This is a genomic window from Crenobacter cavernae (assembly GCF_003355495.1).
Taxonomy (GTDB): domain Bacteria; phylum Pseudomonadota; class Gammaproteobacteria; order Burkholderiales; family Chromobacteriaceae; genus Crenobacter; species Crenobacter cavernae.
Window position 1 is genome coordinate 452,131 of record NZ_CP031337.1, and the last position, 55,818, is coordinate 507,948.

General features: G+C 64.4%; 52 protein-coding genes, 3 tRNA genes and 3 rRNA genes. 13 read left to right on the top strand and 45 right to left on the bottom strand.

The annotated features are described in order from the left end of the window. Positions 1 to 42: 42 nt before the first annotated feature. The 9 genes from DWG20_RS02110 to DWG20_RS02150 form a co-directional block, all read right to left on the bottom strand. The gene (locus DWG20_RS02110; RefSeq protein ID WP_115432203.1) at positions 43 to 1,473 is read right to left on the bottom strand and encodes a DEAD/DEAH box helicase; all 1,431 of its coding nucleotides are present in this window, start codon (positions 1,471 to 1,473) and stop codon (positions 43 to 45) included. An 84-nt stretch (positions 1,474 to 1,557) separates the two neighbouring features. Continuing rightward, complete coding sequence (locus DWG20_RS02115) at positions 1,558 to 2,478, bottom strand: CobD/CbiB family protein (protein ID WP_115432204.1); 921 nt, start codon at positions 2,476 to 2,478, stop codon at positions 1,558 to 1,560. A gap of 187 nt (positions 2,479 to 2,665) precedes the next feature. Next, positions 2,666 to 3,133, bottom strand: coding sequence for a flagella synthesis protein FlgN (locus tag DWG20_RS02120; protein WP_115432205.1), 468 nt, complete (start codon positions 3,131 to 3,133; stop codon positions 2,666 to 2,668). Positions 3,134 to 3,194: 61 nt separating this feature from the next. Beyond that, positions 3,195 to 3,482 (bottom strand): flagellar biosynthesis anti-sigma factor FlgM, encoded by a 288-nt coding sequence (flgM, locus tag DWG20_RS02125; protein WP_115432206.1) that lies wholly within the window; start codon positions 3,480 to 3,482, stop codon positions 3,195 to 3,197. 71 nt (positions 3,483 to 3,553) lie between these two features. Beyond that, a complete protein-coding gene (gene flgA / locus DWG20_RS02130) occupies positions 3,554 to 4,231 on the bottom strand; it encodes a flagellar basal body P-ring formation chaperone FlgA (RefSeq protein WP_181880955.1) in 678 nt (225 codons plus the stop codon). Between the two features lie 94 nt (positions 4,232 to 4,325). Further along, complete coding sequence (gene thrC, locus DWG20_RS02135; protein WP_115432208.1) at positions 4,326 to 5,735, bottom strand: threonine synthase; 1,410 nt, start codon at positions 5,733 to 5,735, stop codon at positions 4,326 to 4,328. Between the two features lie 6 nt (positions 5,736 to 5,741). Next, on the bottom strand, positions 5,742 to 6,068 hold the full coding sequence (locus DWG20_RS02140) for a hypothetical protein (protein WP_115432209.1): 327 nt from the start codon (positions 6,066 to 6,068) through the stop codon (positions 5,742 to 5,744). Then, positions 6,061 to 7,371 carry a homoserine dehydrogenase gene (locus DWG20_RS02145; RefSeq protein ID WP_115432210.1) on the bottom strand — a complete coding sequence of 437 codons (1,311 nt, stop codon included), beginning with the start codon at positions 7,369 to 7,371 and terminating at the stop codon, positions 6,061 to 6,063. Before DWG20_RS02145 ends, DWG20_RS02140 begins: the two co-directional genes overlap by 8 nt. Positions 7,372 to 7,475: 104 nt before the next feature. Next, positions 7,476 to 8,705, bottom strand: a complete 1,230-nt coding sequence (locus DWG20_RS02150; protein WP_115432211.1) for a pyridoxal phosphate-dependent aminotransferase — start codon at positions 8,703 to 8,705, stop codon at positions 7,476 to 7,478. 196 nt (positions 8,706 to 8,901) lie between these two features. Between DWG20_RS02150 and DWG20_RS02155 the strand changes: the two genes are divergently transcribed. After that, positions 8,902 to 9,264, top strand: a complete 363-nt coding sequence (locus tag DWG20_RS02155; RefSeq protein ID WP_115432212.1) for an Mth938-like domain-containing protein — start codon at positions 8,902 to 8,904, stop codon at positions 9,262 to 9,264. A 78-nt stretch (positions 9,265 to 9,342) separates the two neighbouring features. Here the strand turns inward: DWG20_RS02155 and ubiB are convergent, their stop codons facing one another. Genes ubiB through queA form a run of 6 tightly spaced genes read right to left on the bottom strand, consistent with a single transcriptional unit; the run spans position 9,343 to position 14,282 of the window. Beyond that, positions 9,343 to 10,863, bottom strand: a complete 1,521-nt coding sequence (gene ubiB, locus DWG20_RS02160; protein ID WP_115432213.1) for a ubiquinone biosynthesis regulatory protein kinase UbiB — start codon at positions 10,861 to 10,863, stop codon at positions 9,343 to 9,345. A 6-nt stretch (positions 10,864 to 10,869) separates the two neighbouring features. Beyond that, positions 10,870 to 11,457, bottom strand: coding sequence for a ubiquinone biosynthesis accessory factor UbiJ (locus DWG20_RS02165; protein ID WP_115434707.1), 588 nt, complete (start codon positions 11,455 to 11,457; stop codon positions 10,870 to 10,872). Positions 11,458 to 11,471: 14 nt separating this feature from the next. Next, entirely contained in the window at positions 11,472 to 12,104 is a 633-nt protein-coding gene (locus tag DWG20_RS02170) for a LysE family translocator (protein ID WP_115432214.1), read from the bottom strand. Positions 12,105 to 12,138: 34 nt separating this feature from the next. Continuing rightward, entirely contained in the window at positions 12,139 to 12,876 is a 738-nt protein-coding gene (gene ubiE / locus DWG20_RS02175) for a bifunctional demethylmenaquinone methyltransferase/2-methoxy-6-polyprenyl-1,4-benzoquinol methylase UbiE (protein ID WP_115432215.1), read from the bottom strand. Positions 12,877 to 12,879: 3 nt separating this feature from the next. Beyond that, positions 12,880 to 13,251, bottom strand: coding sequence for a gamma-butyrobetaine hydroxylase family protein (locus DWG20_RS02180; protein ID WP_115432216.1), 372 nt, complete (start codon positions 13,249 to 13,251; stop codon positions 12,880 to 12,882). Continuing rightward, on the bottom strand, positions 13,239 to 14,282 hold the full coding sequence (queA, locus tag DWG20_RS02185) for a tRNA preQ1(34) S-adenosylmethionine ribosyltransferase-isomerase QueA (RefSeq protein WP_115432217.1): 1,044 nt from the start codon (positions 14,280 to 14,282) through the stop codon (positions 13,239 to 13,241). The genes DWG20_RS02180 and queA overlap by 13 nt, the downstream gene beginning before the upstream one ends. A gap of 276 nt (positions 14,283 to 14,558) precedes the next feature. Here queA and aroQ point away from each other — a divergent pair, with 276 nt between their 5' ends. The 6 genes from aroQ to DWG20_RS02215 all read left to right on the top strand — a co-directional run bounded on the left by aroQ (position 14,559) and on the right by DWG20_RS02215 (position 19,577). Then, positions 14,559 to 15,008: a type II 3-dehydroquinate dehydratase gene (gene aroQ, locus DWG20_RS02190; RefSeq protein ID WP_115432218.1), complete on the top strand. Its 450-nt coding sequence runs from the start codon at positions 14,559 to 14,561 to the stop codon at positions 15,006 to 15,008. 31 nt (positions 15,009 to 15,039) lie between these two features. Continuing rightward, on the top strand, positions 15,040 to 15,492 hold the full coding sequence (gene accB / locus DWG20_RS02195) for an acetyl-CoA carboxylase biotin carboxyl carrier protein (RefSeq protein WP_115432219.1): 453 nt from the start codon (positions 15,040 to 15,042) through the stop codon (positions 15,490 to 15,492). 88 nt (positions 15,493 to 15,580) lie between these two features. Further along, positions 15,581 to 16,939, top strand: coding sequence for an acetyl-CoA carboxylase biotin carboxylase subunit (gene accC / locus DWG20_RS02200; RefSeq protein ID WP_115432220.1), 1,359 nt, complete (start codon positions 15,581 to 15,583; stop codon positions 16,937 to 16,939). Beyond that, on the top strand, positions 16,939 to 17,835 hold the full coding sequence (prmA, locus tag DWG20_RS02205; protein ID WP_115432221.1) for a 50S ribosomal protein L11 methyltransferase: 897 nt from the start codon (positions 16,939 to 16,941) through the stop codon (positions 17,833 to 17,835). The genes accC and prmA overlap by 1 nt, the downstream gene beginning before the upstream one ends. Continuing rightward, the gene (locus DWG20_RS02210; RefSeq protein ID WP_115432222.1) at positions 17,832 to 18,929 is read left to right on the top strand and encodes a DUF3426 domain-containing protein; all 1,098 of its coding nucleotides are present in this window, start codon (positions 17,832 to 17,834) and stop codon (positions 18,927 to 18,929) included. Before prmA ends, DWG20_RS02210 begins: the two co-directional genes overlap by 4 nt. Before the next feature lie 108 nt (positions 18,930 to 19,037). After that, complete coding sequence (locus DWG20_RS02215) at positions 19,038 to 19,577, top strand: thioredoxin domain-containing protein (protein ID WP_115432223.1); 540 nt, start codon at positions 19,038 to 19,040, stop codon at positions 19,575 to 19,577. A 62-nt stretch (positions 19,578 to 19,639) separates the two neighbouring features. Here DWG20_RS02215 and DWG20_RS02220 read toward each other — a convergent pair whose 3' ends face one another. The 10 genes from DWG20_RS02220 to DWG20_RS02265 all read right to left on the bottom strand — a co-directional run bounded on the left by DWG20_RS02220 (position 19,640) and on the right by DWG20_RS02265 (position 30,289). Further along, entirely contained in the window at positions 19,640 to 20,644 is a 1,005-nt protein-coding gene (locus tag DWG20_RS02220; protein ID WP_115432224.1) for an NAD(P)H-dependent glycerol-3-phosphate dehydrogenase, read from the bottom strand. A gap of 1 nt (position 20,645) precedes the next feature. Beyond that, complete coding sequence (locus tag DWG20_RS02225; RefSeq protein WP_115432225.1) at positions 20,646 to 21,089, bottom strand: SH3 domain-containing protein; 444 nt, start codon at positions 21,087 to 21,089, stop codon at positions 20,646 to 20,648. A gap of 3 nt (positions 21,090 to 21,092) precedes the next feature. Further along, positions 21,093 to 21,539, bottom strand: a complete 447-nt coding sequence (gene secB, locus DWG20_RS02230) for a protein-export chaperone SecB (RefSeq protein WP_115432226.1) — start codon at positions 21,537 to 21,539, stop codon at positions 21,093 to 21,095. 101 nt (positions 21,540 to 21,640) lie between these two features. Then, entirely contained in the window at positions 21,641 to 21,898 is a 258-nt protein-coding gene (gene grxC / locus DWG20_RS02235; RefSeq protein WP_115432227.1) for a glutaredoxin 3, read from the bottom strand. A gap of 96 nt (positions 21,899 to 21,994) precedes the next feature. Further along, positions 21,995 to 23,341 carry a D-alanyl-D-alanine carboxypeptidase/D-alanyl-D-alanine endopeptidase gene (dacB, locus tag DWG20_RS02240; protein WP_115432228.1) on the bottom strand — a complete coding sequence of 449 codons (1,347 nt, stop codon included), beginning with the start codon at positions 23,339 to 23,341 and terminating at the stop codon, positions 21,995 to 21,997. A 28-nt stretch (positions 23,342 to 23,369) separates the two neighbouring features. Then, positions 23,370 to 25,541 (bottom strand): primosomal protein N', encoded by a 2,172-nt coding sequence (locus DWG20_RS02245; protein WP_115432229.1) that lies wholly within the window; start codon positions 25,539 to 25,541, stop codon positions 23,370 to 23,372. A gap of 345 nt (positions 25,542 to 25,886) precedes the next feature. Then, entirely contained in the window at positions 25,887 to 26,954 is a 1,068-nt protein-coding gene (gene hemE / locus DWG20_RS02250) for a uroporphyrinogen decarboxylase (RefSeq protein WP_115432230.1), read from the bottom strand. A gap of 207 nt (positions 26,955 to 27,161) precedes the next feature. After that, on the bottom strand, positions 27,162 to 29,126 hold the full coding sequence (gene parE, locus DWG20_RS02255; RefSeq protein WP_115432231.1) for a DNA topoisomerase IV subunit B: 1,965 nt from the start codon (positions 29,124 to 29,126) through the stop codon (positions 27,162 to 27,164). Between the two features lie 10 nt (positions 29,127 to 29,136). Next, complete coding sequence (locus DWG20_RS02260) at positions 29,137 to 29,751, bottom strand: DUF2238 domain-containing protein (RefSeq protein WP_115432232.1); 615 nt, start codon at positions 29,749 to 29,751, stop codon at positions 29,137 to 29,139. A 4-nt stretch (positions 29,752 to 29,755) separates the two neighbouring features. Further along, a complete protein-coding gene (locus DWG20_RS02265; protein ID WP_115432233.1) occupies positions 29,756 to 30,289 on the bottom strand; it encodes an RNA pyrophosphohydrolase in 534 nt (177 codons plus the stop codon). A gap of 240 nt (positions 30,290 to 30,529) precedes the next feature. Here DWG20_RS02265 and DWG20_RS02270 point away from each other — a divergent pair, with 240 nt between their 5' ends. After that, entirely contained in the window at positions 30,530 to 30,826 is a 297-nt protein-coding gene (locus DWG20_RS02270; protein ID WP_220271997.1) for a Fe(II)-2OG oxygenase family protein, read from the top strand. A 243-nt stretch (positions 30,827 to 31,069) separates the two neighbouring features. Here the strand turns inward: DWG20_RS02270 and rrf are convergent. The 16 genes from rrf to DWG20_RS02350 form a co-directional block, all read right to left on the bottom strand. Beyond that, positions 31,070 to 31,182, bottom strand: a 5S ribosomal RNA gene (rrf, locus tag DWG20_RS02275). Between the two features lie 123 nt (positions 31,183 to 31,305). Continuing rightward, positions 31,306 to 34,208: ribosomal RNA gene (locus DWG20_RS02280) — 23S ribosomal RNA — on the bottom strand. 263 nt (positions 34,209 to 34,471) lie between these two features. Continuing rightward, positions 34,472 to 34,547 (bottom strand) — tRNA-Ala (locus DWG20_RS02285). A 9-nt stretch (positions 34,548 to 34,556) separates the two neighbouring features. Then, a tRNA-Ile gene (locus DWG20_RS02290) sits at positions 34,557 to 34,633 on the bottom strand. A 63-nt stretch (positions 34,634 to 34,696) separates the two neighbouring features. After that, a 16S ribosomal RNA gene (locus tag DWG20_RS02295) occupies positions 34,697 to 36,234 on the bottom strand. Together the 16S, 23S and 5S rRNA genes with 2 tRNA genes alongside form the textbook arrangement of a ribosomal RNA operon. 709 nt (positions 36,235 to 36,943) lie before the next feature. After that, a tRNA-Ile gene (locus DWG20_RS02300) sits at positions 36,944 to 37,020 on the bottom strand. A gap of 28 nt (positions 37,021 to 37,048) precedes the next feature. After that, positions 37,049 to 38,977: an RNA polymerase sigma factor RpoD gene (gene rpoD / locus DWG20_RS02305; RefSeq protein WP_115432234.1), complete on the bottom strand. Its 1,929-nt coding sequence runs from the start codon at positions 38,975 to 38,977 to the stop codon at positions 37,049 to 37,051. Positions 38,978 to 39,029: 52 nt separating this feature from the next. Next, a complete protein-coding gene (gene dnaG / locus DWG20_RS02310) occupies positions 39,030 to 40,820 on the bottom strand; it encodes a DNA primase (RefSeq protein ID WP_115432235.1) in 1,791 nt (596 codons plus the stop codon). A gap of 9 nt (positions 40,821 to 40,829) precedes the next feature. Then, complete coding sequence (locus DWG20_RS02315) at positions 40,830 to 41,276, bottom strand: GatB/YqeY domain-containing protein (RefSeq protein ID WP_115432236.1); 447 nt, start codon at positions 41,274 to 41,276, stop codon at positions 40,830 to 40,832. Positions 41,277 to 41,394: 118 nt separating this feature from the next. Continuing rightward, on the bottom strand, positions 41,395 to 41,607 hold the full coding sequence (gene rpsU / locus DWG20_RS02320; protein ID WP_115432237.1) for a 30S ribosomal protein S21: 213 nt from the start codon (positions 41,605 to 41,607) through the stop codon (positions 41,395 to 41,397). 118 nt (positions 41,608 to 41,725) lie between these two features. Further along, positions 41,726 to 42,520, bottom strand: a complete 795-nt coding sequence (locus tag DWG20_RS02325; protein ID WP_115432238.1) for a thiazole synthase — start codon at positions 42,518 to 42,520, stop codon at positions 41,726 to 41,728. Positions 42,521 to 42,596: 76 nt separating this feature from the next. Further along, positions 42,597 to 42,800 carry a sulfur carrier protein ThiS gene (gene thiS / locus DWG20_RS02330; protein ID WP_205694444.1) on the bottom strand — a complete coding sequence of 68 codons (204 nt, stop codon included), beginning with the start codon at positions 42,798 to 42,800 and terminating at the stop codon, positions 42,597 to 42,599. 1 nt (position 42,801) lies between these two features. Then, entirely contained in the window at positions 42,802 to 44,958 is a 2,157-nt protein-coding gene (locus DWG20_RS02335) for a RelA/SpoT family protein (RefSeq protein ID WP_115432239.1), read from the bottom strand. A gap of 25 nt (positions 44,959 to 44,983) precedes the next feature. Further along, the gene (gene rpoZ, locus DWG20_RS02340) at positions 44,984 to 45,190 is read right to left on the bottom strand and encodes a DNA-directed RNA polymerase subunit omega (protein ID WP_115432240.1); all 207 of its coding nucleotides are present in this window, start codon (positions 45,188 to 45,190) and stop codon (positions 44,984 to 44,986) included. Positions 45,191 to 45,262: 72 nt separating this feature from the next. Continuing rightward, positions 45,263 to 45,889, bottom strand: coding sequence for a guanylate kinase (gene gmk / locus DWG20_RS02345; protein ID WP_115432241.1), 627 nt, complete (start codon positions 45,887 to 45,889; stop codon positions 45,263 to 45,265). 286 nt (positions 45,890 to 46,175) lie between these two features. Continuing rightward, positions 46,176 to 47,546: an NCS2 family permease gene (locus DWG20_RS02350; RefSeq protein WP_115432242.1), complete on the bottom strand. Its 1,371-nt coding sequence runs from the start codon at positions 47,544 to 47,546 to the stop codon at positions 46,176 to 46,178. A 924-nt stretch (positions 47,547 to 48,470) separates the two neighbouring features. On the opposite strand from DWG20_RS02350, the gene DWG20_RS02355 reads away from it, so the two are divergent. Further along, the gene (locus DWG20_RS02355) at positions 48,471 to 49,793 is read left to right on the top strand and encodes an NCS2 family permease (RefSeq protein WP_115434709.1); all 1,323 of its coding nucleotides are present in this window, start codon (positions 48,471 to 48,473) and stop codon (positions 49,791 to 49,793) included. Positions 49,794 to 49,933: 140 nt separating this feature from the next. Further along, positions 49,934 to 50,491 (top strand): adenine phosphoribosyltransferase, encoded by a 558-nt coding sequence (locus DWG20_RS02360; protein WP_115432243.1) that lies wholly within the window; start codon positions 49,934 to 49,936, stop codon positions 50,489 to 50,491. Between the two features lie 56 nt (positions 50,492 to 50,547). On the opposite strand, the gene DWG20_RS02365 is transcribed toward DWG20_RS02360, so the two are convergent. Further along, entirely contained in the window at positions 50,548 to 50,715 is a 168-nt protein-coding gene (locus DWG20_RS02365) for a DUF3149 domain-containing protein (protein WP_115432244.1), read from the bottom strand. Positions 50,716 to 50,887: 172 nt separating this feature from the next. Continuing rightward, a complete protein-coding gene (locus tag DWG20_RS02370) occupies positions 50,888 to 51,922 on the bottom strand; it encodes a CDP-6-deoxy-delta-3,4-glucoseen reductase (protein WP_115432245.1) in 1,035 nt (344 codons plus the stop codon). A 39-nt stretch (positions 51,923 to 51,961) separates the two neighbouring features. Here DWG20_RS02370 and DWG20_RS02375 point away from each other — a divergent pair, with 39 nt between their 5' ends. Both DWG20_RS02375 and trmB read left to right on the top strand, forming a co-directional pair. Further along, entirely contained in the window at positions 51,962 to 52,888 is a 927-nt protein-coding gene (locus tag DWG20_RS02375; protein WP_115434710.1) for an SDR family oxidoreductase, read from the top strand. A 37-nt stretch (positions 52,889 to 52,925) separates the two neighbouring features. Continuing rightward, a complete protein-coding gene (gene trmB / locus DWG20_RS02380; protein ID WP_115432246.1) occupies positions 52,926 to 53,606 on the top strand; it encodes a tRNA (guanosine(46)-N7)-methyltransferase TrmB in 681 nt (226 codons plus the stop codon). 54 nt (positions 53,607 to 53,660) lie between these two features. On the opposite strand, the gene DWG20_RS02385 is transcribed toward trmB, so the two are convergent. Continuing rightward, positions 53,661 to 54,149 (bottom strand): glutathione peroxidase, encoded by a 489-nt coding sequence (locus DWG20_RS02385; RefSeq protein ID WP_115432247.1) that lies wholly within the window; start codon positions 54,147 to 54,149, stop codon positions 53,661 to 53,663. 52 nt (positions 54,150 to 54,201) lie between these two features. Here DWG20_RS02385 and DWG20_RS02390 point away from each other — a divergent pair, with 52 nt between their 5' ends. After that, complete coding sequence (locus tag DWG20_RS02390) at positions 54,202 to 54,675, top strand: DUF1841 family protein (protein WP_115432248.1); 474 nt, start codon at positions 54,202 to 54,204, stop codon at positions 54,673 to 54,675. Between the two features lie 54 nt (positions 54,676 to 54,729). On the opposite strand, the gene DWG20_RS02395 is transcribed toward DWG20_RS02390, so the two are convergent. After that, positions 54,730 to 55,650 carry a MerR family transcriptional regulator gene (locus DWG20_RS02395; RefSeq protein WP_115432249.1) on the bottom strand — a complete coding sequence of 307 codons (921 nt, stop codon included), beginning with the start codon at positions 55,648 to 55,650 and terminating at the stop codon, positions 54,730 to 54,732. Positions 55,651 to 55,818: the final 168 nt, after the last annotated feature.

Sequence of the window (55,818 nt, forward strand, 5' to 3'; positions counted from 1 at the left end):
ACCCGATGGGTTGCCCGTTTTTCGATTCGACCACGACGCGGATCAGCGACCGCCGCGCGGCGATTCCACCTTGTAACGCGGCGGCAGCAGCAGAGCCGATACTTCGCGGCGACGGCTGCCCGGACGACCGATGGCGCGCCGCGGCGCAGGCTCGGCCAAGCCTGCGGCAACGCCCGCCGAATTGCCGTAAGTGCCGACCGGCGCAGCGTTGGCCGAGGGGTGGCGCGGCGCGCCGTTGGTCGCACTCTTGCGCGCCGGAGCCGGAGCCTGAGCCGCCGCCTGCACCGGGGCCGGTGCGGCTTCTGCCGCCGGTTTCGCACGCGGCACCCACGACGGCCAGAAGCCTTCGACCGGCTCGGGCTTGAGCGCCTGGCGCGTCAGCTTGGCGATCGCCTCGAGCTGTCGGCCTTCGTCCTCGCCCATCAGCGAGATCGCGACGCCGGTCGCGCCGGCGCGGCCGGTACGGCCGATGCGGTGCACGTAGTCTTCCGGTGCGTTCGGCAGCTCGAAGTTGACGACGTAGGGCAGATCGGACACGTCGAGACCGCGCGCGGCGACGTCGGTGGCGACCAGCACGCGCAACTCGCCCGACTTGAACGACGCCAGCGTCTCGAGCCGCACGCCCTGCGCCTTGTCGCCGTGGATCGCCTCGACCGACAGGCCGTCGCGCTTCAGGTCGCGCGTGAGCGTATCGACGCCCTGCTTCGTCCGGCAGAACACGATCACCTGGCTCATCTCGCGCGTCTTGATCAGGTGCGACAAGAGGTGACGCTTGCGGCCGGCGTCGACCTGGTAGATATGCTGCTCGACCTGCTCGTTGGTCGCGTTCTGGCGCGCCACCTGCACGAGCTCAGGGGTGCGCATGAAGTCTTCGGCGAGTTTCTTGATCTCGGGCGCGAAGGTCGCCGAGAACAGCAGCGTCTGGCGCTGCTTGGGCAAGAGGCTGAGGATCTTGCGGATGTCGTTGATGAAGCCCATGTCGAGCATGCGGTCGGCTTCGTCGAGCACCAGCATTTCCACCTTGTTCAGGTGGATGCTCTTCTGCTGCACGTGGTCGAGCAGGCGGCCCGGCGTCGCGACGACGATCTCGACGCCACGGCGCAGCGCTTCGGTCTGCGGGTCCATGTTCACGCCGCCGAACACGACGACGTGCTTGATCGGCAGGTATTTGGTGTACGCCGCGACGTTCACCGCGATCTGGTCGGCCAGTTCGCGCGTCGGCGACAGGATCAGCGCCCGCACCGGGTGCATCGCCGGCGACGCGCTCGAGTTGGCGAATTTTTTCAGCCGCTCGAGGATGGGCAGCATGAAGGCGGCGGTCTTGCCGGTACCGGTCTGGGCGGCGGCCAGCAAGTCGCGCCCGGTCAGTACCTTGGGGATCGCAGCCGCCTGGATCGGCGTCGGCTGCGTATAGCCCAGCTCCTCGATCGCCCGTTGGATTTCGGGCGTCAGGCCTAGCTCGGCAAAAGACATGTCTTACTCCTGACAACAAAGTCGGGTGCGAAGCCCGAGAACCGGACGACGCACCCGCGTATTTTATTCAATCGATGCAGAGGATCAGCCCAGCTGCTGCGCAAGGCTGATGAGAAAGACCAGCGCCAGCCACAGCAACACCGTGCGCCATACCAGTCCGACCGCGCTCTTCAGATAGTTAGGGTCGGCCTCGTCGCCGACACCCAGCTCGGGGCGGAACTTCACCGTGTAGTCCTGGCGCAGCGGGTCGCCGAGCTTCACGCCGATCGCGCCCGCCGCCGAGGCGAGCAGGATACCGTTGGCGTAGTTGCCCCAGGTACGGGCCTGCGAGCGCCAGCAGTACACCGCGTCCTCGAAATCGCCCATCACCGCGAAGCTCGCCGCAGTCAGGCGTACCGGCAGATAGTCGAGCCAGGCGACGGCACGGCTGGCGAAGCGGCCGAAGCGGTCTTCTTCCTGCTGACGGTCGCCCCACTTCTGCCCTAGCATCAGCGCGAGCCGGTACAGCACCGCGCCGGTCGGACCGGGCAGCAGCACGAACCAGAACATGGTGCCGAACACGTGGCGGTAGCTGTCGACGACGCCCTGCTCGATCGCCAGGCGCGAGATCTCGTTCACCGACAGTTCGGCGGTCGGCTGGCCGGTCCACTGCGCGAGCGTGGTGCGCGCGTCGAGGTCGCGCCCTTCGGCGAGCGCCTGCGAAATCTCGGAGAAAGCGCTCGAGAAGTGGCGGAAGCCCATCGTCAGGTACAGCACCAGCACGTTCCACGCGAGCGCCAGCGCCGGGCTGACCTTGTGAAGCGCCCAGTACACGCCGAGGGTGACCAGCACCGGCGGCAGGATGGCGGCAAACCACGCGGCGACGCCGTGACGATTGGAGCCGGCGTTGAGCGTGCGTTCCAGATGGTTGGCGTAGCGGATGAACAGGTGCCAGACGCGGTTGCGGTTGCCCAGCGGTCGAAACTGTTCCAGCGCCAGCGCCACGATCAGCGATAACAGGGTCATGGGTTGCTTAGGGTTGTTCTGTGGCCCGGGCTTGAAGATACCACAAGGACGCTGCCGCGCCCACCGATGCGCCGGGGTCCCTTTCCTCGCAAGGCATCCTGCGAGATTCACGCAGGGCGCTGGTTTCTTGTAGGAATGGACGATCCCCGCCGCACGGGATGTGCAGCGGGCTCATGAAGCGATGCGCTCAGGCCGAACCGAGATGACGCCCGCCGGACATCACCTGCCCCTGGCTGCCGTCGCGCTCGTAGCCCATCGTCGCCGCTGCGGCGCTCTTGAGCACCGCGAGGGCCTCTTCGACCCGCTCCAGCCTATCGCCCATCAAGCGCCCGTTGACCTGGTTGACCGAACGCGTGCGTGCGAGCGTCACTTCCAGCGCCTCCCACGCGCTCAGCGCTTCCGGTTTGTCGGCGAGCCAGGCGTTGAGGCTGGCCGCGTCGACAAGCCCGGCCGAGCGCATCACAGCGGCGCGTTCGCGCGACGGTTCTTCGAGCGCGCGCAGTTGTTCGGCCTTCTGCTCGGCCAACGCTTCGAGGGCGCTCACCTCGCGGCCGACCAGCGCACGCTGTTCGGCCTCGAGCGTCGCCAGGAGCGTCGCCAGCGCGGCGATTTCCTCGCGGCACAGTTCGGCAAAGCGTTCGGCGGTTTCGTTCATCGATGCGGTCTTCCTGAAAAACGAATCCCCGCCGGCGTTCGGCAGGGATGGGGAGGATGGCTCAGCGGCCGAGCAGTTCGCGCGCGCTCGTGATCAGCTTGTCGGCGATCGCACCGGCGTCGACCCGGAACTCGCCGGATGCGATCGCCTGCTTGATCGCGTCGACCTTGGCGGCGTCAAAGCTCGGCTCGGCGCCGAGGCTGCGCTCGACCGCACCGATCTTGCTCGCCAGCGGGTTGATCGCGACGCTTTCCTGCTCGGCGCCGTCGGTTTTGACGTGGTCGCGCGGGGCGGTTTTGGCCGGTCCGGAGTAGTTCGCGAGCGCCTTGCCTGCGTTGTCGATTTTCATGACGAAACCTTCTGCTGCAATTCTATGCGTTCATTATCGGTTCGAATCGGCGCAACTTGAGAATTATTTGCTCAGAAAGCCAGACGTACGCTGCCGTCCTTCTGCACCTCGCCGCGCACCTGGCGCCCCGAAGGCATGCGCACCGACACCTCGTCGCCGACCGCGGCGTTGGCCAGCGCCTTGCCCTGAGCGGCCACGGAGAGGCCGTCGCTGAGCGCGTGCACCATCACCGGCTGGTTGGCGTGCACCGCCCTCGGCGCCGCCAGCATATAACGGCGCACCCACGCGCCTTCGGGCAGACCGCTCCGGGCGACCTGGCCGACCGCCGCTTCGGCGACGTTCAGCACCTGACGCCCGAGCGCCGGATTCGGCAAGGAGGCAAGGCGCACGTCGGACGCCGACAGCGTCTCTCCGGCCGCTACGCGCCGCGTCGTCACCAGGCCCATGCGCGATTCATCGATGCCGACCGGGAAACGCACCTGCCAGCCGGCGGCAGGGCAACGCACTTCGACATAGGTGTTGCCGCTTTGCGCGCTGCCGGCCGGCCAGCCGGCGGCAGGTGCCGTACACGCCGGCAAGTCGAGTTTCCCGCTCGGGCGAACGAGCTTGTAAGTCACGCCGCGCGGCTTGAGTTCGGCGTCGAGAAAGGCGCGAACCGGCGCCTCGAGCGAAGCCCAGCCGCCCGCCGCAGCGGCGTGCGCCGCGCCGGCGCTAAGAAAGGCCAGTGCCAGGTATCGCGAAATCTTCATGCCGGCCATTCTACGGCGCTTCTGCCGCCATGAAAAACGGCCGCTCTTTACGAGCGGCCGTTTCGCCACACCCGCTTGGCCGAGCCTGTCGGCATCAAGCCAGCGCCTTGGCGATATAGCTTTTCACGTCATCGGCGGCATTGGCGCCGAATTCGGTCACCTTCTGCGGCAGATCCTCGATGCCGTCGAAGCCGGCCGGACGCGGCGGCTGTTTGCCGAGCGCCTCTACGATGGTCTCGGCGAACTTGGCCGGCAGCGCGGTCTCGAGGCAGACGACGGTCTCGCCGGCGCGGCGCACTTCGCGCGCGACCTTGATGCCGTCGGCGGTGTGCGTGTCGACCACGACGCCGTCTTCACGATCGACCTTGCGGATGGTATCGAGACGGTCTTCGTGCGTGCTCTTGCTCGACACGAAGCCAAAGCGCTCGCGCACCTCGGCCAACTTGGCCGACAGGTCGAAGCCCTCACCGGAATCGACCTTCGCCCACAGCGCGCGCACCTGTTCGGTGTCGCGGCCGACCAGGTCGAACACGAAGCGCTCGAAGTTGGACGCCTTGGAGATGTCCATCGACGGGCTCGAGGTGATGCGGGTCTCGACGCTGGTGCGCGGGCGGTAGACGCCGGTGCGGAAGAATTCGTCGAGCACGTCGTTCTCGTTGGTCGCGACGATCAGGCGCTCGACCGGCAGGCCCATCTGGCGCGCGATGTGGCCGGCGCAGACGTTGCCGAAGTTGCCCGACGGCACGCAGAAGCTGACTTGCTCGTCGTTGCTCCCGGTCGCCGCGAAGTAGCCCTTGAAGTAGTACACCACCTGCGCGACGACGCGCGCCCAGTTGATCGAGTTGACCGTGCCGATCTTGTACTGGGCCTTGAACGCGTGGTCGTTCTGCACCGCCTTGACGATGTCCTGGCAGTCGTCGAACATGCCTTCGATCGCGATGTTGTGGATGTTGGCGTCCATCAGGCTGTACATCTGCGCGCGCTGGAACGCGCTCATCTTGCCGGCCGGCGACATCATGAACACGTTGACGTTGTGCTTGCCGCGCATCGCGTATTCGGCGGCGCTGCCGGTGTCGCCCGAGGTCGCGCCGACGATGTTGAGCCGCTCGCCTTTCTTGTCCAGCACGTACTCGAACAGGTTGCCGAGCAGCTGCATCGCCATGTCCTTGAACGCCAAGGTCGGGCCGTTGGACAGTTCGAGGATCACGAGGCCATCTTTCAGCCGCTTGACCGGGGTGATGTCGGCAGAACCGAATACTTCCTCGGTGTAGGTGCGCTCGACGATGTCCTTGAGGTCGGCCGCCGGGATGTCGTCGGCGAACAGGCTGATGATCTCGAATGCCAGCTCGGCGTAGGAGAAATTGCGCCACGCGTCGAGCTGGGCTCGGCCAACCTTGGGATAGCTTTCCGGCAGCGCGAGGCCGCCGTCCGGGGCGAGGCCCATCAGGATGGTGTCGGAGAACGGCAGCGGCGCAAGGCCGCCGCGGGTACTGATGTAACGCATGTTTCTTTACCGGTGAGTAAGGCAGGCGAAGGCCGCCTGCTCGAGGAGCTGCTTGAGCCGCGGGTCTTCCTTGAACTTGATCTCGCCGCCGATGATGCCGATCACGTCTTCCTTCGACAGCGACGCGCTGACCTTCTCGGCGGTACAGCCGCACACGCGCTCGGGGTTCGGACCGGCCAGCAGCTTGCCCCAGGCCGAGTCCTGCGCCTTGTTCACGCAATAAAGCGACAGCCCCTTCTGCGTGATCTCGCGGCCCTGGCCGGCCAGGGGTTCGGCCAACGTCGTGCTGCTCACGATGGCGAGCAGCGCCGCGGCGACAAGCAGCTTAGCCATTGAGCTCTTCCATCCGGATGCGCACGACCTTGCCTACGACCGACTCGAGCGCCTCGATCGCGGCGATCGCGGTATTGACGCGCTTTTCCTCTACGCGATGGGTCAGCAGCACCACCTCGGCCGGCTCTTCCGGGTTCACGCCTTTCTGGATCACCGCCTCGATCGAGATGCCTTCCTCGGCCAACAGGCGGGTGATGTCGGCGAGCACGCCGGTGCGGTCGGCCGCTTCGATGCGCAGGTAGTAGCTGCTGACGACGTCGTCGATCGGCAGGATGGGCAGGTCTTGCAACTGGTCCGGCTGGAACGCCAGGTGCGGCACGCGGTGTTCCGGGTCGGCGGTCGCCAGGCGCGTCACGTCGACGATGTCGGCGACCACCGCGCTGGCGGTCGGCAGCGCGCCGGCGCCGGCGCCGTAGTACAGGGTAGGGCCGACGGCGTCGCCCTTGACCAGCACCGCGTTCATCACGCCGTTGACGTTGGCGATCAGGCGGCCTTCCGGGATCAGCGTCGGGTGGACGCGCAGTTCGACGCCCTTGTCGGTGCGGCGCGTCAGGCCCAAGAGCTTCACGCGGTAGCCGAGTTCCTCGGCGTACTCGATGTCCTTGCCGGTGAGCTTGCTGATGCCTTCGAGGTAGCACTTGTCGAACTGCATCGGGATGCCGAACGCGAGCGCCGCCATGATGGTCAGCTTGTGGCCGGCGTCGTGGCCTTCGACGTCGAAGGTCGGGTCGGCTTCGGCGTAGCCGAGACGCTGCGCCTCGGCCAGCACGTCGGCGAAGTCGCTGCCCTTCTCGCGCATCTCGGTCAGGATGAAGTTCGACGTGCCGTTGATGATGCCGGCGATCCACTCGATGTGGTTGGCCGACAGGCCTTCGCGCAGCGCCTTGATGATCGGAATGCCGCCGGCGACCGCCGCCTCGAACGCGACCGTCACGCCCTTTTCCTGCGCCTTCGCGAAGATCTCGTTGCCGTGGATGGCGAGCAGCTTCTTGTTGGCGGTGACGACGTGCTTGCCGTGCTCGATGGCCTTGAGCACGACTTCCTTGGCGATGGTGTCGCCGCCGATCAGCTCGACCACGATGTCGACTTCGGGATGGGTCGCGACGGCGAACGCGTCGTCGACGAGCAGGACGTCGTCGCCGCACACTTCGCGCGCGCGCACGAGGTCGCGGTCGGCCGCCATGAACAGGCGGATGTCGCGGCCGGCGCGGCGGCTGATTTCTGCGGCGTTGCGTTTGAGCACGGTGGCGGTGCCGCCGCCTACGGTGCCCGCCCCGATCAGACCAACGTGGATCGGCTTCATGATTTCTCCCTGGTTCGTCTATGGTTTGGCAGTTTCAAGACCGCCTGGCGAGCCGTCCATTTGACGGCTCGCCGGGCGGCCCTGGCTAGCAGGGCCTGCCGTCCTTAAAGCGTACCGTGGCGGCGGCGGTAGTCCTCGAGGAAGCCGCCGATGCGGCCGAACGCCTCGATCAGGTCGTCGCTGTTCGGCAGGAACACGACGCGGAAGTGGTCCGGCGCGACCCAGTTGAAGCCCGAGCCCTGCACCAAGAGCACCTTCTCCTGCTGCAACAATTCAAGAATGAACTGCTGGTCGTCGACAATCGGGTACATCTCGGGGTCGAGGCGCGGGAACAGGTAGAGCGCGCCTTGCGGCTTCACGCAGGAGACGCCCGGGATCTCGGTCAGCATCTTGTGCGCGAGGTCGCGCTGGCGGCCGAGACGGCCGGTCGGCATGACCAGGTCGGCTATGCTCTGGTAGCCGCCGAGCGCGGTCTGGATCGCGTACTGGCCGGGCGCGTTCGCGCACAGGCGCATCGACGCGAGCATGTTCAGCCCCTCGATGTAGTCGCGCGCGTGCTTCTTCTCGCCCGACACGCTCATCCAGCCGGCGCGGAAGCCGCACGCGCGGTAGTTCTTCGACAGGCCGTTGAAGGTCACGCACAGCACGTCGGGCGCCAGCGACGCGATCGACGTGTGCTTGGCACCGTCGTACAGCACCTTGTCGTAGATCTCGTCGGCGTAGACGATCAGCTGGTGGGTACGCGCGATCTCGACTAGCCCAGCGAGGATCCAGTCCGGGTACAGCGCGCCGGTCGGGTTGTTCGGGTTGATGACGACGATGGCGCGCGTGTTCGGCGTGATCTTGGCGCGGATATCGTCGAGGTCGGGCAGCCAGCCGGCCGACTCGTCGCACAGGTAGTGCGTCGCGCGGCCGCCGGCGAGGCTGACCGCCGCAGTCCACAGCGGGTAGTCAGGCGCCGGCACCAGCACCTCGTCGCCGTTGTCGAGCAAGGCCTGCATCGCCATCACGATCAGCTCGGACACGCCGTTGCCGATGTAGATGTCGTCCATGCCGACGCCGGGCAGCTGCTTCTCCTGTGCGTAGTGCATGATCGCCTTGCGCGCCGAGAACAGGCCCTTCGAATCGGTGTAGCCCGACGCGTTCTGCAGATTGGCGATCATGTCCTCGATGATTTCATCGGGGGCAAAGAAGCCGAACGGCGCCGGATTGCCGATGTTGAGCTTGATGATGCGATGGCCTTCTTCCTCCATCGCCTTCGCGTGCTCGAGCACTGGTCCGCGGATGTCGTAACAGACTTTGGCGAGTTTCTGCGATTTGTGAACGGGCTGCATGCTGGGCTGTACCGATTCTTTGTCGACGCGCTGGGCGCGGCTCTCTAAGGTTGATGTCCGATTCTTGTCTTGCTTGAGTCCTGGCAGACACGGGCCGCGTGCGCGCCGGGGAAGGTATAATCCTATCCGAATCTGTGGTGCGCTGCACGGGCGTGAAGCCGGCGGCGCCAGCCCACCCCAAGCGAGATCCCGCCCCATGAAACTGCATCAATCGAAGAACAACGGCAATCTGTTCACCGGCTACGGAGACGGCTTCGTGCTGATCAACGACGAACGCTTCGAGGGCAACCTCGTCGTCACCGCCGACAGCGTCACCGCCTGGCCGGTCGGCGCGTTCGACGCGCTCGAAGCCGGGCACTTCGCCCTCGTCGCCGACATGGCGCCCGAGGTCGTGCTGTTCGGCAGCGGCAAGACGATCCGCTTCCCGCACCCGCGCCTGACCGCCGCGCTGACCAACCGCGGCGTCGGCGTCGAGGTGATGGACACGCAGGCCGCGTGCCGCACCTTTAACATCCTGATGGCCGAGGACCGCAAGGTGATCGCCGTACTGTTCACCTGAGCGCGCGCGGCGCTGTCAAAAAAGGTTGGCCGAGCCTCTTGCGGGGCTCGGCCAACCTTTTTGCTTGAGCGCGAAACGTCAGCGCCAGAACAGCAAGCCGACCAGCAGGATCGCGATCACGCCCAAGAGGAAGTTCTGCCGCTTCTGTTCGCGCATCAGGTGCGTGTAACCGGTGATCAACAGCTCGGCGTGCTTGGCCGACAGCGCCTCGTTGATCTTCCTCGGCAGCGCCGGCAAGGTGGTCGCCCAGTTCGGCGCCTCGTTCTTGAGGGTCTTGATGAGACCGCGCCATCCGACCTGCTCGTTCATCCATTTGACGAGGAAGGGTTTGGCGGTCGCCCACAGATCCAGATCCGGATCGAGCTGGCGGCCGAGGCCCTCGATATTGAGCAGCGTCTTCTGCAGCAACACCAGCTGCGGCTGGATCTCGACGTTGAAGCGCCGGCTGGTCTCGAACAGGCGCAGCAGCACCAGGCCGAACGAGATCTGGCTCAACGGTTTTTCGAAGATCGGCTCGCACACGGTGCGCACCGCCGCTTCGAGCTCCTCGGCGCGCGTGTCCTTCGGCACCCAGCCCGATTCGATGTGCGCGGTCGCGACGCGCAGGTAGTCGCGGTTGAAGAACGCGAGGAAGTTGACCGCCAGGTAGTGCTTGTCGAGCTCGGTCAGCGATCCGACGATGCCGAAGTCGAGCGCGATATAGCGGCCGTCGGGCGCGACGAAGATGTTGCCCGGGTGCATGTCGGCGTGGAAGAAGCCGTGGCGGAACACCTGGGTGAAGAAGATCTCGACGCCGAAGCGGCTAAGCTTTTTCAGGTCGACGCCGGCGTTTTTGAGCGCATCGATCTGCGACACCGGGATGCCGCGCATCCACTCCATCGTCATCACCTGCCGGCTGCACAGGTCGAAGTAGACCTCGGGCACGATCAGCTGGTCGGAGCCGACGAAGTTGCGCCTCAGTTGCGACGCGTTGCCCGCCTCGTGCATCAGGTCGAGCTCGTCGTGCAGGTGGCGGTCGAATTCGGCGACCACCTCGCGCGGCTTCAAGCGCTTGCCGTCGGGCAGGTAGCGCTCGACGAGGCCGGCCAGCGTCCTCATCAGCGCGAGGTCCTGGGCTATCACCGGCGCGATGCCTGGTCGCAAGACTTTCACCGCGACCTCGTGGCCGGGCGAACCATCGGCGTTCTTAAGCCGCGCGTAGTGCACCTGCGCCACCGACGCGCTCGCGACCGGCTTGAGGTTGAATTCGGCGTAGAGCGCGTCCAAGGGTTGGCCGAGGCTTTGCTCGATCACACGCTTGGCGTCCTCGCCGGGGAAAGGCGGCACCCTGTCCTGCAGGCGTGCGAGTTCGTCGGCGTAGTCGGCCGGCAGCAGGTCGCGCCGCGTCGACAGCACCTGGCCGAACTTGACGAAGATCGGACCGAGCGATTCGAGCGCGAGGCGCACGCGCACCGGCAAGGGTTGGCCGAGGTCGCGCGGCACCGGCACCAGCGTCATCAGGCCGTGGATCAGACGCAGGCGCGGACGATCCTCGAAGAATTCGTCGAGACCATAACGGTAGAAGGTGGACGCGATCTTGATAAAACGGGTGAGGCGCATTCGGGGTCAGTCGCCCTTTTCGATTGGGGCTTGGCAGGCGGCTTCGAGCCGGGCGAGGCGTTTGTCGCAACGTTCGATGTCGTCGCGCAGCGCATCGACCTCGGCGACGAAGCGGTTCACGTCGTGCTTTTTCGCGAGCAGCGGCGCTTCTTCGCGCAGGTGTTCTAGCCAGTTCTCGGCCAGACGCCAGCCGACCGCGCCCTTGAAGCCGAGCACGCCCTTGACGACGGTCTCGAGCCGGTGTGCGGCGGCGTCGCCGACGAGGCGCGACGCGTCTTCAGTCGCATCCCACTTCAGCTTCGCGATCACGCGCGCGACCAGGCTCGCGAGCTCGGCGTCGCCTTCGAGCAGCACGTCGGACAGCGCCGGCTCGCGGCCGGTCAGCGTCGAGATCGCTGCGCCGTGCTTCAGGCGCACCGTCGCCTCGGGTTCGCCCTCGCAGGCGGCAAGCCAGCCCTCCTCGGTGATCACGCCCTCGACCGACAGCGGAGGCAGGCGGACCGCCACACGCCGGCCGGCGCGGGTGGCGAGTTCGGCGCGCAGCACCGGGTGCTGGTTGATCAGGTGGTTGAACACGGCAATCGAGAGGCGCATCGCGTTATCCGTCATTAGGCCGCGCTCGAGCGCGACAGCAGCAGTTGGGCGCCAAGGCCGATAAAGAGCGCGCCGCAGGCGCGGTCGAGCCAAGCGCCTACCCCGCCGCTGCCGCGCAGCCAGGCGCCGAACTTCGACGCGGCCAGCGCGATCACCAGGCACCACAGCGTGCCGGTCGCGACGAAAGTCAGGCCGAGCAGCAGGAAGGGCAGCCCACCGGCGCCCGGCGCGACGAACTGCGGCAGGAAGGCGAGAAAGAACAGCGCGACCTTGGGGTTCAACAGGTTGGTCAGCCAGGCCTGGCGGAACAGCGCGACGCCGGACAGAACGGGCGCCAGGCCGGGCTCGGCCAACCTTGAGCGCCCGGCCCGGAGACTCTGGATACCGAGCCACACGAGGTACAGCGCGCCGACGATCTTGACGACCTCGAACGCCAGCGCCGAGGTCGCGAGCACCGCCGACAGCCCGGCCGTGGCGAGGAAGGTGTGCGACAGCGCGCCCGCGCCGATGCCGAGCGCCGACAGCAGGCCGGCGCGGCGGCCGCGGCTGACGCTCTGCCCGAGGATGAACAGCGTGTCCGGCCCCGGAATCAGGTTGAGCATCACGCTGGCGGCGACAAAGGCGCCGAAATGCTGGATACCGTCCATCGCACTTCCCCTTGCTGACTGTGAACTTGAGGTCTTAGAACTTGTAGCCCTTGTGCAGCGCGACCACGCCGGCAGACAGATTGTGGTAGTCGACCTTGCCGAAGCCGGCGTCCTGCATCATGGCTTTGAGCGTCTCCTGGTCCGGGTGCATGCGGATCGATTCGGCCAGGTACTGGTAGCTTTCCGCATCATTCGCGACCAGCTTGCCCATGATCGGCAGCGCCTTGAACGAATACAGGTCGTAGAACGGCGACAGCGGCTTCCACACCTTGGAGAATTCGAGCACCAAGAGCTTGCCGCCCGGCTTGAGCACGCGGTACATCTCCTTGAGCGCCGCGTCCTTGTGCGTCATGTTGCGCAAGCCGAAGGCGACCGACACCAGGTTGAAGTAGTTGTCCGGGAATGGCAGCTTCTCGGCGTCGGCGAGCGACACCGGCAGCACGAGCCCCTCGTCGAGCAAGCGGTCGCGGCCGACGGTCAGCATCGAGCTGTTGATGTCGGTCAGCCACACTTCGCCGGTCTTGCCGGCGCGGCGGGCCCAGCCTCGCGACAGGTCGCCGGTGCCGCCGGCGATGTCGAGCACCTTGTCGCCCGGCTTCACGCCGGCGGTGTTCAGCGTGAAGTGCTTCCACACGCGGTGCATGCCGCCCGACATCAGGTCGTTCATCACGTCGTACTTCTGCGCGACCGAGTGGAACACCTCGGCGACCTTCTGCGCCTTTTCCGATTCGGCGACGTTCTTGAAGCCGAAATGGGTCTGTTGATCGCTCATGCGTCAATCCCTCGCTGCGCCGGCCGCGGCCAGGCGGTTCAGATAATCCTGCCAGTACTGTTCGCGCTTGGCGCCCAGCTCGTATAGGTAGCTCCAGCTGTAGAGGCCGGAATCGTGGCCGTCGGTGAACACCAGCTTGACCGCGTAGTGGCCGACCGGTTCGATCGCGGTGATGTTCACGCCGCGCTTGCCGACCTGCAGCACCTCCTGGCCGACGCCGTGGCCGCGCACCTCGGCCGACGGCGAATACACGCGCAGGTATTCGCACGACAGTTCGAAGCGCGCGCCGTCCTCGAAGGCGATCTCGAGGATCTTCGACTGCGAATGCAGCTGGATCTCGGTCGGCACCGGGCTATCAGGTTTCAGTCCGGACATCGGGCGTCTCCTTGTTCGCGCTCGAGCAGCATCGCGTCGCCGTAGCTGAAGAAGCGGTATTCGTGTTTCACGGCATGCTGATAGGCCGCGCGGATATTGTCGTAGCCGGCGAACGCCGATACCAGCATCAACAGCGTCGACTTCGGCAGGTGGAAGTTGGTCAGCAGGCGGTCGACCACGCGGAAGCGGTAACCCGGCGTGATGAAGATGTCGGTCTCGCCTCGGCCGGCCTTCAGCTCGCCCTGCTGCGCCGCCGACTCGAGCGCGCGCATGCTGGTGGTGCCTATAGCCATCACGCGACCGCCTTTAGCCTTCGCTTCGGCGATCGCGTCGACGGTCGCCTGCGGGATCTCATAAATCTCGCTGTGCATCTTGTGCTCGGCGATGTTCTCTACACGCACCGGCTGGAAGGTGCCGGCGCCGACATGCAAGGTCACGTAGGCGAGCGTCACGCCTTTTGCGCGAAGCTCGGCCAACGTCTCGTCGGTGAAGTGCAGGCCGGCGGTCGGCGCGGCGACCGCGCCCTGCTCTCGCGCGTAGACGGTCTGGTAGCGCGCATCGTCGTCGAGGTCGGTGTCGCGCTCGATATAGGGTGGCAGCGGCAGCCTGCCCGACGCCTCGAGGATGTCGAACACATTGTCTTGTGCAAGGAAACGCAGCTTGAACAGCTCGCCGTCGCGCTCGACCATCTCGGCCTGCCAGCGGCCGGCGAAGGTGATCAGCCCGCCCGGTTTGGGCGACTTGCTGGCCCTGACGTGTGCGAGCACGGTATGCGCGTCGAGCACGCGCTCGACGAGCGCCTCGACCTTGCCGCCCGACGCCTTCTCGCCGAACAGCCGCGCCTTGATCACGCGCGTATCGTTGAACACCAGCACGTCGCCGGCGCGGGTCTGATCGACGAAGGAGGCGAAGGTGCTGTCGGTGCGCTGCGCGCCGTCGACGAGCAAGAGGCGGCTCGCGCCGCGCTCGGCCGGCGGGTGCTGCGCGATCAGGTTTTCGGGCAGGAGGTAGTCGAAATCGGAGAGCTGCATGGCGGAATCTTGATGCGGAATCGGCCTATTATACCTTGTGGCTTAGGCAGCGGGCGCGCGGCGACTTCAGCGGGCTCACCGCGCTACGGCGACGCCCCTGCACGATGACGCTTGCCAGCTACGGCACAGGGCGTGCATGCTAGTGCATTCGCTCGAAATCCCCGATCCGCCCCTCCCCGATCATAAGCAACGGCCGTTTTAATTTCGGCAAACGCTAGACATCTTGCAGGCATTTACGGCAAACTCGCGCCCATATTAACGACCGGCAAGCCGTTTATGACCCGGAAAATCTTGGTGCTGCACGGCCCGAACCTGAATCTTCTCGGCGTTCGCGAACCGCAGCACTACGGGAAAGACACGCTGGATGACATCAACCGGCGCCTGGAAAAACAGGCCAGCGCCGCCGGTTTCGTGCTCGACGCGCTGCAAAGCAACGCCGAGCACGTGCTGATCGACCGGATTCACGCCGCGATGAACGACGGCACCGAATTCGTGATCATCAATCCGGCCGCCTTCACCCACACCAGCGTCGCCGTGCGCGACGCACTGTCCGGCGTGAAGCTTCCCTTTATCGAAGTTCATCTATCCAACGTGCACGCACGCGAACCGTTCCGCCACCACTCGTACTTTTCCGACGTGGCGCTCGGCGTGATCTGCGGCCTGGGCGCCCACGGCTACGAGCTGGCGCTCGCGCATGCGTTGCGTGTACTGGCCGCCAAGGCCTGAACAAGAACAGAGACCTTTTCAAAGGACAACCATGGATCTGCGTAAACTGAAGAAACTGATCGACCTCGTCGAAGAATCCGGCATCGCCGAACTCGAGGTCACCGAAGGCGAAGAGAAAGTCCGCATCACCCGCGTGTCCGCCGCCGCCCAGGTCAGCTACATTCCGCAGCCCGCCGCCTACCAACTGCCGCAAGCTCCGGCCGCCGCTCCGGCCGCCCCAGTCGAAGCCGCCGCGCCGGCGCTCGACACCAAGAACGCACTGAAGTCGCCGATGGTCGGCACCTTCTACCTCAGCCCGAGCCCGGGCGCGAAGGCCTTCGTCGAAGTCGGCCAGAGCGTGTCGGTCGGCGATACGCTGTGCATCATCGAAGCGATGAAGCTGATGAATGAGATCACCGCCGAGCACTCGGGCGTGGTGAAAGCCGTGCTGGTCGAAGACGGTCAGCCAGTCGAATTCGGCGAGCCGCTGTTCGTTATCGAATGATGCCGTGAGGCCGAAGGGTGAGGCGTAAGGCCCGGGCACAGCCCACCTTGCCCTCACCCTTTTGCCGTACGCCTTCCGGAGCAAAGCTGTGTTTGAAAAAATCCTCATCGCCAACCGCGGCGAAATCGCGCTGCGTATCCAGCGCGCCTGCCGCGAAATGGGCATCAAGACCGTGGTCGTGCATTCTGAAGCCGACCGCGACGCCAAATATGTGAAGCTCGCCGACGAGTCGGTGTGCATCGGTCCGGCGCAGTCGCTGAGAAGTTATCTGCACGTGCCGGCGATCATCGCCGCCGCCGAGGTCACCGACGCGCAGGCGATCCACCCGGGCTACGGCTTCCTGTCGGAAAACGCCGACTTCGCCGACCGCGTCGAGCAGTCCGGCTTCGTCTTCATCGGCCCGCGCGGTGACACCATCCGCGAGATGGGCGACAAGGTCGCCGCCAAGAACGCGATGATCGCGGCCAAGGTGCCTTGCGTGCCCGGTTCGGAAGGCGCGCTGCCGGACGACCCGGCGCAGATCGTCAAGATCGCCAAGAAGATCGGCTTCCCGGTCATCATCAAGGCCGCCGGCGGCGGCGGCGGTCGCGGCATGCGCGTCGTCCACACCGAGGCGGCGCTGATCAACTCGGTCAACATGACGCGCACCGAGGCGGCCGCGGCGTTCGGCAACCCGACCGTGTACATGGAGAAGTTCCTCGAACATCCGCGTCACATCGAGATCCAGGTGCTGGCCGACGAATACGGCAACGCGATCTACCTCGGCGAGCGCGACTGCTCGATGCAGCGCCGCCACCAGAAGATCATCGAGGAAGCGCCCGCGCCCGGCATCACCGACGCGCAGCGCAAGAAGATCGGCGAATCGTGCGCCGACGCGTGCCGCCGCATCGGCTACCGCGGCGCCGGCACCTTCGAATTCCTGTTCGAGAACGGCGAGTTCTACTTCATCGAAATGAACACGCGCGTGCAGGTCGAACACCCGGTGACCGAGATGATCACCGGCATCGACATCGTTCAGGAACAGATCCGCATCGCCGCCGGCGAGAAGTTGCGCTATACCCAGGACGACGTGGTGCTGCGCGGCCACTCGATGGAGTGCCGGATCAACGCCGAGGACCCGTTCACCTTCGTGCCGAGTCCGGGCAAGATCGAGAGCTACCACCCGGCCGGCGGCCCGGGCATCCGCATCGATTCGCACATCTACCAGGGCTACACGGTCCCGCCGCACTACGATTCGATGATCGGCAAGCTGATCTCCTACGGCGACACCCGCGAGCAGGCGATGGCGCGCATGCGCGTCGCGCTGTCCGAGATGGCGATCACCGGCATCAAGACCAATATCCCGCTGCACCAGGAACTGTTCATGGACGCGTCTTTCCAGAAGGGTGGCACCACCATCCACTACCTGGAAGAGCGCCTGTCGCAGATGAAGAAGGGAGAAGCGTGATGGCTTGGCAACAGGCCAGTATCGACGCCGACAGCCGTATCGCCGAGGCGCTCGCCGATGCGCTGATGGAGGCCGGCGCGCTGTCGGCCGCCATCGAGGATGCGTGGGCCGGCACCGAGCAGGAAGAGCCGATCTTCGGCGAGCCGGGCGAGCCGGTCGACAAGCTGTGGCAGAAGAGCCGCATCCTCGCGCTATTCGCCGAAGATGCCGACGTCGCCGCGCTGATCGGACTGGCCGCGCTCGCCACCGGCACCGCGACGCCGGGCTATACGGTCGAGAAGATCGAGGAGCAGGACTGGGTGCGGCTGACGCAAAGCCAGTTCGACCCGATCCGCATCTCCGACCGTCTATGGATCACGCCGACCTGGCACGAGACGCCGAACCCGCAGGCGATCAACCTGCAGCTCGACCCCGGCCTCGCGTTCGGCACCGGCAGCCACCCGACCACGCGCCTGTGCCTGCAGTGGCTCGACGCGCACATCCAGGGCGGCGAGACGGTGTTCGACTACGGCTGCGGCTCGGGCATCCTCGCGATCGCCGCGCTGAAGCTCGGCGCGGCGAGCGCCGTCGGCGTCGACATCGACGCACAGGCGGTCACGTCCAGCCGGGACAACGCCGCGCAGAACGGCGTCGTCGCCGAGTTCTTCCTGCCTGGCGACGCACCGGCGATCCAGACCGACGTCGTGCTCGCCAACATCCTCGCCAACCCCTTGCGCCTGCTCGGCGAACTGTTGGCCGGCCACGTAAAGACCGGTGGTAAAATCGTGCTGTCCGGCATCCTCGCCGACCAGGCCGCCGAGCTGTCCGGCATCTACTCGGCGTGGTTCGACATGGATCCGCCGGTCTTCGACGAAGGCTGGACCCGACTCACAGGAACCCGACGCGCGACCGTATGAGCTACGCTACCCAGTGCCCCAGCTGCCAGACCCGCTTCAAGGTGACCGATGCGCAATTGGCCATCGCCGAAGGGCTGGTCCGTTGCGGGCGCTGCGCGCACGTGTTCAACGCACGCGAAGCGCTCGAGGCGCAGACCGAGCCGCCGACCGAGCTCGCTCCGCCGCCCCCGCCGCCGCGCGCGTCCGACGACTTCGAACTCGAGCTGCCCGATTTCGACCCCATCGGCAGGAGTCCGATCGACGAGAAGGCGCCCGCAGAGCAGGCGGAGATCGAAAGCCCCGAGCCGGAGTTCGAGGCCGCCCCCGCGGCCGAACCGGAAGCGGCTGCCGAAGTCCCCTCCACCGACCCGCGTCCGTCTCCCGACGACGATGTCGGCGTGTTCGAACAGGCGCTGAAAGACGCGCTCTCCAACCGGCGCGAGCCGGTGTCGGCGCGCGTCGAAGCCGAGCCCCCGCCGCAGACGGCGTCCGAAGCGCCGATCGAAGACCTGACTGCTGCAGCGACTCCGGAAGCACCGATCGCTGAAGAAGCGATGGCCGCCGCGCTGCCCGCTCGCGACGAGGCCCAGACGGCCGAAGACGACAAGGAAGACAACAAGGGCCTCGACCGCGGCGTGCTCTTGACGCTGATCTTCACGCTGCTCGGCATCCTCGGCCTGATCGCGCTGTTGGCGCAGCTCGTCTACTTCAACCGCACACGCATCGCCGCCGAGGTTCCGGAGCTGCGCCCGGCGCTCGAGGCCGCGTGCAGCCGCATCGGCTGCGACGTGCCGTGGCCGGGCGACGCCGAATACATCCGCACCGAATGGTCGGAACTGGCCTTCGTCCCCGAGCACGCCAACCTGATCCAGGTGTCGGCGACGCTGAAGAACCATGCCCGCTACCCCCAGGCCTTCCCGGCGATGGAGCTGACGCTGAAGGACAACGACGATCAGGTGCTGGTCAGGCGCAGCTTCGCCGCGTCGGACTACCTGAAGCCGGACGACTTCAAGCAAGGCCACCTCGCCGGCAACAGCGAAGTCAAGATCACGATGCGGCTCGACACCGGCAAGCTCAAACCGCTCGGCTATAGCATCTTCTGGTTCTATCCTTGAACCCGTCGCTCACTCCATGACAAAACCGCAGCCCAGCTGCGGTTTTTTCTTGTTTTTCCGACGCGCTCGGCCACGATGAGAAACACGATCATCGAAAAGGGGCGGCAAATGGATGGCTTTCGCTTGCAACAGGGCGACGACAAGCTGCGCGTCGACGGCGACTTTCCGCACACGGGCGATTGGATGCCGAGCTTCATGCTGGTCGACGAGACGCTGAACGACGTCTCGCTCGAGCGCTTCCTCGGCCAGGCCAAGGTCGTGGTCACGCTGCTATCGCTCGACGAAGACGCGCACGGCGGGCTGAAGCTGCTGCAGGAAACGCTGCGCCACTTAGAACGTTGGCCTAGCCTCGCCAGGATCGTCGTCACCGTCGACTCGCCTTTCGCGCTGCGGCGCGCGCGCCGGGAGCACGGCCTGCCCGGCGTCACGCTGCTGTCGACGCTGCGCGGACGCGACTTCCACCGCCAGTACGGCGTGATGATCTCCGACTACCCTCTGGCGGGCTTCACCGCGCCGGCGCTGATCGTCGGCGACGGCAAAGACCGCGTCGTCTATGCGGAGAGGTTGGCCGATACGCGCGACGGCTTCGACTGGCTGGCGGTCGAGGTCGCGATGAGCAATCTGTTCCCCGCGCTGCCCGCCGAATAGCTATCCCAAAAACAAAACGGGCTGCCGATAGGCCGCCCGTTTCTCGTTCGATCAATCCAGCGTCAGGCGAGGCGTTCGCCGGCCTCGGACTTCGGCGCGCGGCCCATCAGGTCCTCGACGACCTTCTGCGGGCTCGCGCCGTGGTAGAGCAGGTCGCACACCGCGGCGGTGATCGGCATGTCGACCTCGAGCCTTTCGGCCATCGTCAGCACCTCGCGCGCGGTCGGCACGCCCTCGGCGACGTGGCCGAGTTCTTCCAGAATCACCGGCAGCGACTTGCCCTCGGCCAACTTCAGGCCGACCTGGCGGTTGCGCGACAGCGCGCCGGTGCAGGTCAGGATCAGATCGCCGGTACCGGCCAGCCCCATCATCGTCTGCGAACTGCCGCCGAGCGCGACCGCCAGCCGGCTGATCTCGGCCAAGCCGCGCGTGATCAGCGCCGCGCGCGCGTTCATGCCGAAGCCGAGGCCGTCGGCGACGCCGGTGGCGATCGCCATCACGTTCTTCACCGCGCCGCCGACCTCGACGCCGACGAGGTCGTCGTTGGCGTACAGGCGCAGTCGGGTGCTGTTGAGCGCGAGCGCGGTGCGGCGCGCGAAGTCGGCGTCTTCCGACGCCAGCGTGACCGCGCTGGGCAGGCCCTGCGCGACTTCCTGCGCGAAGCTCGGGCCGGACAGCGCGCCGCACGCCGGCAGGTCGGGCAGTTCCTCGGCGACCACCTGGTGCGGCAGCAGGCTGGAGCCGGCCTCGAAGCCCTTGCACGCCCACAACAGCGGCGGCAAGGGTTGGCCGAGCGCGGCGAGCGCCTTCAGCGTCGGCCTCAGGCCGGCGATCGGCGTCACCACCAGCAGCAGCTCGGCGTCGGCCACCGCCAAGGACAGGTCCGCCGTCATCGACAGCGACGCCGGCAGCAGCACACCCGGCAGGTAGCGCGCGTTCTCGCAGTCCCGCGCCATGTCGGCGACCTGCTGGGCGCTCCTCGCCCACAGCGTGACCTCGTGATCGGCCGCGTAGGCGATGGCGAGCGCCGTGCCCCAGGCGCCAGCCCCCAGTACGGCGATCCTCATCTCACAGCCCCCACAGGTCGGCGATGCGGGCGTAGCCTTCGCTGCCGTCGCGGTGGCGCACCTTCACCCAGCCGGCTTTCGGCGGCTCGGTGAGCTCGAGCACGCCGTCGCGCGGCACGGCAAAGCGCAGCGCGGCGGAATCCGACGCGCCCGCGCGCACCTCGGCGCGCTCGGCGGTGACGAGCAGCCAGCGCTGGTTCGACAGCGCGGAGGCCGGGATCCACGCGATACCGCCGGTCGCGTCGCGTACGCGCGCCCATTCCTTCTGCGCAGACAACACTTCGACCGGGTAGTAGCGGCTGACGAGAAAGAGCTTATTCGCATTCAGCGCCGGCGCTTCGTAGAGCGCCACCCCGGTCTCCTTGACCGAACGGAATTCGAGCGCCTGCGCGCAGAGGCTCGTAAGCCCCGCCGCCAGCGCGAGCGCGACGACAAGCGGACGCATGGCTTAGGCCTGGGCGGTTTCGGCGCGCTGCTGCAGGTACAGCGCTTCGAAGTTGATCGGCGCGAGCAGCACCGGCGGGAAGCCGGCGCGGTTCACCAGGCTCGACACGGTCTCGCGCGCGTACGGGAACAGGATGTTCGGGCAGGCGACGCCGATGATCGGCTCGACGTCCTCTTCCGGCACGTTGCGGATCTGGAAGATGCCGGCCTGCGCGACTTCGGCGAGGAACATCGTCTTGCCGTCCTCGAGCTTGGCGGTCACGGTCACGGTCAGCGTGACCTCGACAAAGCCCTCATCGATCGGCTTGCCTTCGGACGACAGCTGCATGTCGATGTCCGGCGTGCCCTGCTCGAGGAAGATCTGCGGCGCGTGCGGGATCTCGAGCGACAGGTCTTTCACGTAGATTTTCTCGATGGAGAATACCGGCTGCACTTCTTGTTGATCGCTCATGCTTCTGTCTCGCAAAAAAACCCCCGCCGAACGCGGGGCGTCGTTAGAAATATGACGGGCATCATCGCACAGCGACGCCCGGCTAGAAAGAGCCCGGCCGCTCAGTCGGCGAGCAGCGGGTCGAGTTTGCCGGCGTGGTTCAGCGCCGACAGGTCGTCGAAGCCGCCGACGTGCGTGTCGCCGATGAAGATCTGCGGCACGGTGCGCCGGCCGGTCAGCGCCATCATGGCCTGGCGGACTTCCGGGTCGAGGTCGACGCGGACCTCCTCGATCTCGGTCACCCCCTTCTGCGCCAAGAGGCGCTTGGCCATCTGGCAGTAGGGGCAGACCAGCGTGGTGTACATCTTGACGGGTTTCATCCGGAACCTATTTTGCAATTCGATGTAGCAGTATATCGGGCCGGAGCCGGCCGGATTCAACCGGGCCGATTCAAAGAGCCGGGTTCGATGGACGGTTTAACGCGGTAGCCGCGCGAGCGCGTCGCCGATCAGGTCGTCGATCGCGCCGTTCGTCTCGGCAACACTCGTGCCGTTGACAAAGGCGACCAGCGCGTAGCGCCGCCCGTCGAGAGCCTGATAGTAGCCGGCCAGCGCGCGCACCTTGGAGAGCGTGCCGGTCTTCAGCCGCAGCCGCGGCCCCCAGTCCTTCAGTCGTTTCTTCAGCGTGCCGTCCTCGCCGGCGATCGGCAGGCTGGCCGCCAGTTCTGGGTACCACGGCCCGCGCGCGCCGTTGCACAGCACTTCGCCCAGCAGCCTGGCGCTGAAGCGCTCGTGGCGCGACAGGCCCGAGCCGTTCTCCAGCACCAGCGCCTCGTCCGACACGCCGGCCTCGGCCAACCTTTGCCGGACCGCGCGCTCGGCGTTGGCCGGCGTGTCGCCCGGCCCGCGGCCCAGCGTCAAATAGACGGTGCGCGCCATCGTGTTGTTGCTGTATTTGTTGACGTCCGCCAGCACCGAGAAGAGTGGCTCCGACTCGTGGCTGGCGAGCACCCGGGCTCCCGCCGGCGCCGTGCCGGCGACCACACGCCGAGGCCCGGCACCGCCGAGTTCACGCCACAGCGCGGCGAAGCTTTGTCCGGCAAAGTCGGCCGGCGACAAGAGATTCAGGAAGGTTTGCGCGCCGTCGCAAGCGCGCGGCAATTTACCCGACACTTCGACGCGGCTGTCGTCGTGGCGGACAGCGACGCGACTTCGCACGTCGCCGCACTCGCCGTCTCCGCCGTCGGCGAGGCGCGCATCGAGCACGACGCCCGGCAGCGCCGGCTCGAGCGCGGCACGCATGCCGGCACCGTCGTTGAAGAACTGCAACCAGGCGACTTTCAGGTTGGTCAGGTGCGCATCGGGCGGGATCGTGAACACGTGCTCGGCGTCGCCGTCGAAGTCGTCGGCCGAAGGGACGCGGCTGAACACCGAGCCGTCGAGCACCAGATTGCCGGCGATCTTGCGCACGCCGCGACGCCTCAGTTCGCGCAGCATCGCGACGAGGTCGTCGGCGCGAAAGCGCGGCTCGCCGCCGCCGACCCAGACCAGGTCGCCTTTCAAGATACCGTCGACGACAGGCGCACTGCTGACGAAACGCGTCTGCCAGCGGTAGTTGGGGCCGAGCGTCTGCAAGGCCGCCCAGCTGGTCAAGAGCTTCATCGTAGACGCCGGGCTCATCGCGGCGTCGGCACGGTGTTCTACGATGGGCGCACCGCCGTCTACCGGCGCGAGCCATAGCGCGTAGTCGTCGGCCGCAAGCTTGGCGGCGTGCGCCGGCAGTGCGGCGAGCAGCAGAAGGAGTCTTACGATCCCCTGTTTCATGATGGTCCTTATCGGTGCTGCGGGTTGCCTACAGGTCCTGCGGGTCGACGTCGAGCGACCAGCGCAGGCTGCGGCCCGCTCGGCGTGCTGCCGCGTCGATATCGGGCCGCCACGCGTCGAGAAAGGCGTGCAGCGGCGCGCGTTGCGGCGATTCGACGATCAGCTGCGCGCGCTCGCGGCCGGCCAGCCGCGCCATCAGCGCCGGCACCGGGCCGAGCACCGTCACGCCCTTGGGCGGCGCGAGCGTGTCGCGCACCGACTCGAGAAAGGCGCTGGCGTCGCGGATGTCGGGCGCGTCGGCGCGCAGGATCGCCTGGTGCGTGATCGGCGGCAAGGCGGCAGTACCGCGCTCGGCCAACAAGGTCTTCGCGTAGCCGAGCGTGTCGTGCGCGACGAGCGCGGCGAACAGCGGGTGGTCGGGCCACTGCGTCTGCACCAGCACCTCGCCCGGCGCGTCGGCGCGGCCGGCGCGGCCGGCGACCTGTGTCAGCACCGAGAACAGCCGCTCGGTCGCGCGGTAGTCGGCCGAGTAGAGGCCGGCGTCGGCGTTGACGACGATCACGCGCGACAGCGCCGGGAAGTCGTGGCCCTTGGCCAGCATCTGCGTGCCGACCAGGATGTCGACCTCGCCGTTGTGCACCTTGCGGTAGATCTCATCCCACGCGGCCTTGCGGCTGGTCGAGTCGCGGTCGATGCGCAGCACGCGCGCGTCGGGCACCATGCGCGCGAGCGCGTCCTCGATGCGCTGCGTGCCGTGGCCGACCGGCTTGAGGTCGACGTTGCCGCAGCTCGGGCACGCGTGTGGTACCGGCTCGAACGCGCCGCAGTGGTGGCAGCGCAGCCGCCGCTCAGACAGATGCAGCACCATCTTCGCGTGGCAATGGCGGCAGCCCGAGGTCCAGCCGCAGTCGCCGCACGACAGCACCGGCGAGAAGCCGCGCCGGTTGATGAACACCAGGCTCAGCTCGCCGCGCCGCTTCGCGGCCTTCAACGTGTCCACGGCCATCTCCGACAGCCCCTCGGCCAACCTTTGCCGGCGCACGTCGAGGATGCGCACCGCGGGCAGGCTCGCAGTGGCGTGCGCGCGCTCGGCAAGCAAAATCTGGCGATAGCGGCCGGTCTCGACCCTGTACAAGGTCTCGAGGCTGGGCGTCGCGCTGCCGAGCACCACCGGCACGCCGGCCTGGTGGGCACGCCACACCGCGAGGTCGCGCGCGTGGTAGCGCACGCCGTCCTGCTGCTTGAAAGACGCGTCGTGCTCCTCGTCGACGATGACCAGGCCCAAGCGCGGCAGCGGCGTGAACACCGAAAGCCGCGTGCCGATCACGATGCCGGCGCGGCCCTGCCACGCATCGACCCACGCATTCAGCCGCTCGCCGTCCGACAGCCCGCTGTGCAGCGCGGCGATCGGCGTCGAAGGAAAGCGCGCGGCGAAGCGCGACAGCAACTGCGGCGTCAGGTTGATCTCGGGGATCAACACCAGCGCCTGGCGCCCCTCGGCCAACGTGTCTGCGATCAAGCGCAGGTAGACCTCAGTCTTGCCGCTGCCGGTGACGCCGAACAACAGCCAGGCGGCGAAGCCGTCTGTCCCCCTGAGTTCAGCCAACGCGGCCGACTGTGCGGCGGTGAGCGCTGGGCCTTCCGCGACCGGCGCGTCGCGCCAGCAGGTGTCGACGCGTTCCAGCCAGCCGGCGGCGTCCCAGCCGGCCAACAATTTGCCCGCCTGCGCGGCGATCGCGCGCGCAGCGTCTTTGCTAAGCACGCCGCACGACAGAGCCTGCCACAACGCGCGCTGCGCCTTTGCGCGTGCGGCCGGCGGCTCGGCCAAGCTCCCCTTGTCCGACAGCCGCCACGGCCGCGTATCGTTCAATCGTACCGGTGCGGCGCCGCGCAAGGCGGTCGGCAGCGCGGTCGCGGCGACCTGGCCGATCGGCGCGTGGTAATAAGCGGCGGTGAAGCTCACCAGTTCGAGCCAAGAGGCCGGCAGCGGCGGCAAATCGCAGAACGCCGCGTCGACCGCCTTGAGCTTGGTCGTATCCGCGGATTCGTCGCCCGGCCCGGTCACGATGCCGGCGAGCCGGCGCGTGCCGAACGGCACGGCGACGCGCGCGCCTACCGGCAAAGCCGCGGCGGCGAGGTAGGTGAAGGTCGCCGGCAAGGGCACGTCGAGCGCGACCTCGACCCGATACTCACTCGGCATCGGACGTCCCTCGCGGCAAAGGCCCGTCGGGCAAGGCTTGGCGGCAGCTGTTCACAGAAGGTGTGGATAACTTTGTGGACAAGCGCTCAGCCGAGATCAAGAAGCCGCGCCAGATGCGGTTCCCGCTGGATTGCACAAAAATTAATCAATTATTAACCCCCCTTATTTTTCAATGGTTTACAGCAAAACAAAAAACCGGCGCGGCGGGGCTTGACAAGGCAGGCGAGCGGCCTACCCGCCTGTGCATAACTTCGAGATCAATCCGCCTCCCCGCTGTCAACCCCGACTCTCGGCTAGCAAAAAAGGCAAGCCGGTCCGGCTTGCCTTTGCGTTGGGCGGTGGCGTTTATGCCACGTGGTAATCGCGCGACAGGCGATGCACCGCATCGACCAGCACGCCGGCGTGGTCCGGGTTCACGAACTGCGAGATACCGTGACCGAGGTTGAACACGTGGCCGCTGCCCTGGCCGTAGCTGGCCAGGATGCGCGCGACTTCACGCTCGATCGCAGCCGGTTCGGCGAACAGCGCGTTCGGGTCGAGGTTGCCCTGCAGCGCGACCTTGTCGCCGACGCGTGCGCGCGCCGCACCGATGTCGGTGGTCCAGTCCAGACCCACGGCGTCGGCACCGATCGCGGCGATGGCTTCCAGCCACTGGCCGCCGCCCTTGGTGAACACGATCACCGGCACCTTGCGCCCTTCGTTCTCACGCTTGAGGCCGGCGACGATCTTCTGCATGTACTGCAGCGAGAATTCCCGGTAGGCCGCGTGCGTCAGCGCGCCGCCCCAGGTGTCGAAGATCTGCACCGCCTGCGCGCCGGCCTCGATCTGCGCGTTCAGGTATTCGGTCACCGCCAGCGCGTTGATCTCGAGGATGCGATGCAACAGGTCGGGACGCGAGTACAGCATCGCCTTCACATGGCGGAAGTCGGCCGAACCGCCGCCCTCGATCATGTAGCAGGCCAGCGTGAACGGGCTGCCGGAGAAGCCGATCAGCGGCACGCGGCCGTCGAGCGCCTTGCGGATCGACGACACCGCGTCGATCACGTATTGCAGCTTGTCCTCGATGTGCGGCACCGCCAGCGCCTTGATCGCCGCTTCGTCGCGCAACGGACGCTCGAACTTCGGCCCCTCGCCGTCGGCGAAGTAGAGGCCGAGCCCCATCGCGTCGGGGATGGTCAGGATGTCGGAGAACAGGATCGCCGCGTCGAGCTCGAAGCGCTCCAGCGGCTGCAACGTCACTTCGGTCGCGTAATCCGGGCTGGTACACAGGCCCATGAAGCTGCCGGCGCGCGCGCGCGTGGCGCGGTACTCGGGCAGGTAGCGGCCGGCCTGGCGCATCATCCAGATCGGGGTGTAGTCGACGGGCTGCTTGAGCAACGCGCGCAGGAAGGTGTCGTTCTTCAGTTCGGTCATGATCGCGGCCGGTATGAGGGGGATGCGGCGATTATACCCGACGGCACGAGCCAACCATGAGTGGCCTACGTATCGTCGCGTCCTCCCCGTCCCGCGCGATGTCGGGCAGGCTCGGCCAACCTTCACAGACCTACGACGTTGGCCGAGCCCCTCCCGAATAAGAAAGACGCGGCACGCCGCGTCTTTCTCCCTGCCTTCAGGCGTCGCTCAGATGTCGGCCTCGACCTCGTTGCCGCGCGCTTCCATCCAGCTTCTGCGGCTGGCGGCCTCGCCCTTGCCCATCAGCATCACGAAGGTGTCGCGCGTCGAATCGAGCGCACCGCTGCGCACGCGCACCTGCGTCAGCCGGCGCGTGTCCGGGTGCATGGTGGTGTCCTTCAACTGCTCGGGGTTCATCTCGCCGAGGCCCTTGAAGCGACTGAGGCTCCACGCGTTTTCGCGCACGCCTTCGGCGCGCAGGCGGTCGAGGATGGCTTCGAGCTCGCCCTCGTCGAGCGCGTACAGCTTCTTCGGCGGGCGGCTCTTGCCCTGGCCGGGCACGTCGACGCGGAACAGCGGCGGCTGCGCGATGTAGATGTGGCCGGCGTCGATCAGCTTCGGGAAATGCTTGAAGAACAGCGTCAGCAACAGTACCTGAATGTGCGAGCCGTCGACGTCGGCGTCGGACAGAATCGAGATCTTGCCGTAGCGCAGGCCGGACAGGTCGGGGCTGTCGTGCGGCCCGTGCGGGTCGACGCCGATCGCGACCGCGATGTCGTGGATCTCGGTGTTCGAGAACAGCTGGCCGCGGTCGGTTTCCCAGCTGTTGAGCACCTTGCCGCGCAAGGGCAGGATCGCCTGGTATTCCTTGTCGCGCGCGAGCTTGGCCGAGCCGCCGGCCGAGTCGCCCTCGACCAAGAACAGCTCGTTGCGGGCGATGTCCTCGCTCTCGCAGTCGGTCAGCTTGCCCGGCAGCACGGCGACGCCCGAGCCCTTCTTCTTTTCGACCTTCTTGACCGACTTCAAACGGCTCTGCGCCTGGCGGATCGCCAGTTCGGCGATTCTTTTGCCGGCCTCGACGTGCTGGTTCAGCCACAATTCGACCGGGTCGCGGCTGACGCTCGACACCAGTTTCAGCGCGTCGCGGCTGGTGAGCTTCTCCTTGGTCTGCCCCTGGAACTGCGGGTCGAGCACGCGCGTCGACAGCACGAAGCGCACGCGGCTCCACACGTCCTCTGCCTGCACCTTCACGCCGCGCGGCAGCAGGTTGTGATGGTCGATGAAGCTCTTCACCGCGTCGAACACGCCGGCGCGGATGCCCGCCTCGTGCGTGCCGCCGGCCGGCGTCGGGATCAGGTTGACGTAGCTCTCGCCGCCTGCGCCGTCCTCGAACCACGCCAGCGCCCAAGACGCACCCTCGCCCGGCGCGAAGCTGTCGTGCTCGGGGCCAATGTACGCTTCACCAGCGAACGCCGGCGCGACCGGCTCTTCGCCGCCGAACAGTTCTTCCAGATAGCTCTTCAGTCCGTCAGGGTAGTGCCAGACCTTTTCTTCCAAACCGCCCGGTTTTTCCACCACAAGCGTCACCGCGACGCCGGGCAAGAGCACCGCCTTGGCGCGCAGCAGGCGTTCGAGTTCGGGCATCGAGTAGCGCGGGCTCTCGAAGTACTTACCGTCCGGCCACACGCGCACGCGGGTGCCGCTGGTGCGCGCGCCGCAGTCGCCGACGCGCGTCAACGGTTCGATCACGTCGCCGCCGGAGAACGCCAGCTTGTAGACGCCGCCGTCGCGCTTGACCTCGACCTCGAGCCGCGTCGACAGCGCGTTGGTCACCGACACGCCGACGCCGTGCAGGCCGCCGGAGAACGCGTAGGCGCCGCCGTCCTTCTTATTGAACTTGCCGCCGGCGTGCAGGCGGGTGAACACCAGTTCGACCACCGGCACGTTCTCGGTCGGGTGCAGGCCGACCGGGATGCCGCGGCCGTCGTCCTCGACCGACAGCGAACCGTCGAGGTGGACGGTGACGGCGATCTTCTTCGCGTAGCCGCCGAGCGCCTCGTCGGCGGCGTTGTCGATCACTTCCTGGCAGATGTGCGTCGGGTCGGTGGTCCGGGTATACATGCCCGGGCGTTCCTTGACCGGCTCCAGGCCCTTGAGCACCCGGACCGAGGATTCGTCGTAGGATTGAGTCATCGCGGAAAAATCAGAAAGCGCGCCCGGTGAGGCGCGCGAGTTGTTGGTTGTGCCAGCGACCGAGCAAGGTCAACGACAGGACGGCGCCGATGAAGCAGGTGAACATGTCCCATTGAGTGTCCCACGGGTCGCCCTGCGTGCCGAGGAAGGCGTCGGCGCCCTGGCCGAGCGCCACCGCGACCAGCCACTCGATCAATTCATAGGACGACGACAAGGCCAGGCAGAAACAGGTCACCAGGAAGGTGAGCCACGCACCGCGGAGCTTCAGCCGCCGGCTCAGCACCTCGCGCGCCAGCAGCGCCGGCGCGAAGCCCTGCATCAAGTGGCCGAGCCGGTCATAGGGATTGCGTTCGGTGCCGAGCACGTCCTGCATCCAGTAACCGAACGGCGTTTCGGCGTAGGTATAGCGCGCGCCCATCAGGAGCACCGCCGCGTGCAGCGCCATCAGCGTCACCGCCAGCGGCGTCCACGGGAAGCGCGGCCACAGCCAGAGCACCAGCGGCAGACCGATCAGCGCCGGCAGCGACTCGAGCCACCAGGTGCCCCTATCGGCCGGCGCGACGAAAGACCATGCGCCGAATAGCGCGACCAGACCGAACGGCAACCATGGGCGCGCGACGGTCATGGGGCTAGTCCTTGCTTGGGCGGTGCGGGTCGGGAAGTCGGCCGAGGTAGTCGCCGTGGCTTTCGACACCCTTGAGGAAGCGCGCGAGTTCGGTCAGCGAACGTTCGTACACGTCGCGCTTGAACTCGATCACCGCGTCGATCGGCGCCCAGTAGTCGTTCCAGCGCCAGGCATCGAACTCGGGGTGGTGCGTGGCGCGCAGGCAGACGTCGGAATCGCGGCCGACGAGGCGCAACAGGAACCAGATCTGCTTCTGGCCCTTGTAGCTGCCGCGCCATTCGCGGCGCACCCAGTGCGTCGGCACGTCGTAGCGCAGCCAGTCGCGGGTGCGGCCGAGGATTTTCACGTGATGCGGCAAGAGGCCCACTTCTTCCAGCAGCTCGCGATACATCGCCGCTTCGGGGCTCTCGCCGGGTTTGATGCCTCCTTGTGGAAACTGCCACGAATGCTCGCGCACCCGCTTCCCCCAGAACACCTCGTTGTGGGCGTTGGTGAGAATGATTCCAACGTTGGGGCGGTAGCCGTCCCGGTCGAGCATAGACAACCTATTCAATCTATCAATTGCCCCGATTCTGGCATATTTCGCCCCTTGCTGCACCCTCGGCCAAGTTTTGCCGTGGCGGGCCCGAAGCGCGCAGACTGCATACGGCATTGCACCGAAAACGCCAGAAATCGGGGCTCCATAACAAATTTACGGGCAAAACCAAAGTGGCACGGGCACTTGCCCATGGCATAGCAGAACCCGAATAGCGTCCCGGCGGAAAATGCCGGCCCCCTGGTGTCCGATGAAGCGCTACGCCGTTATAAGGAAGTGTTCGCGTCGACCAAACACCCGGTGGTACGCATCCACCCCGTAACCGGCGAACGCCACCTGCTGCTCGGTCACTTCGTGAAGCACCTCCTGACGATCAACGACTACGGCGACGCACACCGCGTGATGTACCGCGTCACGCTGGCCGGCGACGTCGCGGTCGGCATCGACGGCCAGACCTCCCGCGCATGTCATCAGCTCGCGCGCGATGGCGAGGCGAGCAAGCCGGCGGCGAGGAGCAAGCGGCGGCTTGATCAGGATTGATTTCGCTGTGATCACCGGCCCTGCGGGGCCGGTTTTTTATTGCGAAACAATTGGCCGAGACCATTCAGATAGCGCCGGAATCGGAACCGCGGCTCCAGGAGCAGAGCGGAGAACACGGGCTAGGCCGCGGGAGAGGGGCGTCGGCAGCCGCCAGCTTGGCCGAGCCGGGCGCGGCAGCGACGCGGGGGCGCGCCGTAACGCAGCAAACCCCCGTGCCAGGGGCACGGGGGTTGCGTAAGGGGCGTCTGGCGGTGACCTACTTTCACACAGGTATCTGCACTATCATCGGCGCTGAGGCGTTTCACGGTCCTGTTCGGGATGGGAAGGGGTGGGACCACCTCGCTATGGCCGCCAGACATAAACTGTCAACAAACTTAGTAAGCCGAAGCGTGCCCCCGAGGGGTCACGGTTCAATCAAATTCTTGGGTGACGATCGTCTCTCGTCGCAGTCACAACACTCTTAAAGTGTCTCAAATGATAGGATCAAGCCTCACGAGCAATTAGTATCGGTTAGCTTCACGCCTCACAGCGCTTCCACACCCGACCTATCAACGTCCTGGTCTCGAACGACTCTTCAGGGAGGTCAAGCCTCCAGGGAAGTCTCATCTTCAGGCGAGTTTCCCGCTTAGATGCTTTCAGCGGTTATCTCTTCCGAACTTAGCTACCCGGCGATGCCACTGGCGTGACAACCGGTACACCAGAGGTTCGTCCACTCCGGTCCTCTCGTACTAGGAGCAGCCCCCGTCAAACTTCCAACGCCCACTGCAGATAGGGACCAAACTGTCTCACGACGTTTTAAACCCAGCTCACGTACCACTTTAAATGGCGAACAGCCATACCCTTGGGACCGGCTACAGCCCCAGGATGTGATGAGCCGACATCGAGGTGCCAAACTCCGCCGTCGATGTGAACTCTTGGGCGGAATCAGCCTGTTATCCCCGGAGTACCTTTTATCCGTTGAGCGATGGCCCTTCCATACAGAACCACCGGATCACTATGTCCTGCTTTCGCACCTGCTCGACTTGTCGGTCTCGCAGTTAAGCTACCTTATGCCATTGCACTATCAGCACGATTTCCGACCGTACCTAGGTAACCTTCGAACTCCTCCGTTACACTTTGGGAGGAGACCGCCCCAGTCAAACTGCCTACCATGCACTGTCCCCGATCCGGATCACGGACCAAGGTTAGAACCTCAAACACACCAGGGTGGTATTTCAAGGATGGCTCCACGCAAACTGGCGTCTGCGCTTCATAGCCTCCCACCTATCCTACACAAGTCTGTTCAAAGTCCAATGCAAAGCTACAGTAAAGGTTCACGGGGTCTTTCCGTCTAGCAGCGGGTAGATTGCATCTTCACAAACACTTCAACTTCGCTGAGTCTCAGGAGGAGACAGTGTGGCCATCGTTACGCCATTCGTGCGGGTCGGAACTTACCCGACAAGGAATTTCGCTACCTTAGGACCGTTATAGTTACGGCCGCCGTTTACTGGGGCTTCGATCCAGAGCTTGCACCCCTTCACTTAACCTTCCAGCACCGGGCAGGCGTCACACCGTATACGTCCACTTTCGTGTTGGCACAGTGCTGTGTTTTTAATAAACAGTCGCAGCCACCGATTCTCTGCGACCCCTTCGCGCTTCGTGAGCAAGTCACTACACGCTACAGGGGCATACCTTCTCCCGAAGTTACGGTATCAATTTGCCGAGTTCCTTCTCCTGAGTTCTCTCAAGCGCCTTAGAATTCTCATCCTGCCCACCTGTGTCGGTTTGCGGTACGGTTCTCGTATAGCTGAAGCTTAGTGGCTTTTCCTGGAAGCGTGGTATCAGTCACTTCAGGTCCGTAGACCCTCGTTATCACGTCTCGGCCTTAAGGAGAGGCGGATTTGCCTACCTCTCCAGCCTACCGGCTTGAACGACCTATTCCAACAGGCCGCTGACCTAACCTTCTCCGTCCCCACATCGCACTATACGAAAGTACGGGAATTTTAACCCGTTTCCCATCGACTACGCTTTTCAGCCTCGCCTTAGGGGCCGACTCACCCTACGCCGATGAACGTTGCGTAGGAAACCTTGGGCTTTCGGCGAGCGGGCTTTTCACCCGCTTTATCGCTACTCATGTCAGCATTCGCACTTCTGATACCTCCAGCAGCCTTTACAAGCCACCTTCACAGGCCTACAGAACGCTCCCCTACCATCTAGACGACACTGACGACGTCTAGATCCGCAGCTTCGGTTATCAGTTTGAGCCCCGTTACATCTTCCGCGCAGGACGACTCGACTAGTGAGCTATTACGCTTTCTTTAAATGATGGCTGCTTCTAAGCCAACATCCTAGCTGTCTAGGCCTTCCCACCTCGTTTACCACTTAACTGATCATTTGGGACCTTAGCTGGCGGTCTGGGTTGTTTCCCTCTTGACGATGGACGTTAGCACCCACCGTCTGTCTCCCATGCTCGCACTTTCCGGTATTCTTAGTTTGCCATGGTTTGGTAAGTCGCAATGACCCCCTAGCCATAACAGTGCTTTACCCCCGGAAGTGATACATGAGGCACTACCTAAATAGTTTTCGGGGAGAACCAGCTATCTCCGAGTTTGTTTAGCCTTTCACCCCTATCCACAGCTCATCCCCTAATTTTGCAACATTAGTGGGTTCGGACCTCCAGTGCGTGTTACCGCACCTTCATCCTGGCCATGGATAGATCACTCGGTTTCGGGTCTACGCCCAGCAACTGAATCGCCCTATTCGGACTCGGTTTCCCTACGCCTCCCCTATTCGGTTAAGCTTGCTACTGAACGTAAGTCGCTGACCCATTATACAAAAGGTACGCAGTCACCCCATTTTTCAAGGGCTCCCACTGTTTGTATGCATCCGGTTTCAGGATCTATTTCACTCCCCTCCCGGGGTTCTTTTCGCCTTTCCCTCACGGTACTGGTTCACTATCGGTCGATCACGAGTATTTAGCCTTGGAGGATGGTCCCCCCATCTTCAGACAGGATTTCGCGTGTCCCGCCCTACTTCTCGTACGCTTAGTACCAGTAAACTGTTTTCGGATACGGGGCTATCACCCACTATGGCGGCTCTTTCCAGGGCCTTCTCCTAACACTCTACTTATCACGTACTGGCTGTTCCGCATTCGCTCGCCACTACTAACGGAATCTCGGTTGATTTCTTTTCCTCCGGCTACTTAGATGTTTCAGTTCGCCGGGTTCGCTCCCTCTGCCCTATGTGTTCAGGCAGCGGTGACTCTTTCGAGCCGGGTTTCCCCATTCGGATATCGCGGGATCATAGCTCTATTGCCAGCTCCCCCGCGCTTTTCGCAGGCTTACACGTCCTTCATCGCCTGTGATCGCCAAGGCATCCACCAGATGCACTTAGTCGCTTGACCCTATCATTTCAGACACCTTACGATTTCTGAACTAATCGGTTGTGTTTGCGACGCGGCATGCTCCCCTTTTCAAAGAACACGCCGTTGATACAATCATCTACCCAAGTTGGCACTTCATCCGGCAAGGAATTAACCACGCCGTTTGTCGCGCCGCTTTGATTGATTTCGGCTTACAGTTTGTTAAAGATCGATGCGTTAATCACGCAAACGAAAGCTCACGCCAACCAGAATCCTCTGGCCATGCGCTTTCGTTTGCGGAATGATGGTGGAGGCAGACGGGATCGAACCGACGACCCCCTGCTTGCAAAGCAGGTGCTCTCCCAACTGAGCTATGCCCCCAACTAGAACTGGTGGGTCTGGTTGGACTCGAACCAACGACCCCCGCGTTATCAACACGGTGCTCTAACCAGCTGAGCTACAAACCCAGTTGCTACGCATCTTTAAGAACAACCGATAGGTTGTGAATTCCTGGCCTCAGCTATCTCTAGAAAGGAGGTGATCCAGCCGCAGGTTCCCCTACGGCTACCTTGTTACGACTTCACCCCAGTCATGAAGCATACCGTGGTAAGCGGCCTCCCGAAGGTTAGCCTACCCACTTCTGGTATCCCCCACTCCCATGGTGTGACGGGCGGTGTGTACAAGGCCCGGGAACGTATTCACCGCAGTATGCTGACCTGCGATTACTAGCGATTCCGACTTCATGCAGGCGAGTTGCAGCCTGCAATCCGGACTACGATCGGCTTTATGAGATTGGCTCCACCTCGCGGCTTGGCGACCCTCTGTACCGACCATTGTATGACGTGTGAAGCCCTAGCCATAAGGGCCATGAGGACTTGACGTCATCCCCACCTTCCTCCGGTTTGTCACCGGCAGTCTCGTTAAAGTGCCCAACTGAATGATGGCAATTAACGACAAGGGTTGCGCTCGTTGCGGGACTTAACCCAACATCTCACGACACGAGCTGACGACAGCCATGCAGCACCTGTGTCCCGGCTCCCTTGCGGGCACCCCCACCTTTCAGCAGGGTTCCGAGCATGTCAAGGCTAGGTAAGGTTCTTCGCGTTGCATCGAATTAATCCACATCATCCACCGCTTGTGCGGGCCCCCGTCAATTCCTTTGAGTTTTAACCTTGCGGCCGTACTCCCCAGGCGGTCGACTTCACGCGTTAGCTGCGTTACCAGGGATTTCAACCCCCAACAACTAGTCGACATCGTTTAGGGCGTGGACTACCAGGGTATCTAATCCTGTTTGCTCCCCACGCTTTCGTGCATGAGCGTCAGTGTCATCCCAGGGGGCTGCCTTCGCCATCGGTGTTCCTCCGCATCTCTACGCATTTCACTGCTACACGCGGAATTCCACCCCCCTCTGACGCACTCTAGCCGTGCAGTCTCCAATGCCGTTCCCAGGTTGAGCCCGGGGCTTTCACATCAGACTTACACAACCGCCTGCGCACGCTTTACGCCCAGTAATTCCGATTAACGCTTGCACCCTACGTATTACCGCGGCTGCTGGCACGTAGTTAGCCGGTGCTTATTCTTCAGGTACTGTCATCCCACACACGTATTAGGTGTGCGGATTTCCTCCCCGACAAAAGTCCTTTACAACCCGAAGGCCTTCTTCAGACACGCGGCATGGCTGGATCAGGCTTGCGCCCATTGTCCAAAATTCCCCACTGCTGCCTCCCGTAGGAGTCTGGGCCGTGTCTCAGTCCCAGTGTGGCGGATCATCCTCTCAGACCCGCTACTGATCGTCGCCTTGGTGGGCTCTTACCCCACCAACTAGCTAATCAGACGTCGGCCGCTCGAATAACGTGAGGCCGTTGCCGGTCCCCCACTTTCCCCCTCAGGGCGTATGCGGTATTAGCACTCCTTTCGAAGCGTTATCCCCCATTACTCGGTACGTTCCGACGCATTACTCACCCGTTCGCCACTCGTCAGCATCCCGAAGGACCTGCTACCGTTCGACTTGCATGTGTAAAGCATGCCGCCAGCGTTCAATCTGAGCCAGGATCAAACTCTTCAGTTCAAACCTAAGCTTATCGTACTTTCTGGTCCGCAAGGCTTGCGATCCGAAGATCGCTTGTCTTGCTGGTGCCAGTTTCTCGCCTCGGCCAGAAACTCACACCTATCGGTTGTTCATGTTCTTAAAGAGCGGCGCCGCTTTCGCTTCGTTGGTTGCGTCTGCAGCAGAGGAGGCGAACTATACCCAGCCCCGCCCAGACCGTCAACACCCGGAAACGGAAAAACTTCAATTTCCTGGCAGTTCTTAAAAACATAGACAGTAATACGTTGTTTTAAAACATATTACCCATATAGGGTAATTAATCGCTCCCACCAACACACCTCGGCCAACCTTATTCCCGCCGTTTGCAGAGCCCTGCCCTATTCCTGTCAAACCATCGGAATAAGCAGATAGCCGCCGCTCGAACGGCCTAACGTCGTCACCGCTACGCCCCGGCCCAGCTTGACCGAGCAGCGCGCTCGGTCAAGCTTTGAACACTCCTGCAACGCAAAACGCCCACCAAACGGTGGGCGTCGCTTGTCTCTCTCTATAGAACAGCGCCGCAAGGATCAGAGCACGTAGCGGGCGAGATCCTCGCGCTCGGCCAGCACTTCGAGCTTGCTATCGACGTAGGCACCGTCGATTTCCACTTTGCAGGTGCAGTTAAAACCAGCTTGCGGCAAGAACAGAAACGAAAAACGCCGGCATCACGAAGATGCCGGCGTTTTTATTCTGGTGGGCCCGGAGGGGCTCGAACCCTCGACCAAAGGATTATGAGTCCTCTGCTCTAACCGACTGAGCTACAGGCCCGAGGGTAGGCATGATAGCAGATTATTGCTTATTGGTTGCCCGGTTCGTTGTCGAGGAAGCTGCGCAGCCGTTCGGAACGAGTCGGATGACGCAGCTTGCGCAGCGCCTTGGCCTCGATCTGACGGATACGTTCACGGGTCACGTCAAACTGCTTGCCGACTTCTTCCAGAGTGTGGTCGGTATTCATATCGATACCGAAGCGCATGCGCAGTACCTTGGCTTCGCGTGGCGTCAGCGTTTCGAGCACTTCCTTGGTCGCCTCGCGCAGCGACGCATACATTGCCGCCTCGGACGGCGCCACGGTCACCGAGTCCTCGATGAAGTCGCCAAGGTGGGAGTCGTCGTCGTCGCCGATCGGCGTTTCCATCGAGATCGGCTCCTTGGAGATTTTCATGATCTTGCGGATCTTCTCCTCAGGCATCTCCATCTTCTCGGCCAACTCGGCCGGATCGGGCTCGCGTCCGGATTCCTGCAGGATCTGGCGGCTGATCCGGTTCATCTTATTGATCGTCTCGATCATGTGCACCGGAATACGGATGGTGCGCGCCTGGTCGGCGATCGAGCGGGTGATCGCCTGACGGATCCACCATGTCGCATAGGTCGAGAACTTGTAACCGCGACGGTATTCGAACTTGTCGACCGCCTTCATCAGGCCGATGTTGCCTTCCTGGATCAGGTCGAGGAACTGCAGGCCACGGTTGGTGTATTTCTTCGCGATCGAGATCACCAAGCGCAGGTTGGCCTCGATCATTTCCTTCTTCGCGCGACGAGCCTTGGATTCGCCCATCGACATCTGACGGTTGATCTCTTTCAGCTCCTTGATCGAGAGACGGGTACGATCCTGCATCTCGTCGATCTTGGTCTGCTTCTCGATGATCGCGTGCTTGAAGCGCGACAGCGCGTCGCTCCACGGCCGGCCGGCGTCGATCTCGCGCACCACCCAGGCGGTATCGATCTCGTGCCCCGGGAAGCTCGAGATGAAGTGATTGCGGTCCATGCGCACACGCGTCACGCAGATGTCCTGGATCGTGCGCTCGTAGCGGCGCACCTCCTCGACTTGCGAGCGCAGGCTTTCGCACAGACTTTCGATCTGCCGCGTCGAGAAACGCACCTTCATGAATTCGGCGGTGATCGCTTCTTGCAGTTCGACATACTGCTTGTGACCGGTGCCGTGCTTTTCCAGCACTGCGAGCAACTGATCGAACAGTGCGCGCACGCCGGCGAAGTGCTCGAGCACCTGGCGCTTGAGTTCTTGGAGGTTCGCGTTGTTAGCGGCCTCGGCGGCGGCTTCGTCGTCCTCGGCCTCTTCCTCGGCTTCCTCTTCGGGCAGCTCTTCCTCGACGGCCGGCTCGGCGAACTCGGCTTCCGGCACCGAGTCGGCGTCAGGGTCGATCAGCCCGTCGATCACCTCGTCGACGCGGATCTCTTCGTTCTCGATCCGCTCGACCAGCGCCAGCACGCCGGAAATGATCCCCGGACAGGCCGAGATGGCCTGGATCATGTTCTTCAGGCCTTCCTCGATGCGCTTGGCGATCTCGATCTCGCCCTCGCGGGTGAGGAGCTCGACCGTGCCCATCTCGCGCATATACATGCGCACCGGGTCGGTGGTGCGACCGAAGTCGGCGTCGGCCGCCGACAGCGCCGCCTCGGCCTCTTCGACCGCGTCCTCGTCGGCGACGGTCGGCGTCGCGTCCGACATCAAGAGCGCCTCGGCATCGGGGGCTTCTTCGCACACCTGGATGCCCAGACCGGCGATCATCGTGACGATGTTCTCGATCTGTTCTGCGTCCGACACGTCTTCGGGAAGATGGTCGTTGATTTCGGCGAAGGTAAGATACCCACGCTCTTTGCCCAAGGCGATCAGCTGACGCAAACGACGTCGCTGCTCTTCCAGGCTCATTTCGGGAGCTTGGTCCTTGTCTTGCGAATCCTTGTTGTGCTCGGGGGAAGCCGCCATTTCGATTCCTGCTCGAAAAAAAGCCGAAAAAACACTCAATTATACCACAAAATCAGCTGCCTGCCGGGCCGCCGGCTTGGGCGCGGCTCAGCAACAGTGCCCAGAGCAATCGCTTCTCTTCCGGGCTTAGACCTTCGTGTTGACTCTTCAGTTTTAACTCATCTAGCTGCGCATCGTTCAACGCGCGCCACAGCCTTGCCACGCCTTCGCGAAACCCTTCGCGGTCGGCCTCATCCGGCTCGGCGAACTCGCTCGCTTCCTTGAGCGCGTGATTCAGGATGCTGTCGATCAACGCGTGGTAAGGCGTGTCGCGTAGGCTCTCCACCAGCTGCCCGGTCGACGGGGCAATCTCGTAGCCCTGCAGCCTCTCTGCCAGCATCGCGAAACACGCCGCCTCATCGGTGAACGGCACGCTGTCGGGAATCGCGACGTCGACCGCCCAGGTCGGGTTCATCAGCAACCAGCGGATCTGGCGCCGCACGATGGGCGTCACATCGCGCCGCTGCGATTTCTCCGGCAGCTTGTACTCGCGCCGGCCACGCGGCGCCTCCGGGCGGCCTTGCCCGGTCAAGAGGTCGAGTTCGTCGAGCGTGACGCCGGCGAGCTCGGCCAACCTTTTCTTCACGATCAACCCGAGCGCCGGCGCGGCGATCTGCGCCAGGAGCGGCGATGCGAGCTTGACCAGGTGGGCGCGCCCCTCGGGCGATTCCATGTCGACGCGGCGCGTCAGTTCCTGCGTGAAATACACCGACAGCGGCAGACTATCGGCCAGCAATCTTTCCTCGAAGCGTTCGGCGCCGAATTCGCGCACGAAGCTGTCGGGGTCGTGCTCGGTCGGCAGAAACAGGAAGTGCAGCGCCTTGCCGTCGACGAGGAAAGGCAGGCTGTTTTCCAGCGCCCGCCACGCCGCCTTCTGTCCGGCCGCGTCGCCGTCGAAGCAGAAATAGACGTCGTCGGCGTGTCTAAGCAGCTTGCGCACATGCTCGCCGGTCGTCGCGGTGCCGAGCGTCGCCACCACGTAGCCGACGCCGTACTGCGCCAGCGCGACCACGTCCATATAGCCTTCGACGACCAGTACGCGGTTCTTATCGCGGATCGCCTGGCGCGCCTCGTACAGGCCGTAGAGTTCGCGCCCTTTTTCGAAAAGCGGCGTCTCGGGCGAGTTCAGGTACTTGGGCTCGCCCTTGCCGAGCACGCGCCCGCCGAAGCCGATGATCGCGCCGCGCTGGTTGCGGATCGGGAACATCACCCGCTCGCGGAAGCGGTCGTAGCGCTTACCCTCGTCGTTCGCGATCACTAGGCCGACCTCTTCGAGGCGAGCGTCCTGGTAGTCGGTAAAGACCTCGGCCAAGCCTTGCCAGCCGGCTGGCGCGTAGCCGAGGCCGAAGCGTGCGGCGACCTCGCCGGTCAGACCGCGCCCCTTGAGGTAGGTGATTGCGACCGGTGCGGTTTTCAACTGCTGACGGTAGAACTGCGCGGCACGGTCGAGCAGGTCCTCGAGACTGACCGCACGCTCGCGCGCGGCGCGCGTCGCCTCGGGGTTGGCCGAGCGCACCTCGGGCACCGGCATGCTCATCTGCTCGGCCAACATCCGCACCGATTCGACGAAGCTCAGCCCCTGGTACTCCATCACGAAGCCGATCGCCGAGCCGTGCGCGCCGCAACCGAAGCAGTGATAGAACTGCTTCGAAGGACTCACGGTAAATGAGGGCGATTTTTCCTTGTGGAAGGGGCAGCAGGCCAGATAGTTCTGGCCGGCCTTTTTCAGCGGGACGTAACGGTCCACCACGTCGACGATGTCGACGCGGGACAACAGCTGGTCGATGAAATCCTGCGGAATCATCCGCGCGGCTTAACCGGCAAGACGGGCCTTGATCGCCGCAGAGACCTTGCCCATGTCGGCGCGACCAGCCATCTGCGGCTTCACCAGCGCCATCACCTTACCCATGTCGGCGACGCCAGCGGCACCGCTCTCGGCGACCGCAGCGTCGATCAGCGCGGCGATCTCTTGTTCGCTCAGGGGTTGCGGCAGGTAAGCGGCCAGGACTTCCATCTCGGCGCGCTCTTTGTCGGCCAGATCCTGGCGACCGCCCGACTCATACTGCGTGACCGAATCGCGGCGCTGCTTCTGCATCTTGTCGATCACCGCCACGATGCCGACGTCGTCGAGCTCGACCCGTTCGTCGACCTCCTTCTGCTTGATCGCGGCCATCAGAAGGCGAATGGTCGACAGGCGTGCGCCGTCCTTGGCCTTCATGGCGGCTTTCATGTCGTCGCTGATGCGGGTCTTGAGACTCATGGACGTCTTTCTCGATACGGGTCGGAAGGAAGGGGGCGGGCGCGAGAGCGCCCTTGCACAAAAGCCAAGACCGCAGGACGGTGCCTGCGGTCTTGGATTCACGCCTGACGCGAAGTTCTTAGTAGAGCTTCGGCGGCAGCATCTGGCTGCGCAGGCGCTTGAAGTGGCGCTTCACGGCGGCAGCGGCTTTGCGCTTACGCTCGGTGGTCGGCTTCTCGTAGAACTCACGGGCGCGCAGCTCGGTCAGCAGACCGGTTTTTTCCACGGCGCGCTTGAAGCGACGCATGGCGACTTCAAACGGCTCGTTCTCTTTGACGCGAATGTTCGGCATTGGCAAAAATCCTTAAATTTCTGTAGAGCTTTGAACTCTAAAAGCAATATTCTAGCAAGTTGTGCAGGAATAGAAAACCCTGCAACCGAATTGGCAAGCCAACTGTGCGGTTTGCGCATCAGGACTTACGCGAAGAAATCACCCCCTCGCTCGGCGAACTGGGTGTCGCACTGTAAAAACGTTTAGGCATCCGGCCGGCCAGATAGGCTTCACGCCCGGCCTCGACCCCCAATTTCATCGCGCGCGCCATCCGTATTGGGTCCCGGGCGGCGGCGATCGCGGTATTCATCAGCACACCATCGCAACCGAGCTCCATCGCGATTGCCGCATCGGACGCGGTGCCCACGCCGGCGTCGACCAGCACCGGCACCTTGCTCTGCTCGATGATCAGTTGCAGATTCCACGGGTTGAGAATCCCCATCCCGGAGCCGATCAGGCTCGCCAGCGGCATGATCGCGCAGCAGCCGATCGCCTCGAGTTCCTTCGCGATGATCGGATCGTCCGAGGTGTACACCATCACGTCGAAGCCCTCGCCGACCAGCACTTCGGCGGCCTTCAGCGTTTCCTTGACGTTCGGATAGAGGTTCTGCGGGTCGCCCAGCACCTCGAGCTTCACGAGGCGATGGTCGTCCAGCAGCTCGCGCGCCAGGCGCAGCGTGCGGATCGCGTCGTCGGCAGTGTAGCAGCCGGCGCTGTTCGGCAGCAGCGTGTAGCGCCCCTTGGGCAACGCGCTCAACAGGCTAGGCGAATTCGGGTCCTGCCCGAGGTTCACGCGGCGGATCGCCACGGTGACGATCTCGCAGCCGGACGCGTCGAGCGCCCGCGCAGTTTCGTCGAAATCCTTGTATTTGCCGGTTCCCACCAGCAGTCGCGAACCGTATTCGCGGCCCGCGATCACGAGTTTGTCGTCCACCCGTTGACTCCTTCCTTCGGTTCTGTCTCTTAGTCCCGCGCGCCAGATTTATCGTTATGTTCGCGCGCGATCGCCTTCAGCCGCCGCCGACCGCGACCACCATTTCCAGACGGTCGCCCTCGGCCAACGTTTGCTCGCCGTGGCGGCTGCGCGGCACGATCTCGCCGTTGCGCTCGATGGCGATGCGCTGACCGGCAAGGCCGAGCGCGTCGACGAGGTCGAGCACCGAGGACACGCCTTCAAACTGCCGCGCCTCGCCGTTCACAAAAATGTTCAGCATGTCATCTCCGCTCCACCCGCTGGACGAAAGGCACCTGGCTGACCGCTGCGAGCACTTGCTCGAGGTGCTGCAAGCCCTCCACCAGCAGGCGGAAATGAATATGGATGTAGCCGTCGCCGCTGTGCGTGTCCTGCGTATCGACCGACTCGATGTTGGCCGAGGCGTTCGAGATCGCCGCGGCGATCTCGGCCAGCGATCCGCGCTCGTTGCGCGCGACCACGCTGACATTGACGCCGAACATACGCTCCTTCTGCGCTTCCCACGTCACTTCGAGCAGTTTCTCGGCGTCGACCTTGCGCACGTTGGCGCAGTTGCTGCGATGGATGACCAGACCCTGCCCCTTGGTCATCACACCGACGATCTCGTCGCCCGGAATCGGGTGACAGCAGCTCGACAGGTGTACCGCGCCGCTCTCGTTGCCCCGGATAGTGACCGGGCCGACGCGCACCGCTTCGCCGAGCCGTTCGCCGGCCAGCTCGATCAGCCGTCGCGCGGCGACCACCGGCAACAGCCTGCCGACGCCGATATCGTTCAGCACGTCGGCAAACGCACCGCCACCACCGTGAGCCTGCAGATACGCGGCGCGCAGCGCGTCGCTCAGCGCCAGCGGCGGCGACGACAGCGCGGCGAGCGCCTGCTTGAGCAGGCGTTCGCCCAGCTGGGTCGCTTCGGTCTTCTGCAGACCCTTCAAATAATTGCGGATGCTGGAACGCGCGCGCCCGCTCACGACGAAGTTCAGCCAGGACGGGTTCGGCTTGGTCTGCGTCGCGGTGATGATTTCGATCGTGTCGCCATTGCGCAGCACCGTTCTCAACGGCACCAGCATGTGGTTGACGCGCGCGGCGATGCAGCGGTGGCCAACGTCAGTGTGCACCGCGTAGGCGAAGTCGACCGGCGTCGCGCCCTGCGGCAGCACCATGATCTTGCCCTTCGGGGTGAACACGTATACCTCGTCGGGAAACAGGTCGATCTTGATGTGCTCGAGGAACTCGATCGCATCGTCGCTCTCGGCCTGGATGTCGAGGATGTTCTGCAGCCACTGGTGCGTGCGCTGCTTGGCCTCGTCGAGCGAACCGTCGCCGCTCTTGTACATCCAGTGCGATGCGACGCCGACCTCGGCCACGCCGTTCATCTCGCGCGTGCGGATCTGCATCTCGACCGGCGTCCCGTAGGGACCGAACAGCGTCGTGTGCAGGCTCTGGTAGCCGTTGCCCTTCGGGATCGCGATGTAGTCCTTGAACTTGCCGGGAATCGGCTTGTACAGGCTGTGCAGCGCGCCCATCGCCAGATAGCAGCTCGGCACGTCGTTGACGATCACGCGGAAGCCGTAGATGTCGAGCACCTCGGAAAACGACAGGTGCTTCTCCTGCATCTTCTTGTAGATGCTGTAGAGGTTCTTCTCACGCCCCTTGATCATCGCCTCGATATTGCACTCGACCAGCTTCTGGCTGAGCGCGCGCAGGATCTTGCTGACCACCTCGCGCCGGTTGCCGCGCGCCGCGCGCACCGCCTTAGACAACACGTGATAGCGGTGCGGGTGCAGGTGCTTGAACGCCAGATCTTGCAGTTCGCGGTAGATCTTGTTCAGGCCGATGCGGTTGGCGATCGGCGCGTAGATCTCGAGCGTTTCGAGCGCGATGCGTTTGCGCTTATCTTCGCGCATCGCGTCGAGCGTGCGCATATTGTGCAGGCGGTCGGCCAGCTTCACGAGGATGACGCGGATGTCGCGCGCCATCGCCAGCACCATCTTGCGGAAGTTCTCCGCCTGCGCCGCCTCCTTGGTCTCGTACTCGAGCCGCTCCAGCTTGGAGAGGCCGTCGACTAGGTCGGCGATGGTCTTGCCGAACTCGCCGATCAGCGTCGGCTTGGTGACGCCGGTGTCTTCCAGCGTGTCGTGCAACAGCGCGGCGGAGAGACCCTGCGCGTCCAGCCGCCACTCGACCAGCAAGGTCGCGACCGCCAGCGGATGCGTGATATACGGCTCGCCGCTCTTGCGCGTCTGCCCCTCGTGCGCCTCTCGGCTGACCACGAAGGCGCGCCGCAGCATCGCGACGTCCTCCGGCTTCAGATAACGCCCGGCCGCGCCGAAGAAGGCTTCGGCGTCGGCGTCGATCCGCGCATTGTAGTCGATGACGGAGGGCGAGACTTCGAGCGTCATATCAGCGAAGGTGGCGTGCCTGCGATCAGGCCTTGCCGCGACTGAGGAGTTCCTTGCCCACGTGACCGGCAGAAATTTCGCGCAGCGCCACGACGGTCGGCTTGTGACGGCCAGCCTCGACGAAAGAAGTGGCACCGGACGCCAGTTGGCGCGCACGATAGGCGGCGGCCAGCGTCAGGTCGAAACGGTTTTCAATACGGTCCAGGCAGTCGTCAACGGTAATACGGGCCATTGTCATTCCTTGAGGTGGGTTCGGCGCTACGCGCAGAAAACTATATAAAAAACGGCGTCGCCACCAACGCCCCTACGCAGGACTCTTCATGGTGGCGATCAGCGCGGAGTGGCGCGCCAGTTGCTTGACGGCACGCAGACGCTCGGCGCGGATGATGCTGATCAGATCCTGCTTCGCGACCTCGATGTCGTCGTTGACGAGCACGTACTCGAAGCTGCCGACGTGATCGATCTCCGAGCGAACCACCGCGAGGCGGCGTTCGATCACTTCATGGCTGTCGGTCGCGCGGCCGCGCAGCCTCGCTTCGAGCTCTTCGATCGAAGGCGGCAGGATGAAGATGCTGATCGCCTCGGGGAAGGCTTTGCGCACCTGCTCGGCGCCCTGCCAGTCGATTTCCAGCAGGATGTCATCCCACTCGGCCAACCTTTCGCGGATCCAGTTCGAACTGGTTCCGTAGTACTGGCCGTAGACCTCGGCGTACTCGAGGAACTCGCCGCCTTCGAGGCGGGCGAGAAACGTCTCGCGATCGACGAAGTGGTAGTGCACCCCGCCCTCCTCGCCCTCTCGCGGCGCGCGCGTCGTGTAGGAGACCGACAGTTTGACGCCCGGTTCGGCGGCGAGCAAAGCGGCAACCAGCGTGGTTTTACCGGCCCCGGACGGTGCCGTGACTATGTAGATATTACCGCCAGCCTTTGCCATGGTCGTCGCGAAAGTCTGTGAAAATTAATTTTTCAGAATACCACAACAAGACCCTTCGAATAAGCCGGCAGTTCAAATTTGCCTCGTAAGCTACTGTTAAAGCCCATGTTTATTCCAAAAACATAAACACCGCCAGGCAAGCAATACAAGTATCGGCCTGCGGCAAAAAGGCGAACCCGCACGATTCCAGCTGGGACGACAAAGAGAAACCCTCCGCGTTGCGGAGGGTTTCTCTAATCGGACGAGGGGCCAGCCCTCGTCTCGGCCACGATGCGTCAGGCGAGAATCAGATCGCCCAACCGCCAGCGTAGAACACAGCCAGGGCAACAGCGATCACCACGGTACCGATGTTCAGTTTCTTGAACTCGCCACCGACGATGCGGCCGATCACCAGGGTGCAGAAGCCGAGCATGATGCCGGTCACGATGTTGCAGGTCAGCACGATGAACACCGCGCACACCAGACCCGCCATCGCGTCGACCATGTCGTCCATGTGCAGGCGGCTGATGCTGCCCAACATCAGGAGACCGACATACATCAGCGCCGGAGCGGTAGCGTAAGCCGGAACCAGGCCAGCCAGCGGTGAGAAGAAGATCACCACCAGGAACAGCAGACCCACGACGGCAGCAGCCAGACCGGTCTTGGCACCGGCGGCGACACCAGCGGCCGATTCGATGTAGGCGGCAGCCGGAGCACCACCGAAGAAACCGGCGAAGATCGAGCTCAGCGAGTCAGCGGTCAGCGCCTTGCTGCCGTTGATGATCTGGCCTTTTTCGTCCAGCTGGCCGGCTTGACCTGCCACGGCGCGGATGGTGCCGGTCGCGTCGAAGACGGCGGTCATCACCAGAGCGAGCACGCTCGGGATCACGGCGGCGGTCAGCGCGCCCTGGATGTCCATCGAACCGATCAGCGAGGAGCCACCCGGAACACTCAGGCTCGGCATGGCGAACACGCCGGTGAATTTCACCGCCGGATCAAAGGCCAGACCGATCGCGGAGAGCGCGACGATCACGAGCAGGATGCCGCCCGGAATGCGGCGACGCTCGACGCCGAAGATCGCGGCCAGGCCCAGGACCGACATCACGACCGGGAAGGCGGTGATATTGCCCAGCGCAACCGGCAAACCCGGGTGGGTGTTCTTGACGACCAGACCGACGGTGTCCGAAGCGATCAAGAGCAGGAACAGACCGATGCCGACACCCGTACCGTGCGCGATACCGGCCGGCAGGTTCTTCAGGATCCAGGTACGTACGCCGGTCACCGAGATGGCGGTGAACACGACGCCCATCAGGAACACGGCACCCAGCGCCACTTGCGGCGACAGACCCTTGCCCAACACCAGACCGAAGGCGGTGAAGGCGGTCAAAGAAATGGCGCAGCCGATGGCCAGCGGCAGCTTGGCCCACAAACCCATCAACAACGAACCGAACGCCGTCGTCAGGCAGACGGCGACGAATACTGCACTGGTATCGAAACCCGCCTTGCCCAGCATGCCCGGCACAACGAAGACCGAGTAGACCATCGCCAGGAAGGTAGTGACACCGGCCAGAACTTCCTGACGCGTCGAGCTGCCACGCGCGGAAATCTGGAAAAATTTGTCGAGCTTAGAAGACCCAGTTCCGACGCCCGCTACTGGCAGGCCATCTTGTTCAATCATGATACAGCTCCTTTATCAGCACGCTGAAACGGCCAGACCTCTGCCCGTCATCAGGTTTGCTCTCATGTCATTCGTGTTTGTGAACAAGGGAAAGGTCAGACAAAGCCATACGGCCCGCGCTTCTCTATTTCCCTGCAGTTTGCTAGTGCAATCGGAACGTCTTGAAGGGATCACCCTGAATACGCCACCGATGGTGTGGGTGGAAGCGACTGCAGTAAGGAAGATAGACGAGGGGAGGCGACAGGATTGCAGTACGGGGCGTTCCTGAACGCACCACCGACCGCTTAGCCCTGCCACGCCAGATCGCCGGAACCGGCTCCTGGCGGACCCGCCCTTCTGACAAGAAGAGCAGACCGTGTTTCTCCTCAACGCTATTTCGACAGCTTCATATGGTGGCTGCCTCTTCTTCCCTTTGCAGAGCGCATTCCTGCACGGAACTCTTTTTGTTGTCTGGTTTCCGTTGCGCCGCGGGTGGATCGATGGCCCCGTGTGAAGGACCCGAACCGTGCATTTATCTTACAAGGAAGAGACTTTATTGCACAACCGCTAGCATCCCCACCCGGCCATAGAAGCAGGGTTTTCCATTATTTTCAGCCAAAATCCGCCATTTATCGGTAAAACCGGGCAAAAACCCCCGCACCAAGGTGTTGCAAAAGTGCCGACACCTAGAGTAAACCCTCAAATTCTCCCCCTGTTTTTGGCATCCCCCCGGCGCAGGGCAGCCCTCTCGATCGCCAACGCCGTTTTTTCCGCTGCTCGATCGTCGAGAGCCAGCCGCCGCAACCTCATAAACATTGGGGACAGTTGCCATAAATTCCTTCATCATGCCGAGAACTTTGCCAAGGCCAAAATAGCTTTATGCCAAGCAAAGCCTGCCGCACGACATATCACACACATAACAACGAGGAGTTCAACAAGATGCAGATGACGGAACAAGCATCGAACGGCCTATTGGAAAGGCTGTTCCGACTCGAGGAGAACGGCACCAACATCAGAACCGAGGTTCTTGCCGGCTTCACCATTTTCCTGACCATGGCCTACATCGTGGTTGTCAACCCGGCCATCCTGTCGCTGACCGGCATGGACTTCAAGGCCGTGTTCGTCGCGACCTGCCTCGCCGCGGCGCTCGGCACCGCGATCATGGGCCTAGTCGCCAACTACCCGATCGCGCTCGCTCCGGGCATGGGCCTGAACGCCTACTTCACCTTCACCGTGGTCAAGGGCATGGGCGTGCCGTGGGAAACCGCGCTCGGCGCCGTATTCCTGTCGGGCATCCTGTTTGTCTGCGTGAGCTTGTTCAAGGTGCGTGAACTGTTGATCAACGCCATCCCGGACTCGCTGAAGTTCTCGATTTCCGCCGGTGTCGGCATGTTCCTCGGCCTCGTCGCACTGAAGAATGCCGGCATCGTCGTCGCCAACCCGGCCACCTATATCTCGCTCGGCAACCTGCACGACCCGAGAGCGCTGATCGCCATCCTCGGCTTCTTCCTCGTCGTGGTGATGGAGTACCGCCGGTGGAACGGTTCGATCATCATCGCCATCCTGGCCTGCACCGCGCTGTCGATCGGCCTGGGCCTGTCCGAGTTCAAGGGCGTGTTCGCGCCGGTGCCGAGCATGGAGCCGACGCTCATGAAGCTCGACATCAGTAGCGTGATGTCGGCCGCGCTGCTCGGCGTGGTGTTCGTGTTCTTCTTCGTCGACCTGTTCGACACCACCGGCACGCTGGTCGCCGTCGCTCATCGCGCCGGGCTGTCCAAGAACGGCAAACTGCCGCGCCTGAAGCGCGCGCTGATGGCCGACTCGACCGCGATCATCGCCGGTGCGGCGATGGGCACGTCGTCGACCGTCGCCTATATCGAGTCCGCCGCCGGCGCCGCCGTCGGTGGCCGCACCGGCCTGACCGCGTGCACCGTCGCCGTGCTGTTCGCCGCCTGCCTGTGGTTCTCGCCGTTGGCCGAGTCGGTGCCGGCCTACGCCACCGCGCCGGCGCTGCTGTACGTCGCCGTACTGATGACGCGCGGGCTCGCCGAGGTCGAATGGCGCGACATGACCGAAGCGGCACCGGCCGTGATCGCCGCGCTGACGATGCCGTTCACCTACTCGATCGCGACCGGTATCGCCTTCGGCTTCATTTCCTACGCCGTCATCAAGCTGATGTCCGGCCACGCCCGCCAGGTCAAGCCGGCGGTCTGGGTGATCGCCACCCTGTGGGCGCTGAAGCTCGCCTTCCTCGATAGCGCGCACTAAGCCGCGACGCGCCAAGAAAAAAGCGGGCCGCCCCCAAGGGGACGGCCCGCTTCGTTTTGGGCGCCGCCCACCCGGAGCGGGGGCACCGGTTTTGGTCTAGACTTGCAGCGCTTTCCTACCGCCCGGCCAGACATCACGCCATGCAAAGCCTCAACAACCTCGACTACGCCAGCTACCTGAAGAACGCGATCCGCACCGTGCCCGACTGGCCGCACGAGGGCGTGATGTTCCGCGACATCACGCCGTTGCTGCAGAACCCGAAGGCGTTTCGTCTGTTGATCGACGTGTTCGTGCACCGTTATATGGACGCCGACATCAGCCTGGTCGCCGGGCTAGACGCGCGTGGCTTCATCATCGGCTCGGTGCTCGCCTACGAACTGAACGTCGGCTTCGTGCCTATCCGCAAGAAGGGCAAGCTGCCGTTCACCACGATCGCCGAAGAGTACGAACTCGAATACGGCAACGCGACGGTCGAGATGCATACCGACGCATGTCGCGAAGGAGACCGCGTGGTGCTGATCGACGACCTGGTCGCGACCGGCGGCACGATGATGGCCGGCTACAAGCTGCTGCAGAAACTCGGCGCCGAAGTCGTCGAAGCCGCAGCGATCATCGAACTGCCCGAACTGAAGGGCGGCGAGCTGATCCGCTCGAGCGGCCTGCCGCTCTACACCGTGTGCAGCTTCGACGGCGCATAAGCCCCCTAAAGTCACCGGCCACCTTAATCGAGGTGGCCGTTTCCTACGCCTACGGCCTACCTTGCAGCGAGCCGCCCGGATGCGCGCCGTTCGGCCTCCTCGGCCTCGCGCGCCTTCTTGACGAACAGCCATACGCAGTAGCCGACCATCCCGGCCGCCACGACGATGGTGAGCAGACTCAAAATGCCCACATAGGACGACAATAGTTCTTTCCAGAGTTCCATGGCCTTGCCCTCCCTGCCTGCGCCGATTGGTATGCGGCAAGGGTAAGGCTCGGCCAAGCTTCGGGCCTTGACCCAAGTCAAACTGCATAGGATCGGCTACCGCGAACGGAAAACGCCAAAAACAACAGCCCCGCACAAGGCGGGGCTGTCGGGGGTGCAAGGTTGGCCGAGCTTATTTCTGGCCGAGGTCCTTGGCGAGGAAGAAGGCGTCGGAGAAGAACTCGTCCTCCGGCAGGCCGCGTTCGGCGATGAAGCTCTTGTGCGCCGCCTCGACCATCACCGGCGCGCCGCAGGCGTAGACCTGGTAACCGGACAGATCGTCGAAGTCGTCGAGCACGGCCTGGTGGACGAAGCCGGTGCGGCCGGCCCACTCGTCTTCCGGCAGCGCGTCGGACAGCACCGGGATGAAGGAGAAGCCCGGCAGCTGCGTCTGCCACGAGCCGGCCAGTTCGGCCATGTAGAGGTCGGCCTTGGTGCGCGCGCCCCAGTACATCACCATCGGGCGATGGATGCCGTTGTGGATCGCGTGCTCGACGATGCCCTTGATCGGTGCGAAGCCGGTGCCGCTGGCGATGAACACGATCGGCTTGTCCGACTCTTCGCGCAGGAAGAACGACCCCATCGGGCCCTTGAAGCGCATGATCTCGCGCTCCTTCATCGTGTTGAACACGTACTCGGAAAAGCTGCCGCCCGGCTGGTTGCGGATGTGCAGCTCGAGGAAGGCATCGTCGTGCGGCGCGTTGGCGATCGAGAAACTGCGCTTCTTGCCGTCCTTCATCAGAATGTCGATGTACTGGCCGGCGCGGAACTGCAGCCGTTCGGACACCGGCAGCTTCAGCCGCAGCACCGCGACGTCGTGGACCTTCTCGATCTTCTCGATGCGGCAAGGCAGCGTCTTGATAGGGATGTCGCCGATACCGGTCACCTCGCGCGCCTCGATCGAAAGCTCGGCCAAGCCTTCTACCGGACGCGCGCAGCAGAACAGTGCGTAGCCCTGCGCGCGCTCGTGCGGCGGCAGCGCCTTTTCCTGGTGCGGGCCGTGTTCGACCTCGCCTTCCACGATCTTGCCCTTGCAGGCGCCGCACGCGCCGTCGCGGCAACCGTACGGCAAGCCAATGCCCTGACGCAGGGCCGCTTCCAGCAGCGTTTCTTGCGCTTCCACCGCAAAGCTGTGCCCGCTCGGGAGCACCTTGACCTGACACGTCATCTTCTTCCTCTACCTCTAAAGATCGCTAAAATGTGCGACATGCGTACCCTGTTGATCGCCGGCGTCGGCGACGTCGCCCGCCGCGCCCTGCCCGCCCTCACCCGCCGCTGGCGCGTGCTGGCGCTTGTCCGTTCCCCCGAAGCCGCGCATCGCGCTCGCTCGTTCGGGGCGATTCCTCTGCCCGCCGACCTCGACGATGCCGCGTCGCTCGAACGTGCCGCAGGCCTCGCCGATGCCGTGCTCTACACCGCGCCGCCGCCGCTTTCCGGCGCCACCGACCCGCGTATGCGCAAGCTGTTGTCGGCGCTGGGAAAGGGCGAAAGCATACCACAGCGCTGGGTCTACATCAGCACCACCGGGGTGTACGGCGACGCCGGCGGCGCCTGGCTGCACGAGGCTTCGCCGTGCCGAGCCGCCAGCCCCAGAGCGCTGCGCCGGCTCGACGCCGAGGCCCGCTTGCGCGCCTTCGCCGCGCGCCACGGCGCGAGCCTAACCGTGCTGCGCGCGCCCGGCATCTACGCCGAAGAGCGGCTGCCGCTCGAGCGTCTGAAGGCCGGCACCCCCTGCCTCGAAACCGGCGACGACTCTTGGTCGAACCACATCCACGCCGACGACCTCGCGGCGATCTGCGTCGCGGCGCTCGAGCGGCAAGGCGGCATCCGCGTCTACAACGCGTGCGACGACCAACCCACGGCGATGGGCGACTGGTTCGACGCGCTCGCCGACGCCTACGACCTGCCCCGCCCCGCCCGCCTGTCACGCGACGCGGTGCGCCAAACAGTTTCGCCCGCGCTGTGGTCCTTCCTCGCCGAATCGCGCCGTCTCTCGAACGCGCGTCTCAGGCGCGAACTGAAGGTCGAACTTGTGTGGCCGAGCGTGCACTGCTGGCTCGCTAAGCGCTCGGCCAACGTCGAGCACGGCCGGGACGCCCGGCTTCGACTCGCGTCGCACCGTGCGATTCGGTAACATCGCTGTTTTTTTACGCTAGCACCCCGTCAACGCCATGGAAAACCCGGCTTTTCAACGCCATATCAAGAGCTTCGTCCTGCGCCAGGGTCATCTGTCGCCCGGCCAGCAGCGCGCCATCGACGAAGGCATGCCGCGCTGGGGCATCGAATACCGCGCCGAAGTCCTCGACCTTGACGCCGCCTTCGGCCGCGAGGCGCCGAAGATCCTCGAGATCGGCTTCGGCATGGGCGGCGCGACCGCCGAGATCGCCGCGCATCATCCGGAACGCGACTACCTCGGCGTCGAGGTGCACTCGCCGGGCGTCGGCAACCTGTTCAAGCTGATCGGCGAAAAGTCGCTCAGCAACCTGCGCGTGATCCGCCACGATGCGGTCGAGGTGATCGACAACATGCTCGCCGACGGCAGCCTCGACGGCATCCACATCTTCTTCCCCGACCCGTGGCACAAGAAGCGCCACAACAAGCGCCGCCTGATCCAGCGAGCGTTCGTCGCCAAGCTGGTGAAGAAGCTGAAGACCGGCGGCTACCTGCACTGCGCCACCGACTGGGAGGACTACGCGCTGCAGATGATGGAAGTGCTGTCGGCCGAGGCCATGCTCGTCAACCCGCACGACGGCTACGCGCCGCGCCCCGAGTACCGCCCGCTGACCAAGTTCGAGCAGCGCGGCATCCGTCTCGGCCACGGCGTATGGGACGTGATTTTCGAGCGCCGCTGAGCACCCGCCCCAAAAAGCTCGGCCAACCCTTGAAGGTTGGCCGAGCTTTTTCGTTCACGCCGACTTCAGCGACAACAGTTGCGCGATGTCGTCGACGAGCTCATGCGGTTTGACCGCCGGCTCGTAACGCTTGACGAGCCGCCCCTGCACATCGATCAAAAACTTGGTGAAGTTCCACTTCACCGGCTGCGGATACTCACCGTCAGCGCGCGTCAGCCAGCGCCACAAGGGCGACGCGTCGGGGCCGTTGACGTCGCCCTTGACGAACATCGGGAAGCTGACGGCGAAGTGCGTCTCGCAGAAGGCGGCGATGGCGTCGGCGCCGCCGGGCTCCTGGCCGCCGAACTGGTTGCACGGAAAGCCGAGCACCGCGAAGCGCTCGGCGCCGAAGTGCAGGTACAGCTCTTCCAGCCCCTCGTACTGCGGCGTGTAGCCGCATTCGCTCGCGGTGTTGACCACCAGCACCACGCGCCCGCGGTAGACCGAGAGGTCTTCGGGCTCGCCGGCGAGTCGGCTGGCGCCGAAGTCGTAAAGCGTAGTCATCGCTATCCTCCATCGTTATAATTTCCCGAGCTTTTTACTCAGGTTTTGCACGATGTTTACTCCCAGCCGTCAGGACGCGCGCCAGTTTTTCTTCGATACCTGGCGCAAGCACAAGGCGGGCGACCCGCTGACCGATCTGGAACGGCTGACGCTGTCCATCCTGATCGAGCACCCCGAATACCATCCCATCGTAGACAATCCCGACCGCTATGGGGAACGCGAATGGCAGCCCGAGGACGGCGACACCAACCCCTTCCTGCACATGGGACTGCACCTGGCGATCGAGGAACAGCTGTCGATCGACCAGCCGTTCAGCATCCGTGAGCTGCACGACACACTCGCGCGCCGTCACGACGACCGCCACGCGGCGCAGCACGAGATGATGGAGTGCCTGGCCGAAATGATCTGGCACGCGCAGCGCAACGGCGGCATGCCCGACGTGAACCTGTATCTGTCCTGTATCCGCGGCCGGCTCGGCATCGGGCCGGAAGACACGCCGCGGCTGAACCCAGACGAAATCGACTGACCCCCAGATCGACCTATGCGACGACGCCCGGCACTCTCCGGGCGTTTATTCGGTTCAGGGCTCGGCCAACCTTCCCGCATGGCGCACGCGCCAGTCGTCGAGCGCGGCGTCGATCGCGGCGAGGTCGCCGAACAGGTGCAGGCGCGGCGTGTCATGCCCGAGCCCGGCACAGGCGCCGCCGCCGGCCCAGACTTCGACCGAGGCTGGCAGCATGGGCAACAGCCTTTGCACGTCGGCCAGCGGCGCGCCCTGGTAGGACACCGAGAACGACAGCGCGACGACGTCGACCCGATGCTTGGCGGCGGCGCCGGCGATGTCGGCCAGCGGCAGCTCGGTGCCGAAGCCTATCGTCTGCGCGCCCGATAGTCTGAGGATCGTCTCGACCATCATCAGCCCGATCGAATGCGCCTCGCCCCGGCAGGTGGTCAGCATCACGCGCGGGCGCTCGCCCGACACCGGTATCGCCGCCAGCGTCTCGCGCAGCAGCCGCTTCACCTCCTCGGTGTACAGATGCTCCTCGTACGCCTCGGCGTCGCCGCGCATCCAGGCCTCGCCAACGAGACGGTTCGCGTGCGACAGGAACTCGCTGACGAAGCGGCGCAGGCCGAGTTCGAACAGACGCCGTTGCATCAGCTCGCGCAGCGCGTACGGGTCGTGGCCGGTGAGTCGTTCTGCGAAGTCGACACAGACGTCGGGCACCGGGCACTCGGGCCGGCGGACGATGGCGAGGGCCGACAATTCGTCGGCCGACAGGCGGACGAGCCTCCCCGGCCGGAGTCCCATCTCCATCAGGCGACGGATCAGGCGCAGCTTGTCGACCTCCGGTCTCGTGTACACGCGGTCGCCGGCGGCGTTACGCGCCGGCGACGGAAAGCCGTAGCGGCGCTCCCACATGCGCAGCGACTCTTTCGGGATACCGGTCTCGCGCTCGACGGCGGCGATAGGCAGGCCCGTGCGATCCTCGCTCCCTGCCATCTCCCCCTCCTTCACCGATCAAGGCACCCGCTGATGCGCTGCGCCGCTGAGCCACCGAAGCCGCGCGCCGATCAGCGGCAGCTGCTTTACACGCCTTCGGCCGCTCTCCAGTCTCGAGGTGTCCGGCGAGCGTTCCGTCGTCGCCCAGCACTGCCGTGCCGGCCGATC

Bases quoted from the DNA above. Each gene is read 5' to 3' on its own strand.
- DWG20_RS02375 (WP_115434710.1), top strand. From the start codon at position 51,962: ATGCGTACCCTGTTGATCGCCGGCGTCGGCGACGTCGCCCGCCGCGCC.
- rpoZ (WP_115432240.1), bottom strand. From the start codon at position 45,190: ATGGCCCGTATTACCGTTGACGACTGCCTGGACCGTATTGAAAACCGT.
- aroQ (WP_115432218.1), top strand. From the start codon at position 14,559: ATGACCCGGAAAATCTTGGTGCTGCACGGCCCGAACCTGAATCTTCTC.
- secB (WP_115432226.1), bottom strand. From the start codon at position 21,539: ATGAGCGATCAACAAGAAGTGCAGCCGGTATTCTCCATCGAGAAAATC.
- DWG20_RS02370 (WP_115432245.1), bottom strand. From the start codon at position 51,922: ATGACGTGTCAGGTCAAGGTGCTCCCGAGCGGGCACAGCTTTGCGGTG.
- DWG20_RS02180 (WP_115432216.1), bottom strand. From the start codon at position 13,251: ATGTCCGGACTGAAACCTGATAGCCCGGTGCCGACCGAGATCCAGCTG.
- DWG20_RS02170 (WP_115432214.1), bottom strand. From the start codon at position 12,104: ATGGACGGTATCCAGCATTTCGGCGCCTTTGTCGCCGCCAGCGTGATG.
- queA (WP_115432217.1), bottom strand. From the start codon at position 14,282: ATGCAGCTCTCCGATTTCGACTACCTCCTGCCCGAAAACCTGATCGCG.
- DWG20_RS02120 (WP_115432205.1), bottom strand. From the start codon at position 3,133: ATGAACGAAACCGCCGAACGCTTTGCCGAACTGTGCCGCGAGGAAATC.
- flgA (WP_181880955.1), bottom strand. From the start codon at position 4,231: ATGAAGATTTCGCGATACCTGGCACTGGCCTTTCTTAGCGCCGGCGCG.
- thrC (WP_115432208.1), bottom strand. From the start codon at position 5,735: ATGCGTTACATCAGTACCCGCGGCGGCCTTGCGCCGCTGCCGTTCTCC.
- DWG20_RS02360 (WP_115432243.1), top strand. From the start codon at position 49,934: ATGCAAAGCCTCAACAACCTCGACTACGCCAGCTACCTGAAGAACGCG.
- DWG20_RS02245 (WP_115432229.1), bottom strand. From the start codon at position 25,541: ATGCCGAGTGAGTATCGGGTCGAGGTCGCGCTCGACGTGCCCTTGCCG.
- grxC (WP_115432227.1), bottom strand. From the start codon at position 21,898: ATGAAACCCGTCAAGATGTACACCACGCTGGTCTGCCCCTACTGCCAG.
- DWG20_RS02220 (WP_115432224.1), bottom strand. From the start codon at position 20,644: ATGAGGATCGCCGTACTGGGGGCTGGCGCCTGGGGCACGGCGCTCGCC.
- DWG20_RS02365 (WP_115432244.1), bottom strand. From the start codon at position 50,715: ATGGAACTCTGGAAAGAACTATTGTCGTCCTATGTGGGCATTTTGAGT.
- trmB (WP_115432246.1), top strand. From the start codon at position 52,926: ATGGAAAACCCGGCTTTTCAACGCCATATCAAGAGCTTCGTCCTGCGC.
- ubiB (WP_115432213.1), bottom strand. From the start codon at position 10,863: ATGCGCCTCACCCGTTTTATCAAGATCGCGTCCACCTTCTACCGTTAT.
- DWG20_RS02265 (WP_115432233.1), bottom strand. From the start codon at position 30,289: ATGCTCGACCGGGACGGCTACCGCCCCAACGTTGGAATCATTCTCACC.
- hemE (WP_115432230.1), bottom strand. From the start codon at position 26,954: ATGACCGAACTGAAGAACGACACCTTCCTGCGCGCGTTGCTCAAGCAG.
- DWG20_RS02115 (WP_115432204.1), bottom strand. From the start codon at position 2,478: ATGACCCTGTTATCGCTGATCGTGGCGCTGGCGCTGGAACAGTTTCGA.
- DWG20_RS02350 (WP_115432242.1), bottom strand. From the start codon at position 47,546: ATGATTGAACAAGATGGCCTGCCAGTAGCGGGCGTCGGAACTGGGTCT.
- DWG20_RS02260 (WP_115432232.1), bottom strand. From the start codon at position 29,751: ATGACCGTCGCGCGCCCATGGTTGCCGTTCGGTCTGGTCGCGCTATTC.
- dacB (WP_115432228.1), bottom strand. From the start codon at position 23,341: ATGAAACAGGGGATCGTAAGACTCCTTCTGCTGCTCGCCGCACTGCCG.
- gmk (WP_115432241.1), bottom strand. From the start codon at position 45,889: ATGGCAAAGGCTGGCGGTAATATCTACATAGTCACGGCACCGTCCGGG.
- DWG20_RS02210 (WP_115432222.1), top strand. From the start codon at position 17,832: ATGAGCTACGCTACCCAGTGCCCCAGCTGCCAGACCCGCTTCAAGGTG.
- DWG20_RS02155 (WP_115432212.1), top strand. From the start codon at position 8,902: ATGAAACTGCATCAATCGAAGAACAACGGCAATCTGTTCACCGGCTAC.
- thiS (WP_205694444.1), bottom strand. From the start codon at position 42,800: ATGCTGAACATTTTTGTGAACGGCGAGGCGCGGCAGTTTGAAGGCGTG.
- DWG20_RS02110 (WP_115432203.1), bottom strand. From the start codon at position 1,473: ATGTCTTTTGCCGAGCTAGGCCTGACGCCCGAAATCCAACGGGCGATC.
- DWG20_RS02225 (WP_115432225.1), bottom strand. From the start codon at position 21,089: ATGCGTCCGCTTGTCGTCGCGCTCGCGCTGGCGGCGGGGCTTACGAGC.
- rpoD (WP_115432234.1), bottom strand. From the start codon at position 38,977: ATGGCGGCTTCCCCCGAGCACAACAAGGATTCGCAAGACAAGGACCAA.
- DWG20_RS02355 (WP_115434709.1), top strand. From the start codon at position 48,471: ATGACGGAACAAGCATCGAACGGCCTATTGGAAAGGCTGTTCCGACTC.
- prmA (WP_115432221.1), top strand. From the start codon at position 16,939: ATGGCTTGGCAACAGGCCAGTATCGACGCCGACAGCCGTATCGCCGAG.
- DWG20_RS02335 (WP_115432239.1), bottom strand. From the start codon at position 44,958: ATGACGCTCGAAGTCTCGCCCTCCGTCATCGACTACAATGCGCGGATC.
- DWG20_RS02165 (WP_115434707.1), bottom strand. From the start codon at position 11,457: ATGCGCCTCTCGATTGCCGTGTTCAACCACCTGATCAACCAGCACCCG.
- DWG20_RS02150 (WP_115432211.1), bottom strand. From the start codon at position 8,705: ATGCAGCCCGTTCACAAATCGCAGAAACTCGCCAAAGTCTGTTACGAC.
- DWG20_RS02395 (WP_115432249.1), bottom strand. From the start codon at position 55,650: ATGGCAGGGAGCGAGGATCGCACGGGCCTGCCTATCGCCGCCGTCGAG.
- flgM (WP_115432206.1), bottom strand. From the start codon at position 3,482: ATGAAAATCGACAACGCAGGCAAGGCGCTCGCGAACTACTCCGGACCG.
- dnaG (WP_115432235.1), bottom strand. From the start codon at position 40,820: ATGATTCCGCAGGATTTCATCGACCAGCTGTTGTCCCGCGTCGACATC.
- rpsU (WP_115432237.1), bottom strand. From the start codon at position 41,607: ATGCCGAACATTCGCGTCAAAGAGAACGAGCCGTTTGAAGTCGCCATG.
- DWG20_RS02145 (WP_115432210.1), bottom strand. From the start codon at position 7,371: ATGAAGCCGATCCACGTTGGTCTGATCGGGGCGGGCACCGTAGGCGGC.
- accB (WP_115432219.1), top strand. From the start codon at position 15,040: ATGGATCTGCGTAAACTGAAGAAACTGATCGACCTCGTCGAAGAATCC.
- DWG20_RS02315 (WP_115432236.1), bottom strand. From the start codon at position 41,276: ATGAGTCTCAAGACCCGCATCAGCGACGACATGAAAGCCGCCATGAAG.
- DWG20_RS02140 (WP_115432209.1), bottom strand. From the start codon at position 6,068: ATGGCTAAGCTGCTTGTCGCCGCGGCGCTGCTCGCCATCGTGAGCAGC.
- DWG20_RS02215 (WP_115432223.1), top strand. From the start codon at position 19,038: ATGGATGGCTTTCGCTTGCAACAGGGCGACGACAAGCTGCGCGTCGAC.
- ubiE (WP_115432215.1), bottom strand. From the start codon at position 12,876: ATGAGCGATCAACAGACCCATTTCGGCTTCAAGAACGTCGCCGAATCG.
- DWG20_RS02390 (WP_115432248.1), top strand. From the start codon at position 54,202: ATGTTTACTCCCAGCCGTCAGGACGCGCGCCAGTTTTTCTTCGATACC.
- DWG20_RS02385 (WP_115432247.1), bottom strand. From the start codon at position 54,149: ATGACTACGCTTTACGACTTCGGCGCCAGCCGACTCGCCGGCGAGCCC.
- parE (WP_115432231.1), bottom strand. From the start codon at position 29,126: ATGACTCAATCCTACGACGAATCCTCGGTCCGGGTGCTCAAGGGCCTG.